At 37.7% G+C, this 57,671-nt stretch carries 44 protein-coding genes and 1 pseudogene; 10 read left to right on the forward strand and 35 right to left on the reverse strand.

The features are described from left to right. Positions 1 to 167 precede the first annotated feature (167 nt). Complete coding sequence (locus tag V7138_RS06630; RefSeq protein WP_335395211.1) at positions 168 to 365, forward strand: hypothetical protein; 198 nt, start codon at positions 168 to 170, stop codon at positions 363 to 365. Here the strand turns inward: V7138_RS06630 and V7138_RS06635 are convergent. The 12 genes and pseudogenes from V7138_RS06635 to V7138_RS06690 form a co-directional block, all read right to left on the reverse strand. After that, positions 362 to 1,054, reverse strand: a complete 693-nt coding sequence (locus V7138_RS06635) for a hypothetical protein (protein ID WP_335395212.1) — start codon at positions 1,052 to 1,054, stop codon at positions 362 to 364. The two genes, V7138_RS06630 and V7138_RS06635, sit on opposite strands and share 4 nt — an antisense overlap. Positions 1,055 to 1,363: 309 nt before the next feature. Continuing rightward, positions 1,364 to 1,582, reverse strand: coding sequence for a YozE family protein (locus V7138_RS06640; RefSeq protein ID WP_335395213.1), 219 nt, complete (start codon positions 1,580 to 1,582; stop codon positions 1,364 to 1,366). A gap of 63 nt (positions 1,583 to 1,645) precedes the next feature. After that, positions 1,646 to 1,918, reverse strand: coding sequence for a YokU family protein (locus V7138_RS06645; protein ID WP_335395215.1), 273 nt, complete (start codon positions 1,916 to 1,918; stop codon positions 1,646 to 1,648). 12 nt (positions 1,919 to 1,930) lie between these two features. Further along, a complete protein-coding gene (gene ablA, locus V7138_RS06650) occupies positions 1,931 to 3,343 on the reverse strand; it encodes a lysine 2,3-aminomutase (protein ID WP_335395218.1) in 1,413 nt (470 codons plus the stop codon). A gap of 71 nt (positions 3,344 to 3,414) precedes the next feature. After that, positions 3,415 to 4,785, reverse strand: a complete 1,371-nt coding sequence (locus V7138_RS06655) for a sigma-54 interaction domain-containing protein (RefSeq protein WP_335395220.1) — start codon at positions 4,783 to 4,785, stop codon at positions 3,415 to 3,417. 58 nt (positions 4,786 to 4,843) lie between these two features. After that, positions 4,844 to 5,698, reverse strand: a complete 855-nt coding sequence (gene ablB, locus V7138_RS06660; RefSeq protein WP_438824323.1) for a putative beta-lysine N-acetyltransferase — start codon at positions 5,696 to 5,698, stop codon at positions 4,844 to 4,846. 35 nt (positions 5,699 to 5,733) lie between these two features. After that, complete coding sequence (locus tag V7138_RS06665) at positions 5,734 to 7,008, reverse strand: peptidase (protein WP_335395222.1); 1,275 nt, start codon at positions 7,006 to 7,008, stop codon at positions 5,734 to 5,736. Positions 7,009 to 7,022: 14 nt separating this feature from the next. After that, on the reverse strand, positions 7,023 to 7,664 hold the full coding sequence (locus tag V7138_RS06670; protein ID WP_335395224.1) for a 3-oxoacid CoA-transferase subunit B: 642 nt from the start codon (positions 7,662 to 7,664) through the stop codon (positions 7,023 to 7,025). Next, positions 7,649 to 8,341, reverse strand: a complete 693-nt coding sequence (locus V7138_RS06675) for a CoA transferase subunit A (protein ID WP_335395535.1) — start codon at positions 8,339 to 8,341, stop codon at positions 7,649 to 7,651. Before V7138_RS06675 ends, V7138_RS06670 begins: the two co-directional genes overlap by 16 nt. 20 nt (positions 8,342 to 8,361) lie before the next feature. Beyond that, positions 8,362 to 9,724: pseudogene (locus V7138_RS06680) on the reverse strand (aspartate aminotransferase family protein). A gap of 223 nt (positions 9,725 to 9,947) precedes the next feature. Continuing rightward, positions 9,948 to 10,859, reverse strand: a complete 912-nt coding sequence (locus V7138_RS06685; RefSeq protein ID WP_335395226.1) for an NAD(P)/FAD-dependent oxidoreductase — start codon at positions 10,857 to 10,859, stop codon at positions 9,948 to 9,950. A gap of 209 nt (positions 10,860 to 11,068) precedes the next feature. Next, positions 11,069 to 11,203 carry a YjcZ family sporulation protein gene (locus V7138_RS06690; RefSeq protein ID WP_335395228.1) on the reverse strand — a complete coding sequence of 45 codons (135 nt, stop codon included), beginning with the start codon at positions 11,201 to 11,203 and terminating at the stop codon, positions 11,069 to 11,071. A 198-nt stretch (positions 11,204 to 11,401) separates the two neighbouring features. Here V7138_RS06690 and V7138_RS06695 point away from each other — a divergent pair, with 198 nt between their 5' ends. Continuing rightward, the gene (locus tag V7138_RS06695) at positions 11,402 to 12,562 is read left to right on the forward strand and encodes a M20 family metallopeptidase (protein WP_335395231.1); all 1,161 of its coding nucleotides are present in this window, start codon (positions 11,402 to 11,404) and stop codon (positions 12,560 to 12,562) included. Positions 12,563 to 12,822: 260 nt separating this feature from the next. After that, positions 12,823 to 13,524 carry a cell wall hydrolase gene (locus V7138_RS06700; protein WP_335395232.1) on the forward strand — a complete coding sequence of 234 codons (702 nt, stop codon included), beginning with the start codon at positions 12,823 to 12,825 and terminating at the stop codon, positions 13,522 to 13,524. 108 nt (positions 13,525 to 13,632) lie between these two features. Here the strand turns inward: V7138_RS06700 and V7138_RS06705 are convergent, their stop codons facing one another. Both V7138_RS06705 and V7138_RS06710 read right to left on the reverse strand, forming a co-directional pair. Further along, entirely contained in the window at positions 13,633 to 14,385 is a 753-nt protein-coding gene (locus V7138_RS06705; RefSeq protein WP_335395233.1) for an ABC transporter permease, read from the reverse strand. Further along, complete coding sequence (locus tag V7138_RS06710; protein WP_438824325.1) at positions 14,382 to 15,074, reverse strand: ABC transporter ATP-binding protein; 693 nt, start codon at positions 15,072 to 15,074, stop codon at positions 14,382 to 14,384. The genes V7138_RS06705 and V7138_RS06710 overlap by 4 nt, the downstream gene beginning before the upstream one ends. 269 nt (positions 15,075 to 15,343) lie before the next feature. Here V7138_RS06710 and V7138_RS06715 point away from each other — a divergent pair, with 269 nt between their 5' ends. Together V7138_RS06715 and V7138_RS06720 are read left to right on the forward strand one after the other, a co-directional pair. After that, positions 15,344 to 16,390, forward strand: coding sequence for an IS1595 family transposase (locus V7138_RS06715; RefSeq protein ID WP_335395238.1), 1,047 nt, complete (start codon positions 15,344 to 15,346; stop codon positions 16,388 to 16,390). A gap of 119 nt (positions 16,391 to 16,509) precedes the next feature. After that, positions 16,510 to 16,851 carry a hypothetical protein gene (locus V7138_RS06720; protein WP_335395241.1) on the forward strand — a complete coding sequence of 114 codons (342 nt, stop codon included), beginning with the start codon at positions 16,510 to 16,512 and terminating at the stop codon, positions 16,849 to 16,851. Positions 16,852 to 17,181: 330 nt separating this feature from the next. Here V7138_RS06720 and V7138_RS06725 read toward each other — a convergent pair whose 3' ends face one another. The 13 genes from V7138_RS06725 to V7138_RS06785 form a co-directional block, all read right to left on the reverse strand. Next, positions 17,182 to 17,739 carry a hypothetical protein gene (locus tag V7138_RS06725; RefSeq protein ID WP_335395243.1) on the reverse strand — a complete coding sequence of 186 codons (558 nt, stop codon included), beginning with the start codon at positions 17,737 to 17,739 and terminating at the stop codon, positions 17,182 to 17,184. Between the two features lie 143 nt (positions 17,740 to 17,882). Beyond that, on the reverse strand, positions 17,883 to 18,500 hold the full coding sequence (locus tag V7138_RS06730) for an SGNH/GDSL hydrolase family protein (RefSeq protein WP_335395246.1): 618 nt from the start codon (positions 18,498 to 18,500) through the stop codon (positions 17,883 to 17,885). Continuing rightward, the gene (locus V7138_RS06735; RefSeq protein ID WP_335395248.1) at positions 18,497 to 20,062 is read right to left on the reverse strand and encodes a hypothetical protein; all 1,566 of its coding nucleotides are present in this window, start codon (positions 20,060 to 20,062) and stop codon (positions 18,497 to 18,499) included. The genes V7138_RS06730 and V7138_RS06735 overlap by 4 nt, the downstream gene beginning before the upstream one ends. Before the next feature lie 16 nt (positions 20,063 to 20,078). Then, on the reverse strand, positions 20,079 to 21,920 hold the full coding sequence (locus tag V7138_RS06740; protein ID WP_335395250.1) for a hypothetical protein: 1,842 nt from the start codon (positions 21,918 to 21,920) through the stop codon (positions 20,079 to 20,081). A gap of 29 nt (positions 21,921 to 21,949) precedes the next feature. After that, a complete protein-coding gene (locus V7138_RS06745) occupies positions 21,950 to 23,527 on the reverse strand; it encodes an FAD-dependent oxidoreductase (RefSeq protein WP_335395252.1) in 1,578 nt (525 codons plus the stop codon). Between the two features lie 78 nt (positions 23,528 to 23,605). Further along, the gene (locus tag V7138_RS06750; protein WP_335395253.1) at positions 23,606 to 24,580 is read right to left on the reverse strand and encodes a Gfo/Idh/MocA family protein; all 975 of its coding nucleotides are present in this window, start codon (positions 24,578 to 24,580) and stop codon (positions 23,606 to 23,608) included. A gap of 1 nt (position 24,581) precedes the next feature. Further along, on the reverse strand, positions 24,582 to 25,586 hold the full coding sequence (locus tag V7138_RS06755; RefSeq protein WP_335395255.1) for a Gfo/Idh/MocA family protein: 1,005 nt from the start codon (positions 25,584 to 25,586) through the stop codon (positions 24,582 to 24,584). 48 nt (positions 25,587 to 25,634) lie between these two features. Further along, positions 25,635 to 26,978 carry a GH1 family beta-glucosidase gene (locus tag V7138_RS06760; RefSeq protein ID WP_335395258.1) on the reverse strand — a complete coding sequence of 448 codons (1,344 nt, stop codon included), beginning with the start codon at positions 26,976 to 26,978 and terminating at the stop codon, positions 25,635 to 25,637. 20 nt (positions 26,979 to 26,998) lie between these two features. Further along, the gene (locus tag V7138_RS06765) at positions 26,999 to 28,882 is read right to left on the reverse strand and encodes a beta-N-acetylhexosaminidase (RefSeq protein WP_335395262.1); all 1,884 of its coding nucleotides are present in this window, start codon (positions 28,880 to 28,882) and stop codon (positions 26,999 to 27,001) included. Positions 28,883 to 28,940: 58 nt separating this feature from the next. Further along, a complete protein-coding gene (gene nagA / locus V7138_RS06770; protein ID WP_335395264.1) occupies positions 28,941 to 30,098 on the reverse strand; it encodes an N-acetylglucosamine-6-phosphate deacetylase in 1,158 nt (385 codons plus the stop codon). 41 nt (positions 30,099 to 30,139) lie between these two features. After that, complete coding sequence (locus tag V7138_RS06775; protein ID WP_335395267.1) at positions 30,140 to 31,144, reverse strand: zinc-dependent alcohol dehydrogenase; 1,005 nt, start codon at positions 31,142 to 31,144, stop codon at positions 30,140 to 30,142. Between the two features lie 21 nt (positions 31,145 to 31,165). Continuing rightward, positions 31,166 to 32,221 carry a dihydrodipicolinate synthase family protein gene (locus V7138_RS06780; protein WP_335395270.1) on the reverse strand — a complete coding sequence of 352 codons (1,056 nt, stop codon included), beginning with the start codon at positions 32,219 to 32,221 and terminating at the stop codon, positions 31,166 to 31,168. Further along, positions 32,221 to 33,237, reverse strand: coding sequence for an NAD-dependent epimerase/dehydratase family protein (locus tag V7138_RS06785; protein WP_335395273.1), 1,017 nt, complete (start codon positions 33,235 to 33,237; stop codon positions 32,221 to 32,223). The genes V7138_RS06780 and V7138_RS06785 overlap by 1 nt, the downstream gene beginning before the upstream one ends. A 218-nt stretch (positions 33,238 to 33,455) precedes the next feature. On the opposite strand from V7138_RS06785, the gene V7138_RS06790 reads away from it, so the two are divergent. Then, positions 33,456 to 34,811: a hypothetical protein gene (locus V7138_RS06790; protein WP_335395274.1), complete on the forward strand. Its 1,356-nt coding sequence runs from the start codon at positions 33,456 to 33,458 to the stop codon at positions 34,809 to 34,811. Positions 34,812 to 34,892: 81 nt separating this feature from the next. On the opposite strand, the gene V7138_RS06795 is transcribed toward V7138_RS06790, so the two are convergent. From V7138_RS06795 to V7138_RS06815, 5 genes are all read right to left on the reverse strand, one after another. Continuing rightward, on the reverse strand, positions 34,893 to 35,792 hold the full coding sequence (locus V7138_RS06795) for a Gfo/Idh/MocA family protein (protein WP_335395275.1): 900 nt from the start codon (positions 35,790 to 35,792) through the stop codon (positions 34,893 to 34,895). A 30-nt stretch (positions 35,793 to 35,822) separates the two neighbouring features. Further along, positions 35,823 to 36,614 carry a carbohydrate ABC transporter permease gene (locus tag V7138_RS06800; protein ID WP_335395538.1) on the reverse strand — a complete coding sequence of 264 codons (792 nt, stop codon included), beginning with the start codon at positions 36,612 to 36,614 and terminating at the stop codon, positions 35,823 to 35,825. A 46-nt stretch (positions 36,615 to 36,660) separates the two neighbouring features. Continuing rightward, positions 36,661 to 37,527 carry a carbohydrate ABC transporter permease gene (locus V7138_RS06805; protein ID WP_335395277.1) on the reverse strand — a complete coding sequence of 289 codons (867 nt, stop codon included), beginning with the start codon at positions 37,525 to 37,527 and terminating at the stop codon, positions 36,661 to 36,663. Positions 37,528 to 37,735: 208 nt separating this feature from the next. Continuing rightward, complete coding sequence (locus V7138_RS06810; RefSeq protein ID WP_335395280.1) at positions 37,736 to 38,995, reverse strand: sugar ABC transporter substrate-binding protein; 1,260 nt, start codon at positions 38,993 to 38,995, stop codon at positions 37,736 to 37,738. Positions 38,996 to 39,265: 270 nt separating this feature from the next. Continuing rightward, positions 39,266 to 40,348 carry a GNAT family N-acetyltransferase gene (locus V7138_RS06815; RefSeq protein ID WP_335395281.1) on the reverse strand — a complete coding sequence of 361 codons (1,083 nt, stop codon included), beginning with the start codon at positions 40,346 to 40,348 and terminating at the stop codon, positions 39,266 to 39,268. A gap of 226 nt (positions 40,349 to 40,574) precedes the next feature. On the opposite strand from V7138_RS06815, the gene V7138_RS06820 reads away from it, so the two are divergent. Then, the gene (locus tag V7138_RS06820; protein ID WP_335395282.1) at positions 40,575 to 41,195 is read left to right on the forward strand and encodes a YesL family protein; all 621 of its coding nucleotides are present in this window, start codon (positions 40,575 to 40,577) and stop codon (positions 41,193 to 41,195) included. Between the two features lie 120 nt (positions 41,196 to 41,315). On the opposite strand, the gene V7138_RS06825 is transcribed toward V7138_RS06820, so the two are convergent. Further along, positions 41,316 to 42,308, reverse strand: coding sequence for a magnesium transporter CorA family protein (locus tag V7138_RS06825; RefSeq protein WP_335395285.1), 993 nt, complete (start codon positions 42,306 to 42,308; stop codon positions 41,316 to 41,318). Positions 42,309 to 42,677: 369 nt separating this feature from the next. On the opposite strand from V7138_RS06825, the gene V7138_RS06830 reads away from it, so the two are divergent. Next, positions 42,678 to 44,249 (forward strand): FAD-dependent oxidoreductase, encoded by a 1,572-nt coding sequence (locus tag V7138_RS06830; RefSeq protein WP_335395287.1) that lies wholly within the window; start codon positions 42,678 to 42,680, stop codon positions 44,247 to 44,249. A 66-nt stretch (positions 44,250 to 44,315) separates the two neighbouring features. Here V7138_RS06830 and V7138_RS06835 read toward each other — a convergent pair whose 3' ends face one another. After that, positions 44,316 to 48,158, reverse strand: a complete 3,843-nt coding sequence (locus V7138_RS06835; RefSeq protein ID WP_335395288.1) for a cohesin domain-containing protein — start codon at positions 48,156 to 48,158, stop codon at positions 44,316 to 44,318. A gap of 402 nt (positions 48,159 to 48,560) precedes the next feature. Between V7138_RS06835 and V7138_RS06840 the strand changes: the two genes are divergently transcribed. Together V7138_RS06840 and V7138_RS06845 are read left to right on the forward strand one after the other, a co-directional pair. Next, a complete protein-coding gene (locus V7138_RS06840; protein ID WP_335395290.1) occupies positions 48,561 to 50,540 on the forward strand; it encodes a WD40 repeat domain-containing protein in 1,980 nt (659 codons plus the stop codon). Positions 50,541 to 50,643: 103 nt separating this feature from the next. After that, a complete protein-coding gene (locus tag V7138_RS06845) occupies positions 50,644 to 53,691 on the forward strand; it encodes an FIMAH domain-containing protein (protein ID WP_335395292.1) in 3,048 nt (1,015 codons plus the stop codon). A gap of 65 nt (positions 53,692 to 53,756) precedes the next feature. Here the strand turns inward: V7138_RS06845 and V7138_RS06850 are convergent, their stop codons facing one another. Continuing rightward, positions 53,757 to 57,620, reverse strand: a complete 3,864-nt coding sequence (locus V7138_RS06850) for a carbohydrate binding domain-containing protein (RefSeq protein WP_335395295.1) — start codon at positions 57,618 to 57,620, stop codon at positions 53,757 to 53,759. Positions 57,621 to 57,671: the final 51 nt, after the last annotated feature.

The raw sequence follows: 57,671 nt of genomic DNA on the forward strand, positions 1-57,671 counted from the left end.
AACAACCTCAATTTCCTTCAGCATGATCGACCCCTTTACTTAAGATGTATGTTTAAAAACAATCACCTATGTCAGTTTCATATGTATTTAATTTTTTAGTCATGAACTTAAAAGTTCATACATAGGATGGACTATAAAGATTGGACAAGCCTAATGGAGGGGTTCTCATGACAAAGCAATCGGTTATCGTAAATTTCCCAGTAAAAAAAGAAGTCGAAGAGACAAATAAATTCCTTGAATTTATTGACGGCGATGGATTTGACAAAGTGTTAGGAAAAGTAACAAGTGGACTATTCTCTGTTATTTTATTTTTAGGGATCCCTTATTTCTTTTATGTGTTCCTGCAAGCTTTCTTCATTAGTTAATCGTTACCTTTCCCAGACTCAAACTTTTGTAAATTTTTCATAGCTAAATCCATAACATCTTTATATTTCTGATCCTGGAACAGTTCGTGCAGGATCTTGTAGTCGTTGTAGACATCAAGTAAGCCATCTATGATTTCTTTTTTCTCTTTTTTGATCCGCATATGATCTTTTTCGGATTTACGATAAATATCCATATTTTCATACATCCCCACATTTTTGTTTTTCTTTTTCACAAAATACTTCAGCGAATATTTTTGAAGGAATGTTTCAGCTTGATCACAGTCTGCAAGTAGTGTGAGTTCATCCTCTCCCGCTTCGAGCCACTCACCGTCTGTCACTCGCGCTAGTTCGTAAATCACATCCTCCCATGCACCCTCTTTATATCTCCAAATTTCGGTGTGTATCCCGACAATTTTAAACACATCATTGTCATATCCTTGAACAAAAACAAGGTCCCCAAAATAAAATTTATATTCAATTTCAATTTTTTCAATCTCTAGCGACTTTGCTTTATATTCTGAAAGTAGAGTTAACGCCGATTCTGAGTAAAATGCCTCGCCTTTATTTACTTTATAAAGAAAATTCCCATCGAGTTTGCGGATATCTGTCACAGACCCAACTGTTCCGTATAACGTAACAACGACAATATCCCCGATTTTGTATTTTGGCTTTTTACTTTTACCATCCATATCCTCATCCCTTTAGCTTTAGTGTCGATTTGAAGGGTGTGTGATAGTATATGCAGGTCTTTTGCAAAACGGCATTGGATTAGGGCTTGTGAGAGGAGAAAAATGTGTGGCTGCCGAGCCTAAAATTTGTAGAGGTTGAAGTGTTCGGTTTAGAGGTCAATTGGGTGTGTTTTGGGTGGCAGTAACATTTGGATAGCGGCGTTTTTTCGAGATAGTGACAGCAAATCGTGGATAGTGACAGTTTTGTAAGCAAATACTAATTTTTCATCGACTTGGAAACTAAAAAACCACCTAAACGGTGGTTAAAAATCAGTCTTCGTTCAGATAATGCTCCCATGCTTTATCGAAAATGGACATGCTTTTTAAATATTGACCATTGAGCTCTAAATAAGAACTCAATTCATTGTAATCCTTCGAATAAATTGGAAAGCCGTGATCCAAATAAACGTCATTTGCAAACTGACTGATATCATCTTTCGCTTTCGCTGTACGAAACTTCACAATATAGTGATAAAATGACTTCCCCATACAACCACTTCCTACTCTCGAACCATTTTTTTGTCATTTTATCACGTTATGTTGTCCTGTCAACTAGAACCGAAAATAATTATGCTTCAAAAATCGGGGAATCTCCATGAGTTCCTTGTACTGAATTGTCTTCGAAAGTTTTTTTGTATCAATCAGCAAAAGCTGATCCTCAATTTCATTAATGATCCTTTCTTCTTGGTATTCCATGCCGCAATCATCACATGTGATACTTGGTGTCTCTGTAATTTCAATTGCGCGGGTTCCGTCAGGGAGCTCCCAAAACACACTAATTGTTACTTCTCGCGCTTTTTCCGATTCACACCACATACATTTCAATGATATGACCTCCTAACTTGACGCTTCTTCTTCCTTATTTCCCTGCATTTTTTTCAAAGTAGATTGGTATTTTTTCTCCTTCAACTCATCACGTTTCTCTCGTTTGTCTTTTAATGTGCTGTGAGCTGGATCTTCATTGTATTTTTTCCTGCGAGAAATTCGATTGATTCCCTCTGGTACAAGATTGAAGCCATCCCCTAATAGGCCTGCAATTCCTGCAGTTGATTTCTTATCTTCAAGTGAACCGTAATGTTCGGTAAAGTATGCATCCGCACGTCCTGGCACGTAGTTTTCTGGCTCTGGATACGTTGTGATAACTCCCTCGAAGTTACGCAAAACAACTTTCTCTGGACTTTGCGAGAGCAGATAATTCGGCTGTATCGCAATTTTTCCACCCCCACCAGGTGCATCGACAACAAAAGTCGGTACAGCATAACCTGAGGTGTGTCCGCGAAGGCCCTCGATGATTTCTAAGCCCTTTGAGACAGGTGCTCGGAAGTGGCCAATGCCTTCAGATAAATCACATTGATAAATATAATATGGACGAACTCGTATCTTAACTAAATCATGCATGAGCTTTTTCATGATTTCGACACTATCGTTGATTCCAGCTAGAATAACCGATTGGTTTCCGACTGGAACCCCGGCATTTACCAGCATTTCACACGCCTTTTTTGCTTCTTCCGTAATCTCAATTGATGTATTGAAATGTGTATTTAACCAAACTGGATGATATTTCTTTAAAATGTTACAAAGGTTTTCAGTGATTCGCTGCGGGAACACAACCGGTGCTCTCGTTCCGATTCGGATGATTTCTACGTGAGGAATCTCACGTAAGTTTTTTAAAATGTATTCAAGGATATTGTCGTTAATTAAAAGACCATCACCACCTGAAATAAGGACGTCACGTACTTCAGGAGTGTTTGCGATATACCCGATAGCGGCATCGAGCTGTTTTTTCGGCACCCCCATACCGATTTGGCCGGAAAATCGTCTTCTCGTACAGTATCGGCAATACATCGAGCATTGGTTTGTTACTAAAAAGAGGACGCGATCAGGATAACGGTGGGTAAGCCCTGGTACTGGTGAATCTTCGTCCTCTTCAAGAGGGTCCTCTAAATCATATTTTGTTTTGTAGATTTCTTTTCCAATCGGTACTGACTGCATCCGAATTGGGCATCGTGGATCATCTGGATTCATTAACGATGCGTAATATGGCGTTATATTTAAAGGAATCGTCTTTGTCGAAATTAAGACACCCTCCTCTTCCTCTGGAGTTAGATTTATCACCTTGCGTAAATCATCAATCGTCCGGATTGTATTGGTTAATTGCCAAATCCAATCATTCCATTGCTCCTCTGTAACATCCTTCCATAATTCAATGTCCTTCCAATGACGTTTAGGCTTATATAAATTCATCTGCATAAAAAATCTCCTCCCTACTGTTAGTAACATGCAAGTAGCATGCCAACTATGAAGCAGAAAGGAGATTTCATTTAAAATTTCTTCTTTTGCAGTTTGTATTGTAAGGTTTGACGTGGAATCTCTAGTAGTTTAGCAGCTTGGTTGATGTTCCCAGCTGATTTTTTCATAGCTGCATCAATTAAGCTATTTTCCATTTCTTGTATTGCTTCTCGGAGTGGTCTTAATGCTTTTGGAGCAATAGCTTGTGTTTCGACAAGATGATTTGGCAGAATGTCCTTTGTAAGGGTTGGCCCTTCCGTCATGATCATTGCATGCTCAATAATATGCTTTAACTCCCGAACATTCCCGGGCCAGTTGTAATGAGTAAAAAGTTCAAGAACCTCATCTTCCACTTTTGAAACTTGTTTTTGAAAACTATGGTTATAGAGTCCAATAAAATGATCCACTAGATACGGGATATCCTCGATTCGTTCACGTAATGGCGGAATCTCAAGGGAAAAAACATTTAGCCGGTAGTACAAATCCGGTCGTAACTCACCCGCTTTAACACATTCCGACGGGTATTTATTTAATGCCACAATCACGCGAACATCTACTTGGAGAGCTTTCGGGCTGCCAATTCTACGCACCATTCCATCTTCAAGAACACGAAGTAATCGTGATTGGAGCTCTAATGGCATCGAATTGATTTCGTCTAAAAAAAGCGTCCCACCATGAGCAATTTCAAACAATCCAGCACGGTCGACCGCACCTGTGTAACTTCCTTTTACCGTCCCAAATAAAATGCTTTCTAACAAGCTCTCAGGTAATGCCGCACAGTTTTGTGCAATAAAAGGGGCCGGTCTGCGCGATGATTCATTATGAATCGATTGAACAAGAAGCTCTTTTCCAGTGCCTGTTTCCCCGTACACCATAACCGTTGATGAAGAGTTCGCAACCTTTGTCGCTTGTTGCTTTACATGATTGAAGCGTTCATTTATCGTTAAAATGTCATGAAAGGTGTATTTCGCTCCGTAAATCTCATTTGGCTTTTTCGAGACACCACGAACCTTTGATTGCAGGTCCATCAATTTATTGGATAAGTCTTTGATTTTCGAATAATCTTTTCCAATTTCGACTGCACCTACAAAACTACCGTTAATTCTTATCGGAAGAGTCGTATTCACGGTATCGATAAGCTTTCCCCATTTATTTTTATAGGTTTGGGGGAGATGAAAAATCGGCTGCTTTGTGCGAATGACCTTTAATAGTGTGCTAGAATTTTCATTTAAGGAGGGAAAGACCTCAAGAAGATGCTTTCCAAGCACCTCCTCCCGGTGAAGACCATCATGCTCTGCAGCAACCTGATTATAGAAGATGGTGATTCCTTCCTCATTTACAACATGAATGGCTTCATCAATACTATCTAATATGGCGATGACAAGTTCTTCTCCGATTTGCATGAATCTCCACCTCCTATCACGATGAAATTTCGGCGCATGCTGCCGAAAAATCGGCAAATCATTGCTTGGAGAGATCTTTCACCCACACATTCATATCTTCAATATTATCAAAGATGTAACAATTGTTTGTGAGCCTTCCAGTATACGAGTATCCTAACTGGTAGAAGCTTTTGTTCATACCATATGAAAGTGCCCTTGCTATCGAGTAGGCACAATAGATTCCATTGTTTATAAGCTCTTTTTCGAGTTTTACTAAGAGCCTTTTCATTAACCCGTGCTTTCGGTAGTCATCTAAGGTTGCACAATCGGTCAGTTCAGCGTTGTAGAATGTTGTGTTTACTTCCGCTGAAGCCGCGCTGACAATATCGCCATTGTCCTCAACTACATAAAAAATCGTCGAATCCTTCATCACTTGCTGAATATAGTCTGGGTTGTTTAATGGAGTAGGATAGATTTGAAAAACGGTACTATATAATGCGGCTAACTTGCCAGTATCTTCAGGAATTGCTTTGCGGATTAAGAAATTGGTGACTGTTAATTTATTCTTCTGTGGACTACTAAGAATGTCAGTTATTACTTTTTCTTCTTGCATCCATTTTTCACTATTTCGGCGTTCATTTGTAAAATATTTCGTAACAAGATAGGCATCACTTCCATTAAAATATTTGGGAATCATTGCTTCAATCATATATCCTTGAGACATAAGCACAAATACATCCTCACTTTTGGTCATCCAAATGATTTTTTCAAAAGAATGTTGTTTGGAAATATCGTTTACTTCCTTCAACAAGGATAAGAGATTGCCTCGATACTCTAAAACTCGAAGTCTTCGATTAAAATAATCTATGACAATGTTTGCTTGGTATGTAGCAGCGGTTAGTTGTTTTTGTTCACTGTACTTCTGACTTGACAACATCAAACCTCCTCAAAATCTTTTCTACCATCATATCATGAATCTTCAGAAACCTCACACCACTGTAAAATCGTTTGGGCAATGATTTCTGCGGTTTCGAACATTCGTTCAAGCTCAATATACTCATTTGGGTAATGGGCAACCTCTGTTGTTCCAGGACCAAAAACAATCGTTGGAATATTGCCAACCGCAGTTAAAAGCCCACCATCCGTGCCCCATGGCGATGCTTCAATAATCGGTTCTTCTCCCTTCACCTGTTTAAAGCTATCTTTTAAAACAATCATCAGTTCATGTTCGGGGTCAATCGTGCCTGGCACCCATCTCGCACCAAACCACTCGAGACCAACCGGATAGTCTCCGAACCATTTATCAATCTCCGATAATTTTTCAAGCCATTGTTTCATCTCACCTTTTGCATGTTCAATCGTTTCCTCTGGAGCAACCCCCATTCGTCCTTCGATTGTGACAACATCGGGAACAGAGGATGGCCATGTTCCACCATGAATTTTTCCAATATTAATAGGCACTGGAATAGGTGTATTTTTATATAAAGGGTCATTAATCGTACCATTTCGGATCATTTCAAGCTTTAGTATATGGTTGATAACGGTCATCGATTTTTCAATCGCACTAATGCCCTCATATCTCGTTCCTCCATGTGCAATTCGTCCATAAATATCAATCTTAAACCATAAGGACCCTTGCTGTTTCGGGAAAATCTTCATATTTGTTGGTTCCGGAATGATCGCCCCATCTGCTTTATATCCTTTTAAAATCGTCGCAAGTGTGCCAGCTCCCCCACTTTCCTCTTCAATCACACTTTGAAAAATGACATCTCCCTTTAATTGAATACCAGATTCCTTGATGGCTTGAATGGCTAAAAGTAGCGCTACGTTTCCTCCCTTCATATCGGTGGAGCCACGTCCATATAGTTTTCCATCTTTCACTTGTGCAGAGTATGGATCCAAATCCCATTGAGTGATATCGCCTTCTGGAACGACATCGATATGACCATTTAAAAGGAGAGATTTTCCACCTCCTGTCCCTTTTAGCACGCCAACGACATTTGGACTATCGTTAAAATTGGTTCTGGGGGATACAAAATAAGGATGCTTTAGCAGGTCTGAACCATTAGGCTCCCAAATGTCAATTTCCATCCCAAGCTGGCGACATTTTTCAATGACAATTGCTTGGGAAGATCTTTCATTTCCTTGAAGACTCGGTTCTTGAACGAGTTTTTTCAAAAGACGGATGCCCTTATTTTTGTTTTCTTGTATCCACTTTTTAACTTTCTCATTATTGTCAGTCACACATTTCTCCTCCCTTACGATAGTTGCAGTTCGGCACTTGTATTTTTGACGACATCTTCGACTGTAAAAGGAGCCATTACTTCAAGTAAATGAAGTCCGCCCCCTCTCACTTCAATCACCGCCATATCGGTAATGATGAGATCGACACAGCTTTTTGAAGTAAGAGGAAGACTACATTCCTTGACTATCTTGGAGTTTCCATGTTTATCGACATGATTCATTAAGACAATGACTTTTTTCGCTTTTTGCGCCAGTTCCATCGCTCCCCCCATCCCTGGAACGCGTTTACCTGGAACAATCCAATTGGCAAGATCGCCTTTTTCACTAACCTGAAGGGAGCCTAAAATTGTGATATCTATATAACCACGACGAATCATTCCAAAGGCGATTGAACTATCAAAATAAGAGGAACCCGTGACAGTTGTTACTGGGTACCCAGCAGCATTGCATAGATTCTCATCCTCTTCACCCTTAACTGGGCTTGGACCGATTCCTAAAATACCGTTTTCTGCATGGACCATTACGTTTATTCCATCAGGGAGGTGATTTGGAACGAGGGAAGGGATACCTATTCCTAGGTTTACAATCATTCCATCCTTGATCTCCTGCGCAGCCCTCTTGGCAATCCGATTGCGAATATCTACTCCCATACCCATTTCCAATTCACCCCTTTGCTTTCGATAATCATATCTACATAAACACCAGGCGTAACGATTTCTTCTGGGTCCAATTCTGAGAGTGGAACGATTTCTTCGACCTCGGCAATCGTGAATTTCCCAGCCATTGCCACAAGAGGGTTCATATTTCGGGCACTTTTGTCATAAACAAGGTTACCAAATGGATCCGCTTTTTTCGCAAAAATAATAGAAACATCTGCAGTAAGTGGCTTTTCTAAAAGATAGTTTGTGCCGTCAATTGTCATGATTTGTTTCCCATTTGATACGATTTCATTATCAATCCCAACATCAACTAAAATACCGCCCAGCCCCACACCACCTGCTCGAATGCGTTCCGCAAGTGTTCCTTGAGGCGAAAACTCGATTTCCATTTTTCCATCCGTCATCAATTGCCCTGCAACTGGGTTAGAACCGATATGGGATACGATGCATTTTTTAGCATGGCCGCGACTTACAAGTTTTCCAATTCCGATGTTTGGAAAACCCGTATCATTTCCGATTAAGGTTAAATTCCTTACATTTTTTTCTAGCAAACCATCAATCAGGGTTGGAGGGCTCCCAATCCCACCAAAACCCCCAAACATGACCGTAGTTCCATCGTTGATATGTTCGAGTGCCTTTTCTAAAGTTGATATCTTATTGTAGCGATTTACAATCAATCTATAACACCTCCATGTTATGCTGGAATAATACCTTTATGCCTTAGTTCTGATTCCACATCTTTTAATGTTTGATCAAGGAGTTCGATTAGTTCATCGATTTGTGGTTTTGTAATCGTGAGTGGTGGGGCAACAAGGATGGCGTCACCACCAACACCTTCAATTCCAGCCGCAGCCGGATATAGCAAAAGACCATTTTTCTGTCCTTGTTCAACAACAAGTGACGTTAAGTCGATTTCTTTATTAAAAGGAAACTTCGTGATCATGTCGGATACAAACTCAATGCCACACATGAGTCCTTTTCCGCGAACATCTCCAATCATTGGATGTGTTTTTTGTAATTCTTGGAGCTTGGTAATAAGGTATTTTCCTTGTTTCTCAGATTTTTCAACGAGATTATGAGTTTCAATATAATTGACAACAGCTAATGCCACAGCTGCAGATTGTGGATTTGCGCTATAAGTGTGGCCACTCATAATGAGCTTCGACCCCTTTTGAATCGGTTCAATCACCTTTTCACTTACCAACGTTGCAGCAACTGGCGTGTAGCCCGCACTCATCCCTTTTCCAAGCGCAATAATGTCTGCATGTGTGTCCCAATGTTCAAGGGCAAACATTTTTCCAGTCCGTCCCAGTCCGGTCATCACCTCATCGGCGATAAATAATATATTATGCTTNNTGCTTATCACAGATTTTTTTAATGATCTGATAATAGCCTTCAGGTGGCACGATCGCACCACCAGCTGCACCGATGATCGGCTCGGCAATGAAGGCTGCAATATGATCAGCGCCAATTCGGTTAATCACTTTTTCCAGCTCTGTTGCACACATATGGTTGCAGGTTGGATAAGTCGTATTAAACGGACAGCGAAAGCAGTATGGTGGCTGAAGTGTTGGATAGTCCTCTAATAATGAAACAAAGCGTGCTCTTCTTCCGGTATGGCCTGACATCGAAAGAGCACCAATAGTAATCCCGTGATAACTCATCCAGCGTGATAAAATTTTGTTTTTCCCTCTGATACCTTTTTCTTGCCAATATTGAATTGCAATTTTCAAAGCGGTTTCCGTTGCCTCAGAGCCGCTGTTCACAAAAAAAGACCAGTATTCACCGCCTTTTGCCAGATCACTGAGTTTTCTTGCTAATTTTTCAGCGGGCTCACTAGTGAATTGTGACCTGTACACAAATGATATTTTGTGAGCCTGTTTTTCAATTTCTTCAACAATTTCTTTTACGCCATGACCGATACTTGCCGTGATGGCCCCAGATGAGCCGTCGATGTATTTTTTTCCGTTTGTATCATATAAATAAATTCCATCCCCATGGCTAATCATCGGATATTCCTTATCCAACAAAGGTTTAATCAAGCGGGTTTCGTCCATTACGAACCCCTCCTCGCCAAAATGGTATTGCTGTGCCTTTTTTCGCAACTTGCGACATCCCTTTCATAAAGCATTATGAAAAGGAATACTCCACTAAAGCTCTAACAAAACCTCCTTCATTAACAAATCGAAATCCCCCTATAAAATGTAAACGCTTAAATAATTAAATTGCCTATCACTACATCATATGTATGTTTAGAATGATAATTTCGTTAAACGAGGGTTATTTTTCATTCAGAAGGCTTTTATGAATCCAGATGGCGGCTTGCATCCCGTCACCCATGGCGATAGTAGTTTGCTCGGAATGAACAGCAATATCTCCGGCTGCCCACACATGCTGGATATTCGTCATTTTGGTTCGTGGATCTACGATAATATGTTTATTTTCTAAACGCTCGATGCCAATCTGAATAGCGAGCTCTGATCGGACTTTATTTCCACCGAACCCCAAAAATCCACGGTTCCCTTCAACGATATTTCCACTTTTCAGACGTACACCGGTAAAATCTGATGTTTCTTCATGAAGCAAAATCTCCTCCACTTCATCTTGAATATGGAGAATACCCTTTTCCTTCAACAAACACATCTGTTCGTTATCAAGTTTATTCCAATCATGATTAATAAAAGTAATGTCACTTGTAAAATAGGATAAAGTGAGCGCCATATTCGCTCCGGGTTTTCCAGATCCAATCACAATCACATGCTTGTTAATCACTTCATAGCCATCACAGTCAGGACAAACATAGACCGTTAAACCCAAGCACTTATAAATATTTTTAATGGAAGGAATATTGTCCTTCACACCAGTTGCGAGTAGTAAACGTTTTGCAGCAAATCTATCGCCACTTCGACATTGAATTTGAAAAGTATCATCGTTTTTTTCAACTTTTACGACTTCGTTTTGAATAAATGAAACACCGTAACGTTCAGCATGTTTTTTCCCAAGGCCTCGTAATGTTTCTCCACTGACCCCTTCTGGCCAGCCTAAAATGTTGTGATAATTTCTGCAGATGGTGGAACGACCATCATTTGAATCAATTACTGCGATTTTATGTTTGTATCTTCCTAGTTGAATCGCTGCCTGCAAACCAGCAATTCCACCACCGATAATAATGATTTCATATTGATTGACCATACTTTCACCTCACTAAAGACATATACCTTTTATCATTTGTTATAAGTGGAAACATCTATTCAAATTTTTTCAATGTTGACATAATGTTATTATGTTAAATAAGATTTTTTTAAACTCTTTAGTTTACATAATTTTATTACAGTGAACAAAAAAATAGTCCCTCTCACTATTTGTGAAAGGAACCTCCTTATTCGTGTTTTGTATATTGATTAGCGTACGTAAGAAGCACCAACAATAATCAATAAGATAAATAGTACGACGATTAATACAAAACCGTGGTGATATCCAAAACCACCATATCCATATCCAATTCCGTCGTAGTAACCGCATCCACCGTAGTGCATAGTGTCATCTCCCTTTCTTTATTCGTTACACTGTTAGGATATGAGCCTATGGGTTGTACTGTATGTGCGAGTGCCTATTTTTAATGAATTTATATATATTATATAAAAATAGTATAGTAGACATGAGTTTAATTGAATTTTTATACATAATGTTTTATAATAATCCATAGAAACTTATAAAAAGAAAGCAGGATTATAATGAAAACAGAAATACTCGCTGCCATTGAGGAAAATAAAGATCGCTTTTACGAAATTAGTGCTTATATTGGGGCAAACCCCGAGCTTGGACATGAAGAATTTAAAGCTTGCAAAATTTTAACAGATGAGCTTAAAAAACATAATTTTAATGTAGAAATTGGAACAGCCGGTCTCCCTACCGCATTTGAAGCTACTTTTGACAGTGGTAAACCAGGTGCAACAATTGGGATCATGTCGGAATATGATGCACTACCTGAATTAGGTCATGCATGTGGACATAACCTTATTGGAACAATGGGAATTGCGGCAGGAATTGGTTTATCGAAAGTTCTTTCTGAAACTGGTGGAAAAGTAGTTGTCTACGGAACTCCTGCTGAGGAAACAAAAGGTGGAAAAGTTACCATGGCGGAACAAGGTATTTTTAACCATCTTGATGTAGCCATGATGGTCCACCCGCTTAGTCACTACGAAAAAAGCGGTGCTTCTCTTGCAATGGATGCCATCCAATTTGAATTTTTCGGAAAAGCAGCACATGCTGCGGCAGCACCACATGAGGGGATTAATGCGCTTGATGCGGTCCTTCAAACATTCAGCAGCATTAATGCTTTAAGACAGCATATTACATCAGACGCCCGCATTCATGGAATCATTTCTGAGGGCGGAAAAGCAGCTAATATTGTACCTGATTATGCTGTAGCTCAATTCTATGTTCGAGCTGCATCTCGTGATTATGTAAATGAGCTTGTGGAAAAGGTGAAAAAATGTGCCCAAGGTGCTGCCCTCCAAACAGGTGCAACAATGGAATGGTCCTTTTATGAATTCTCGTATGATGACATGGTTACAAATGAAACTTTCTCGGATGTTTTTACTGACACATTAATTGAATTAGGTGTTAATCCAGAGGAAATTCATGAACGTGCGGAAGGTGGATCACTTGATATGGGTAATGTAAGCCATGTGGTCCCTTCTATCCATCCATATGTGAAAATTTGTGATGAACCATTTGCATGTCATACACATGGATTCCGTGAAGCTGCTCTTAGCAACAAAGGTAAAGAGGCTATGATCCTCGGGGCCAAAACAATGGCACTAACCGGTTATAAAATTTTAACGGAACCAGAATTACTAGAAAAGATTAAAGCAGAATTTGCGAATAAATAGTCAACCATAGGAACGGTTCAATTTTACGATCCGTTCTTTTTATTTTTGGAATGTGTCGGTCTCATACCCCGTTCCTTTCTTATATTCTAAAAAAAGGAGGGTTCTCTTAATTAGAAGAGACCCTTCTTTACTAGTTTTTGGAAGAAAGACAAGGTGTAACCTACCTGTAACGAAACTGTAATACTAATCTATTTTTTTTGTTCATAGTAATGAGTCATAGAGAGTTACCCAGTACTTAAATAACTAGGAGGACTATTACTATGAAAACAATACTATTAGGACTAGCAATTTTTATAGCATCTCTATTTTTTGCGGATCAGGCATTTGCGTATACTGTTCAAAAAGGTGATACGATGTCTGAAATTGCCAGAAAGCATGGAATGACATTAAATGAATTAGCAGAGATGAACCCTCATGTTGAAAATTTAGACCTGATTGTTGTCGGGGATCATATAAATACGCAAATAAATGATGATAACACTCCAAGACTATTTGAAGGTATGCATTTTGAGAAAAAAGAGGAAGTTGTGGTTGCTTCACAGGAAACTGTTAAAACTGAGCAAGTTGTCACTGAGGTCAAAAGTATTTCGAGTAAATATAATTTTTCTGCCGAAGAGTTAGATTTATTAGCGAGAATTGTACGAGCTGAAGCTCAAGCTGAGCCATTTGAAGGAAAAGTTGCAGTTGCTGCTGTTGTATTAAATCGTTTGGAAAGCCCGAAATTCCCTGATACGATTCAAGGTGTGATTTATCAGCGTGGCCAGTTCCAGCCAGTGCGTAATGGAGCCATTAATAAACCTGCGGATGAAGAATCGAAAAAAGCTGTGCGTGCAGCACTAACTGAAATGAGATATATAGCAAAGGAAGCTTTGTTCTTCTATAACCCTACCATTGCCACAAGCCGATGGTTAGATTCAAGAACCACTGCTATCAAAATTGGTCGACATGTGTTTAAATATTAAATTCGAAAATAACCTGGGAAACCTATTTGGAATCCTGTTAAATATAATAGAACAAATGCCTGAGCCCACACTTCCATGGGTTCAGGCATTTTGGGTTTTAGATAAGGTTTACCTCATTTTTAAAAATTGCATGCGTTGGTTAAATAGTGTTGGATAGGATAAAAAACCAAGCATAATGCTGGTTACAGCTGCTGTAGTTAATAGTAAAAAAAGAACAAGTAATTGAAATTGAACAGCTTGGATGGGGCTTGCACCTGCGATGATTTGACCACTCATCATTCCAGGCAGTTGAACGAGTCCAATCGTTTTTTGACTCTCAATGGTCGGAATCATACTTGCCTTTATTGAAGTAATGAGCTGTGTATGAATCGCTTGTTTTGGCGTCCCACCCAAGGAAAGGATGAGTTCGGTCTGTTCCTGATGTGTATCCACTTCTGCTGTGAACCTGTTTAAAAACAGGATAGCAAGCACCATTGAATTTCCCACGACCATACCACTAATGGGAATGATGTACTGGGCGGTTGCCGGAGTAATCTTAAATCCTAAAAGAATAGCCTGTGTGAGGACCTCCATAAAAATCAAGGTTGCAGCAATTTTCCATGTAATACCCTTGATCGCTTTCCCCTTTTTCCTTGCATTTTGAGTAGCCGCAACGATCATTACAACGACCATTAGAAAAATATAAATAAGACTTTCCGTTTCGAATACAAATTTTAAAATATAACCAACTGCAAAGAGTTGTATAATGGAGCGTACAACTGCAATTGTTGTGTCTTTTTCCAAGCCAAGGTTAAAAGTTTTCGATAGAAAGATCGGAATAAGAACAAAAATGAGGGCAATCGCTAATGCAAGTGTACTCATGCCATCTCCCCCTTCACAAATTGTTTTACTTTTTCATGAGTTGGAGATTTCAATAAAGTGCTCTTTCCCGTTTCCATAACTTCTCCTTCCATTAACACCCAAACGTAGTTTCCGATGTCGATGGCTTGTTGGAGATTATGGGTAATCCAAATCATAGTTACGTTGTACTTCTGATTGATTTTAACAATCAATTCCTCGATTTCGGTTTTAGAGACTCGATCAAGTGCTGAAGTGATTTCATCCAATAACATAATTTTTGGATGATTTACAAGCGTGCGCGCAATGGATACCTTCTGACGCTGTCCACCTGATAAATCACGCACATCTCGCTGCAAATATTCTACTTCTAATCCAACGTCATCTAATAAATCCTTTGCTTTACCTTCCTCCAGTTTTTTTCCTTGCAGTGTAAGTGGTAATGCTAAATTTTGAAACACAGACCCGTTCACCATTGGTGCATTTTGCAGTGCAATCCCGACAATCCTACGCAATGCAACAGGTTCATATGTATGGATTTCCTTTTCCTTAATATAAATTTCACCGGAGTCAGGAGACAGAAGACCATTACAAAGCTTTAGAAGTGTTGATTTGCCAGCTCCTGATGGTCCAACCAAGGTCGTAATCGTTCCTTCATAGAAGGATCCTGTTATATTTTTTAAAATATGCTTATTATCCGCATGAAAATTCATACGGTTAAAATGAATAGCTGGTTTTAATGTTTGCACTTGGTCACTTCCTTTAACACGTTATCTTTAAGATATCATATAGGTAGCTTTACTGGAAAAGTTTTAATTCATTTTTGTATATTATGTCCCTTTTATATCACACACAATTTTATACTCATGTATAAATTACTTAAAGTAGCTTAATTAAAAGGCTCTGTTAAAGTTAGGTGTTGATATTCGCTTAAACCGAACCAACGTTCTATAATGAAGTCATCAAATATGAGTAGTTGGTGATGACTGTGAGAGCAACCGATATCCTTAAAGCTATTCAAAAACTTAATCCAGCAGAAAAACATCGGTTACGGGAATATTTAATCGATGCTCTTACTGCCTCATTATCCACTGGAACGGTACTGGAAGAAATCTCAGAACGTAAAAATAGGAATGGCTATCGGTGTCCTGATTGCGAGTCAGAACACATAGTACGATTTGGAAAATATACTACTATCGTAGATGGTGAAGAAATGAAGAAACAACGTTATCGCTGTAGGGATTGCAAAAAAACATTCACTGACCTCACCAATACTGCATTATATCGAACCCGTCATCTCAATCGTTGGATGAAGTTTATAGAATGTATGATAGAAGGTTATTCTCTTCGTAAATCAGCAGAATTGATTGGTAACGTCACACACGTCACATTATATTGGAGGCACAAGTTCCTAACAGCATTAAAACAAATGGAGGTCTCAAGTTTCCAAGGTATCGTTGAAATGGATGAGACTTATTTCCTTTACTCTGAAAAAGGGCAAAGAAAGATTAAAAATAGAAAGCCACGTAAACGGGGCAGTTCCGCCAAGAAACGTGGCATAAGCAACGAACAGGTATGTGTCCTGGTCGCAAGAGACCGCGACAAGGTGACCTTCTCACAGACGTTAGGTATGGGACGATTAACCAAAGAGCAATTTGACAAAGCCATCGGTCATAAACTTTCCAATGAGAATGTGTTATGCACTGATGCTTGGCGTGCATTTAAAACCTATGCCACCGAAAAGGATATAGCCATATACCAGTTTAAGTCTGACGGTAAAATTCGCACCAAGGGTCTATATCACATCCAGAATGTCAACAACTACCACCGAAGACTGAAAGGTTGGATTCAACGTTTTAACGGTGTGGCGACCAAATATCTGAACAATTACCTTGCGTGGTTTCAAGTATTAGAAAGCATCCATCATCAGAGAAATGAAGTTACGTTGAACGATATGATAATAAAAGGGAATTTAATTCCAAATATAGAAACGTATGATACACTTAGATTATCTAAGTTTACTGTTTAAGGTTATTTCTTTTATCAACTAACGGGGCAGTTTAGTCGAATAAATAAAATTAGAAAAAATCGAACATTTAGTTTATTTTTATTCATATAATTATAATGACACTTGAAAGGTGGGTTTTTATGTACAAAGAGAACGGTATAGAAGCTTATGAAGCACATAATCGAACTGAGTTATTAGCAGGTTTAGAGGTAAAATCTGAATATATCCTTATTAAAGGAGACTATTATAAAGACATAAGAAAGATTATGGATACTCATCCTCCAGAGAACGAAAGTATAGGAGTGGCCTTAGGAAGTGCAGGTGTGTTATCAATTCTTATTTATGCAATAAATGCAGTAAGAATTTCATTCAGTAAAGAAGATAAAACGGATAAAATAATTGACAGAAAGTTAATGTTATACAAAATTAAAAAGATTACAGATGATGGTTTATTATTGAGTTTAAAGCAGTTAGATTATTAGAAATTGCATATAGAGAACTATTTTGGATAGTTCTATGCGAATAAATACACTTAAACTATCGGGGCGTTAGTTCAATAAGACAATAAAACAAACGGAACTTCCAAGCTTATGGAAGTTCCGTTTTCCTTTTAATATATTATCAACAATAAACTTTAACAGAGCCAATTAAAAAAGGAGACCGTGATAAATGACAGTCTCCTTAATTATTAGTGAAATAGTTGGTAAAAGGACTCATTATATGGTGACATTTTTATATTTGAGTTTTACCAGTTGAATGAAACTTTCCAAGTATAACCAAAAGCCCGTTCATAAACTCTAATGTTCAGCTGTTTACCTCCCCACCTCAACACCTAGCTTTAATTCCTCATGATAAATCCATGCATTCTGCTCAGGTGTTGTGGCACCGATCCAAACAAAAAGTGGATCTGGACCGTGTGAGCCATTGAAGGTGACGACGAGGTGTTTGTAGTGTTTAAGATTATACTCATCCTCTTCCCTAAAAAAAGAAAGCTGTGGATTGTATAGGCGATTTCCTTCGGTGTACTCGTTTCGATATTCACTGTATTCAGGCAGATCTTCAGGACGTTTTACCTGGCTGAAGGTGACGACAATTTTTCTAGTTTCAAAAAAGACCAAGACATACTCGTAGGATAGACCTGCTGTTCGAATTTCAGGTGTTACATTTAATTCTGGATGTTGATTCGTGATGTGATAGATGGAGTCGAAAACATATGAGGCACGTTGTCTGGAGATGAAGTTTCTTTCGGTGATGAGTGCGGATTTGCCCTCTCTATCCTTATAAAAACGCTCTAATCCATTTTTAATTCCTTTTATAATTAATTGTTTTTCCGCACTGCTTAATTTAAATTCAATACTAGAATCTAGCAAAACTCGAAACCTCCCTACTTATTCATTTTTCTCATTATACCTTTATAGGGGTGTCGAAAAGTGTTAGATTCTGGGTGACTCTATTAACATTACATAAAAAAGAGAGTAAGCATAAACACTCTTACTCCATTTAATAGAAATAATTATTCAAACAAATCTTTTGTTGCTTGTATCCAAGTTTTAGCCATAAGCATATTGCCCAAGGAGTTCATATGAACACCGTCTATTGTAAGAGGAATATCCTTCTTATGTTTTAAAAATGAAATAAATGCCTGATGTGTTGGGACCATTACCGCATTATATTTTTCTGCTAATCGATGGATGATGTCAATATAAGGTTTTAGCATACTGTTTCCTTTTCCCAAAACCTCCTCTGATATAACAGTTGGTTCCATTAAGATGATTGAAGCTTTCGTTTTCTCCTTAGTCTTTATCAGAAGATTTTCAAATACTTCTTCAAAGCGTTGTGGAAACACTTGTTCCATGTCAGGAGTATCTATTTGTCTCCATACATCGTTGATTCCAATGGAAATCGAAACAATATCAGGTTGAAACGAAATAACATCTTGGTCCCACCGCTCAGCTAGATCGATTACCCGATTTCCGCTAATCCCTTTGTTTATCACGTCGAAATCCCTTTGAGGATTGGAAACTTTCAAATAATCATGAAGCAATCGCACATACCCTGTACCTATGCTATCACCCTCATTGATGCCCCACCATGTAATACTGTCACCAATAAAAACAATTCGTTGTTTCACACTTTTCCCCTCCATGTATGTAAATAATTCTCTAGTTTTTCACACACATAATAACTATAAAAAGTTATCAGGCTGTTGGGATTATCTATATCCGATCGAGAGTCGACTTTTAATGGTTCGAGTTCCCTTTTCCAATTTGTTAAGTCAGTGATAATTACACTTAATTCTTCATGCTGATCTACTCTCTCAGGGTCGATTACTCGATATGGAAATAGAGGCACATTCCATTTCGAAACTTCCGAAAGGACAGATTCCAATTTCTCAATCGATTGTTTAGCCTTTATTTGATGCTCTTCGAAGATGGAATAGAAATCTGCTTCAATCTCCTCGAAGTTATCTCCCCAAGTTAACCGTGCAAAAAAATAACTGTTCATCAATTGTAAGGATTCCCATGGAAAATCTAGATTTAACTTTTTCTCATCCTCTTTTGGAATATAAGGAACAATTAGATTAACCATGCGCTTGATTCCTATCTTAGCGTACACTTTTATGTCCTCATGAATTCTGTGAAATAAAGGAGGAAATAAATCGCCCAACATATAATGGTCACTATAATATTCAAAAATAGTGATTTCCTTCTGATTAGCCTTTGTTCTGTAACACCATTCCTGTAAAGCCTCAAACGCTCTCTCTTCTTTTATAAATGATTGCTGATAATTTCTTCCCCAATAAGCAAATAGCGTATTTACTTTACTAGAGACATGTAACCCATCGTGAAGTTCTAACATATCCCATGATAAGCCAGCATTGTAAGCAATATGCTCGACTTCAATAGAAGGAATCTCACGTTTTATGAGTTCAGTGAATTCGATGTAACGAGCTAAAAAACCTTTATTATCGTTTGTCCCTATATCCGCCGGCCATAACGATACTCGTTTAATGGAAGTTGTTTTTTCACTGTAACTTTTAATTTTATCGATCAGTGGAAGCTTCCAGCTATCATCTGAAAAATCAATCTGTCTTTTTTCAGAAACCTTGGAATCCATTAATAAATAATGCATACTATGGCCGCCGATTGTAACGGTAAGTCCTCGTTTTTCAATCTCTTCCTCTATTGTATGTTTTACTTTATCCCATAACATAAAAGTAAAAAATAACTCATTGATATATTGTTTGGCTGCCCAATCGATGATTTGTGTTAAAAAAGGAATGTCATCGTAATTTTCAATAACCAAGCCTCTTCTTACCATGCTTCCACTTTGAATGTCAGATGTTAAAAAACAGTCTTCCCTGTATCCAATTTTTTCTTTAGATAAAAAGTGAACCCATTTGTACCCAAATAATTTTTTACAAAGATGATAAACACCATAAAGTACTGATCTATCATTGTTTCCAATAATGTAAATTTCTCGTTCCTTTTGTATGAATTGAAAAGCATCAATAGATGGATCATCTTTTAATAGAGACTGTTCGATTAAGCCTGTTTCTATAAAATCTTGATCCAGCCCTAACACAAATGAAAACGTGATAGGCTCTTGAACCAGACCTGTATACTTGAGCAGCTCTGCTTTCGCAAACAATATTGTTACGTCATTTTTTAGAGTTGTACATCTAACCACCATTTCACACCTACTCACATTAATCTAAAAGAGATTGATTTAATTCTTTTAAAATAAAGCCAGATAAGATTATTGCATTTGTCCATCCACTTTCTATCACATATGCACCCCAACCGGTGTCACCATTATTTCCAAAATATTCCCCACTGGCTAAATGGTATGACCGCATCCAGCCACCATCAAATTCCTTCTTTGGAGAAGTGATTTGAATGTTTGATAAATAGTGACCTAGTTTCTCATGAAATTTTTTTATCTTTGAGTCGTCTGTTGCTTTCCATGCCTCCCAAGCATTCATGAGTAAGAAATTGTTTGTGTACAATTGGTCCGCAATTCTTTCACCATTCGTTCGGAACACACCGGTATCTTCTTTACCATATCGTTCCGGATCTGGATTATCACTTTCTTCAATTCCACCTTTTTCATGCTGGTTCTCAGATAAGTAATCAAGTACTTCAAATAAACCTTTCCGAATGGTGTCATTCTTAGTGACGGCATACATTTGGGATAATGATAAAAGAAATCTACTATAGCCAGCGGTCTTGCTATACATGAATTTCAAATCCCTTTTATTTTCAAGCATTGTTAACGTACCTTGGTAAGCGGTCTCTAAAAATTTTTCATCCTTCGTCACACAATACGCTTGTATAAAGGCTGCGTGGACAATAGATTCAAAATGAGGGTTCATACTTGCCAACGTGGAATTCTGGAAGTACGCTCTTCCTTTTTCCATTAGTTCTTGTTCACGGATACATTCCGGGCGCAGACCATTTTGATTTTGAGTATGTAAGAGAGCATAAGCTGTTAATAGTCCTCTTTCTTTGTAAACTATTTGACCTGTTTTGCGGTATAAATATAAAAGAACTAGGGCTACCCAACTATTATCATCTGAAAATACTTGGTCTGGCTTTTTTTTCGGGCTTTGGAACCATTTCCAAAAACCATATGTAGCTGAGTTCGGGTCTGTATCCTGATAACCCGCTTCGAATAAATAGTTTAATAATTGATTTGATCTCAGGGTCCATTGAGTCTCTTTCTTATATTCTCCATAAAGATAAAATAAAAGTGCGGTATGAGCATGACAATCCGGTCGAAAATCCTTACTTATATCGCTTCGAATGGAATGGATATTCTCATAAACTCCGAGACTGGCATCATCTTTCGGTAAGATTCCAGAATGTAAAAACCAGTTCATCCCTTTTTCTATTGTTTGTTTATTATCAGATTTCTCTGATGGTTGAATGATAGGTTGGATTGATTGAAGTGGTAAAAGATACTCCATCTGAAACCATTTTATAACGGAATTGCATAACCAATTAGGTCGTAATGTCCATTTCTGTTCATTACCTAAAAAAGAAAACGTTGAAAAAATGGTTTTCCCTTTCCCTTGTTTTTTCACTACAATTCCAGGGTATTGACCATTCTCTTCAGTTTGATGGGTCTCTTTGAAATGACCGATATCTAAAAGCCTTTCCGTATCAAAGGTAAAGCCTGTTAAAAAGGCACCTTGCCATTCTAGTAACTTACCTTTTTTACAAAAGTGGTTATCATTAGAAATCACAAGTTTTTCTAGTCGACGGTTCGTCACCGTAAAATCCTGTTTGAAGCCAAAAAGACGAGAGGACGGAAAGTCCTCACAGTTAATGAGCTCTCCATATAAAATTCCACCATTGTTTATAAAATCCCAAAGTTTTTCAAGTAATTCGTACGATAATTTCATTGGAATCCCATTGTCATTACCATTAATAAAAATGAAAGAGTATTGATCTAGGTTCTCTTTTAAAAGCTGATTGATATCCGAAAAATAATGAGTATGGCTCACAACGCTTTTCATTTGCATACTTTTGTCAACTAGAGCGATCAATATTTATCCACTCCACTCTTTGTCTTGATTCAAATTTTATGGATTTTAGGCCAATCAAGTTCAATTCCTACTTTTACTAAACGCGACTGAAAATCCTTTAAGGTTTCTTCTTGATTTCTCACAGCTTGTGGGATGATTTCATGGTCAATACAATAAGCTGCAAGATGGCCGGCCACTTCCCCAATATTCCACTCCACAGGATGTAATCGATAACAACCATTTGTAAGATGGGTAGTACCAATATTTTTGGAAGCGGGTAACAAATTTTCAACCCGTATTGGTAGTAAACTCCCTAGAGGAATTTGGAATGGATGAGTTGAGATATCAATATAAGTATCCAATCCTGTACTAGGATGTAGGTCTAAACGGTAGCTTCCAATCCCCACACTATCCTCAAAGAAAGTGGAACTCTCTTTCCCATCTATTTCACCGCTGATATGTTGTTCCATTACGGTAAATACAGATTTAATTCTTCTTGATTCACGGATATATGGATACATCGCTAAGCCATCTTCTGTTCCGAGAACATCTTTTCTTAAGCGAATACCAGGATATCCTTTCCCTCCATCTGGACGAGGTGCTTCCGTTTGCATCCAATAAAGCAAGGATAAACTTAATTGTTTGGCATTATACAAATGCTTTTCTTTCTCTTCATCGGTTACATCAATGATAGGACCTAGCCAATAATCGTTTTGTGGCCAGTTGACGACAGTTATATCACTTTGAAACGTTCCTGGTTCAAAGTTATGTTTGTCGAGAATTCTACGATAGTTCCATAGTGAAAAACGATCTGGTTCGTAAAAAAAGGAATATTCAATGGGTTCCAGTGTATGAGGCACAAGTCCCCACCAGCTTAATTGTCTGGCTGGCCAAAACTCTGCCTGATAGTTTTTCCAAAATTCATATTGATCGGGTTTTTCAATTGTATGGTCTTCCCCTTCGATATGATCGATGGCAAAACAATAGGTAAAAGCCTGCATATTGTAAGGTTGTGGCTCGTTTGGTGCATGGGCTTCACCTGTTTCTGCCTGTGATTCAGCTCCAATTACATATTCAACATCAGCAAGGGGTAAAACATCCCCCAACTCTGTAGCGTCCAAGTAATACTTTCCCTTTAATTGGTATGAATGGCCAGTACTTAAATGCTCAACGGTAACAGAACGAACTTGATCATTTTCTGTTTCAGCTTTAATGATTTTATACTCTATTAGTAGCGTCAACCTGCCGTTGCTTATATAGGGCGCAAGCATATCGTAAAGAACTCGCAATGCTACTCTCGGTTCATGGCTTATTCTACTAACAATTGCATTACCAGGATTGAATTGATCATTCAGCCGATTTTTGGTCTTAACTGGAAAATTTGAAAGATAGTATTCTCTTATTTTTCTTCGGAAACTCTGATAGGTTTTCGTTGCTCCAAAGCTTTCAATCCATGGATGCTCATCTGGTGGTACACCCTGGCTTGTTATCTGGCCACCAATCCATTTTGTTTCCTCAGTTAAAACCACGTTTTTTCCAGATTGTAAGGCAGAAAGTGCAGCAGCACATCCTCCAAGGCCTCCACCAATAATGACAATATCTGTTTGCAGTTCTTGGGAGACTTTCATAGCATAACCCCTTTCGTTTTCGTGAGATCGATGTAACTCAAGCTCTAGAATTCAAAACTAGTCAAATCCCATTTTTATTTAAATTAGTTTTACTGGGCTTCTTTTTTCAGAAGATTGATACGCTGCTAGTGCTACCTCTACTGCTTTTAACCCTGAATATCCTGTTGCTAAGGGCGATTTCCCGTCTTTTACACTTGCGACAAAATCCTCAATCAGTCCGGCGTCCATATCATCACCCCAGCCAATCCATTTGTGGCCTTCGTGATTTGAATAATAATCCATTTTTTGTGAGAATGCGTCTATCTTTAATGTCCCATTTGTACCGATAATTTCCATTGTTACATCGCCCCATGTTGGATAAGAGCTGTTTCTTGACCAACTGCAATCTAGTGTGGCAAACATCCCATTTGTAAATTCCATTGTTAGAATTCCACAATCATCAATTGGATGATTAATATATACATTACCGATTTCTGCATAAACTTCCTTCACCTCGGCTCCTGTAAACCATCTCATAATATCGACAACGTGAACCGTATGGTCAAGGACCGCTCCGCCTCCAGACTTCTCTTTGTCAATAAACCAGCCTCCCGGATTTGTTCCCCGATTTGTTCCCTTTATTGCTAAAATCTCTCCCAGTACCCCTTCTTCAATCACTTTTTTAGCATGTTGAATGGGTGTATTAAATCGAACAGGAAAAGCTGTACCTAACAGAACTTGATGTTGTTCACACACGCTTATCATTTCTTCGATATCTTTAAGATTGGTAGCTAACGGTTTTTCACATAAAACATGTTTTCCTGCTTGAGCTGAAGCAAGTACATGGCGATGATGAAGACTGTTTTCAGATGTTACAATAACAGCATCAATATCAGATTCAAGTAAGTCGTGGTAATTTTGATAATAAACTGTATTGAATTGCTGGGAATACTTCTTTCCTCTTTCTTCATTCTCATCGGATATTCCTGCTAATGTGACACCTTCCATATTTTTGATGACAGATGCGTAACTATGGGCGTGCATATGAGCAAAACTTATAATTCCAATTTTCAAATCAGTTCTCCCCCTTCTGACCTATTGAAACCGGTAATCCTGTTTTTAAAGATTGGAGGGCAGCAACAGATATCTCCATTGCCTTATATGCATCTTCGGCTGTAACAATTGGTGTTTCGTTCTTTTGCAAACATGTTAAGAAATGCTCTAGTTCAATATGATACGGCGATTTTTTCAAAGGGCTTTGAGGTACCTCAACACCATTTTGTTCCTCGTTTGATTGTCTAATTGAAAGGAACACAGGCTCTTCTTTTAAACTATCATAATCAATGATTCCACTTTTTCCTGCAAATTCAAATTGAGAGGAAAATGTCTGATGATCCCAAGTACCTTCAACATGAGCAATAACACCTGATTTAAAGACCAATGTAACAATGGCATAATCGAGATGCTCCAGTCCCTTCTCAGAAAGTCCTTTCGTAAATACTCGTTCCACTTCACCAAAAGTCCACCGTAAAAAATCAAAATCGTGAATGATTAAATCAAGTATCACGCCGCCACTTTTAGTTTGGTCAGAGTACCAATCACTCCATCCCGATGGAAAACTTCCTCCTCTTCTTGTTCGAACGATACCAACATTTCCAATTGCGCCATTTTGAACAAGCTCTTTTGCTTTTGCATACTGTGGAAAGAAGCGAACCACATGCCCGACAAATAACTTCACATCTTTTTTCTTACAGTAATCAATCATTTCTTGAGCTTCCTGAAGGGAGTTAGATAATGGCTTTTCGCATATAACATTTATTCCTAAATTTGCAGCTTTTATCACATACTCTTTATGCAGAAAAGTTGGAGCACAAATATCGATCACATCAATCCGTTCGAGATTTTCAACAGCTTCTTCTAAAGTTTGGAAAATCGCTGTATCGTGCTCACCTCTAATTTGTTCAGCTTGCTCTTCTCTGATATCAACAATTCCGACTAATTTGACATCTTTCATTAAATAATAGGCACTAGCGTGGACCATACCCATTGTTCCGGCACCTATCAATAAAATGTTTTGCATACAATCAACCTCTTTCCTTAACTTCCGAAAGTTACTTAATTGGATGAATTATATTTCCATGCAACCATTGGCGATTACTTCTTTGTACCAATGATAGCTTTCCTTTTTTAATCGTTCTTGTGATTGAAAGTCTATATAGACTAAACCAAAGCGTTTGCCATAGCCGTCTGCCCATTCAAAATTATCCATTAACGACCATGCAAGATAACCAATGATGGGAATACCTGATTCAATGGCTCTATTAACGGCCGTTAAATGTTGCTTGTAATAGCGAATTCGGTCTTGGTCATTCACTTTCCCATTAACTAGATCATCCACGCAACAAGCTCCATTTTCCGTTATAATAAGTGGAATATCACCATAACGCTGTACAAGATAATGAAACACATTATAGAAGCCATCTGCATAGATTGGCCAGCCAATATGTGTATGGTTATAATCGATTTCAATATTCTCAATATCTAGTAATCCTTCATTTTCTTTATAACGAGCGACATTACCGGAATAATAGTTTACACCTATAAAATCGATAGGCTGCTGTATGATTTCCATATCTCCTTCTTCAGTATGAAGCTCTGCACCCTTCTTTTTAAACCAATCGACCAAATACTCTGGATACACGCCCTCAAAGATAGGATCTAAAAACCAATCAATATTATGTCCAATCTCTCTTTTACAAGCTTCAATATCTTCAATACGATTACTGTAGGGTTCTCTCCAAGTGGTATTGGTTGCAGTACCAATCTGACCTTCAATCCCTAGTTCACGAAAGATCTTGACAGCCGATCCATGCGCTAAGAGCAAATGGTGGGATACATCAATGGCAAGCTGAAGATTCTGATACCCTGGTGCATGAACCCCTTGATAATTCGATAAAAAGGCAGCACATAACGGCTCATTTATCGTCTGCCAATATTTTACTTTCCCATTGAATTCCTTAAAAATGGTTTCCGCGTATTGGCTAAATGCATCAATGGTATTCCGGTTTGCCCATCCGCCATGATTCTGTAATGCTTGTGGGAGGTCCCAATGATAAAGAGTTAGCATAGGCTCAATTCCCTTATCCACTAAACGGTCAACTAATTTATGGTAATAGTACAACCCTTTCTGATTTAGTTCTCCTTGACCATTTGGATAAATCCTTGGCCATGATACAGAAAAGCGATATACACTTACGCCTAATTCGTCCAATAATTCGATATCTTCTTCATAACGATGATAACTATTACATGCGATATCACCATTATCATTATTCTTTACTTTACCGGGGGTATGGGAAAAGGTATCCCAAATGGATAACCCTCTCCCATCTTCAAAGGCTGCACCTTCAACTTGATAAGCAGCAGTCGCAGTTCCCCATTTCATCCCTTTTGGAAACTGTATAATCGGCATTTGCCTTCCTCCTTACAAATTTACCAATTAAAATTACCTGCTGTAGCTATTCGATGGTAGAAATGATTACCTAACGAACCTTCTGGGATCCCATTTGGACCATCATGAACTAATCTTTTTTCCTCTAATTCTTCAATTCTCTCGATTGAACCTTCAAGCCAATGTGTAATTCGAAGTTTAGTCGTTTCCATTCTGGCAAGTAATCCACCGTAACGGAATTCAATAATTTCCCAGCCGAAAGGTTTATATAGGGAAAACCAGACCTCCCTATGCTTGTTATGAAGAATACTTATTTCGCTCGTTAATGTTTGTAACTCTGTTAAAAGAAGTTTCACCGTTTCCTTATCAACATTGTCATAGGCTTCTTTTAATCGAATTCCCATTTCCGACTTAATACTAAGTACACTTGCAAGATGTTCATAGAATTCAAATAGTAACGATGCATTAGGATTTCGTTCCTTGGCAGCTCTTAATTCAGGAATTAATTTTTGATAATGTGCATTCAATTCAAGTCCACGGATATTTTCATCAAATAAACCAATAAGAAGATCCTGCCATAATAAAAATTTAGAAGCATTTGAGGAGTTTAAATTATTTTCCATTACTCCAGGCGTTTCATCTAATCGATTGAGGGCAAGGAAATCCTCTAAATGGTTACCTGTACAGAAAAGGAAACGTTCTGCTAAATGTTCCTTTGTTACTGTTTGGTGATAGGTATGTTCCGCATATAGCTGGATAACTGGTAATGCAGTTGTAAGTGGGGTTTCACCACCATTGTCACCCCATAACGTCGTAAAAATTTCTCGTAATCCATCTTTTTTACACGCTGATAAAGCAGCTTCTGTCGTTACAAACGCACGTCCATAGTTTGGAGAAATCCCATTCCATGTCCAAGCCCCACCAGCGAAAAGAGTATCTCTTCCTAACTCCTTATGTTTCTGAATATAAGTACGGTAAAACTGTTCATCTGAATGATAATAATCCCAATATACTAGCTCAACATTTTTTGGTATGGAATTAATCGCTTCTTGCGGAATATGTACGTCTTCATCGTAATATTCGCCATGTTTTGATCCTAAGCGGAAATACATATCACTCCAAATCATTGGTTTTAGTCCATGACGCTCTGCAATCGATACAACTTGTTCTAAATGCTTATTCATAATCTCAAATCGATTCTCATATCCGTTTAAATCTAAATAGCGTCCAAGTCCAAGCTGATGCGCTTCATCCATTCCAATATGAATTCGATTGGATTTAAATGGTTTCGAAGCAGCCTGAATCATACTTTCTATAAATTGATAAGTTTTTGATTCACCTACTAATAAAATGTCAGCAGTATCTCTAATTTCCTTAGCATAGCCCCACTTCAAGGCCATTGTTAAGTGAGCGAGAGTTTGGATACAAGGAATCATTTCAATCCCAAGGGCGTCTGCATATTGATCACAAGTCTTAAGTTCATCTTCTGTGTATCTACCACGCATATATCCGAAATACGGATAATCTGGTACTTCATAAGTATCCTCTGTGTAAAGCATGACAACATTTAATCCCATAATTGATAGTTTTCTAAGCAGTGCTTGAACTTCATCTACTTTTAAGACGGCATTCCTAGATACATCCAGCATGACACCACTTGTTTGAAAATGGGGCTGTTCCTTTACCTCAAATTCACCATTCTTTTTATAATTCTCTAACCACACGCCAATTGCACGATAGAAATGAATTTTTTCCTGATAATAAATTTCACCTTTTCCATTCTTATTGCTTACATGGATAGGACCTTTCCTTTGAATAACGGTAATCGGATAGCCTTTTTCATCTAATTCGATACCCAATTCATCGGCTAATAACTCTAATCCTTTTAAAATTGAAGTTGTTTCACCCAATAAATTAATTTGCATATACGATACCTCCTCTTTAATTTTTACAGTAATAATTCTTTATTTATTTCAAAAAAATCTATTTATTACTACGGAAAACGAAATCTCCATCTATTATGGTGCTTTCTACTTGTAATTCATTTGATAAAACGACGAGATCAGCATCATATCCAACTGCAATTCTGCCTTTACGGTCACTAACTCCGCTGACAATAGCTGGATTATAGCTGGCCATTTGCACTGCTTCTTCAATCGGAATACGGCAATTGTGAATGATATATTGAACTGCCTTGTCTAGCGTTAACGAACTTCCCGCAAGGCTTCCGTTCGCCAATGATACTTTTCCGCCTTTTTTGAAGACTGTCTTACCGCCGATTTGATGGCACCCATCTGGTAATTGATTGGTCCCGGTACAATCAGAAATTAATGTAATCTGATCAACCCCCTTCATTTTGTAAAGGAGTTCAATTATTTTTGAATGCACATGAAAGCCATCTGCAATAATCTCACAATGTAATTCTTGTAAATCAAGCGCTGCAAACGCAGCTGTTAAATTACGATGTGTTATCGGACCCATCCCATTGAAACAATGAGTAACTCTTGATAGGCCGTATTTAATCGCCTTTTCCATTTCCTCATAGGACGCATTTGTATGTCCCGCAGAAATGGCAACCTTCTTTTCCTTTAATACTTGAATTACATCGGTTGCGTTTGGAAGCTCAGGCGCCAATGTAACAATTCGTATCACATCACAAGCCATTCGAAGGATCGATTGTACTTCATCTATAGCTGGATCTAGTATGTACTTCGCATTTTGAGCACCTCTAAATTTTTGATTAATCCATGGTCCTTCTAAATGAACACCCAATAATTGGGCACCACCAGGATTTTCGGCGACTATTTGTTTACTTAATAAAAGGAAGGTTTTAATATCTTCTAAAGTGGCTGCCCTTGATGTTGACAAGAAACTTGTCACACCAAAAGATGGGAGCCCATTTTGAATGCGATAAAAACCTTCCTTTGTACGATCCATAAAATCTTGACCATTTAGACCATGTATATGTGTATCTATAAAACCTGGACAGATCCACCCTTCTACTTGGTAGTAAGGCAGATCTTCCATGTTTTTTTTGCCAACGAAAATGATTTTTCCATCTTTGATTTCGATGATCATATTTTTATCTATTCTCTTATCAGTAACAACATTTCCTTGTAAGTAAAAGTGGTTACACATCATATGACTTCAAAACCCTTCCGTTTTATGCCTAATTCCACGTACTACGTATACTTAATTATTTTTGTAAGTGTAGTAGATTCTTTATTTAACAGATTTTCAAATTCTTGAGGTGCATCTACAATTTCAACAACCTCTGAAATAAACGGCTTGACATCAATCCGTTTTTCTTTAATAAGTCGAATATATTCCTCTAAGTTCCTGCCTTCTGTCCAGCGAACATATTCATATGGATAATCAATTGCTTCCCTTTCATATACACTGTCGTATCTTCCAGGACCACCTGCTCGAGAAATAAGTAACTGAGCCTCTTTACCAAACATTAAGTCTCTTGGAAAGTCAGGTTCAATGTCACCTACGATGACTGCTTTTCCTTTGTTGCGGATCCATTTCAAACATTCATAAGTGAGTGGAGAGCGCTTTCCTCCCGCACATAAAAGTACGGCATCTGCACCATGGGATTTGGTATGAACCCGAATAGCTTCTTCCAGCTCTTCAACAGTCGCAACTGATTTAATATTGTCTTCCTTCAGCATTTCTACTCGACTTTCGTGAAGATCATACGCTATTACATTATAGGCTGCTGCATTGGCTATTTTGGCAATTAATTGTCCCAATACTCCTAATCCTACGATTACGGCTGTTTCACCAAATTGGAGATTTGCAATACGAAGCGCATGAATGGCAATCGCACCAAGTCCGCCTAAGGCTGCTTCCTTCGGATCGACATGTTCGGGAAGTTTAGCATACAAGGTTTTCGGAACTCTTAATATTTCATCATGATGAACATATGGTGCACCGTAACAAGCAACAAGATCCCCTTTTTTCACATCGGTAATGTCACTACCACATTCAACGACCTCACCCATTGCACTGTAACCAAGATGAACCTGTTTATTTTCACTAATGGATAGCATCGATAGTTCAGTGCCTGGTGAAATGACTGAATACAATGTTTTAACTAATATATAAGAAGGCTTTCCTTCTAGGCTTGGTACTTCATCTTCAATGATTTCAACTTTTTGGTTGAGGGCTACAATTCTTTTCATTTGAAATCCTTCTTCCGTTAATTATTTAGACAGCCACTTTGATAAATTTGCTTTTACAAATTCATCATCATTTAGGTGTGGGTAGCTAGTATAAATACGGTCTAACTCTTCTGCTTGACCAGGACTTAAAACTTCACGATCCACTAAACACCAATTGCCTTGAAGTAGTCCTTGTCTTGCTAAGATTTCATTAATGCCAGCTATACTGCCTTTAAAGCTATTTCGAGAATCAAATATCGCTGCATTGGCATCTGTAATTTGTTGCCCAAGTGTTAATAACCCATTTGGTACTGATTTCTGACCTCTTACCACTTTAATTTCCTCAAACGTGTCCACAACTGTTTTTGTCCAGACAGACCAGTGTCCGAGTAAACCCCCAACGATTTTCTTCTCCACTTTTTGATTGCCAACATTAAATTCAAATGTTGTAAGTAAATCATTGATAATGTTATCATCATTACCCGTGTAAAGAGCGATTTCCTCATTTCGAGGCGATTGGCAAACCGCGCGAACAACGTCAATTGAACAATATCGATCGAAAGGAGCTATTTTTATCGCGTATACATTTGGAATTGAAGCAAATCGTTCCCAAAACTCATACGAGAAAATCCTGCCTCCTACTGCAGGTTGTAAATAAAAACCGAATACTGGAATAACTTCTGCTACTTTTTCAGCGCGTTCAATTAATTCATCCTCGGATACATGATTCAAGCCACCCATGCTCAATAATCCTAAGTCATAGCCAACCTCTTTACTGAACGTTGCCTCTCTAAGAGCCTGTTCAGTAGGTCCGCATATTCCTGCGACTTTAATAAAATGCTCAGGAACATTGGCACGTTTCGTTTCCTCAATCGCGATTGTTAATACTCTTTCATAAAGATTAAATTCAGGATCACGAATTTCAAACTGTGTTGTATGGACTCCTACTGCAATACCGCCTACCCCTGCATCAATATAGTAGCGTGTTAAGGCGCGTTGACCTGATTCATCAAGTTGTCTTGCTTCAGTTAACGCTAGCGGATGAGCAGGAATTACGGTGCCCTCATGAAGCTTTTTCTTAACAGCCTCTTTCAGCATTAAAATGCACCTTCTCTTTCTTGGAAATGTGTCGGTTTATTGATCGTATGACCATCGCTTACAACCCAATCTGCAATCATATCAATCATTTGTTGAACAGTTACTTTTGGATAACCAAATAATTTATGAGCTTGATAAGCATTGTTTAGTAATGCCGTAGGGCTTTCATTATTCACGAATACAGGTTCTTTTTCCATTCGTTTACCAAATTCCGTTGCAAGCCATCTAACTGACAATGTTTCAGGTCCTGTTACATTAATGATTTTTGGTGGATAATTTGTATGCAACAAGGAGCGAATCGCATATTCATTGGCATCTCCCTGCCAGATCACATTGACATTGCCCATTGTTAGATCAATGGGCTTCCCATTGTGTACGGATTTTGCAATTTCTAGTAATACTCCATAGCGTAGGTCAATCGCATAGTTTAAGCGAAAATGAACGATTGGTGTTTGATTTTTATGAGAAAAGTAAGTAAGAACTCGTTCTCTACCTAAGCAGGATTGTGCATATTCACCAACAGGATTAGGCGTCACATCCTCTGTACAACCATTGCTTAAAACAGAAGTGAGTGGATAAACATTTCCTGTTGAAAAAGACACAATTCGTGAATCTTTAAACTTTTCTGCGACCCGTCCTGGAAGATACGCGTTCATAGCCCATGTCCGATATTCATTCCCAACTGTTCCAAATTTTGTACCTGCCATAAAGATAATGTTCTTTAGATTAGGTAGGTTTTGGAGGTCATCTTCCTTTAAAAAATCCGCTTTGATTGTTTCAATTCCACTCGCTTCTAGTTCATCTATTAAACTCTCATCTGAGAATCTTGCAACACCAATTACTTTTTTCGGAAGACCTGACTGCTCTACAGCTCTTTTTGCTAATTTCGCTAATGTCGGCCCCATTTTTCCGCTTACGCCTAATATCATAATATCTCCGTCTAGTTTTTGGATGTCCTTTATTAAATTGGTGCTCGGTGTAGACATAAAATCTTCTAATTCAGCAATCGTTTTCATTTAAATCCTCCTCATATATATTTGACATTTCATTAGGAAAAACATGGTTATTTACTGATTACCTAAATTGTATATTTGGGAATATTAAAAGACAAGTCTCTTAAATGTCTTTAAGTAAAACCTCTTTTATCATTGACAATTGGATAAGTTCCTCTTAATCTAATAATAAGATTATTAAAAGACATATTAAAGAAATGTCTTTAAATGGAGATGACATGATGAAAACAAACCAATTATCAGATCATGGTACTGAAATTATTATTGGCATTGTTAGTCCTGAAGCACTTGAAAAGGAAATAATGAAAGCGCTTGAAGCATTCCCGAATTTTCAGCCACTATTTCTACATTCAACACCCTCATCTATTGATCCGGAGGTTATGACAGCTTTGATCAATAAAGTGGAAGTTCTTTTGTTTACGGAATTTCCAACTTATTTCAAAGCCAAACAGCTAATCGACTTTTCAATACCAGCGCATTACGTTCCCATAATGGGAACTGGACTTTATCGGTCTTTGTTCCTGATAAATAATCAGTATGATACTAAACATTTCTCTATAGATACGGTTGAAGAAAAATATATCCGTCGGATCCTGTATGAATTAAATGAAACGAACTATGTATGTACATCCTATCCCACTTCTATTCAGCCTGATTGTTTTGAGGAAATTGTCTATTTTCACAAAGACAACTATAAACAATATGGTTCCATTGCCATCACTGGCGTTCAGGAAATCGCACAAAAGCTTTCGGAATTGTCTATACCGTATGAATGGGTTACCCCTACTTATCAGGACCTTATTGTATCCCTCGAACGTGCATTACTTGCAACGGAAGCTCGTAAACATAAGGAATCTCAAATCGTTTTTGGGATAATTGATATTGACAAGTTTGATAAAGCTACAGAAAAATACACATCCGAACATGAAGTACAATTATTTAAACTAAAATTCCAACAAATCATGTTAAATTACACAAAGCTCCTTGATGGTCATTTGATTAATTCCGGTGGAGAAGAATTTTCGTTTATCACCACACGCGGTATCTTCGAAAGAGAAACACGCGGTTATAAGTTCATCCCCTTATTGAATTCGGTTAAAACAGAGCTTGGTGTTTCCATCAGCATTGGTGTTGGCTTTGGTCTCTCAGCCGCTGAAGCTGGTAATCACGCGAGATTAGCACTCCGACAATCAAAAGAATTAGGCGGTAATGTTTGTTACATCGTCCGTGAAGACCAAAGTGTGATTGGACCAGTTGATATGATAACCGATACTCAGTATGAAAAATACGACCTATCTATTACAGACGCAGAACTACTGCAAAAAGCAGAAAAAGCTGGAATGTCTGCTGCCTATATGACAAAGCTTATGGCAAGGGTAGCACGCCATAAGAAATTTGATTATACAGCCCAAGAGTTAGCTGACACATTGAACATAACAACAAGGAGTGCCCATCGTATCCTATTAAAATGGATGGATGCCAACTTGGTAGATATAGTAGGCGAAGAAAAGATCACCTACAAAGGAAGACCAAGACGAATTTATAGGCTTAGCTTTATTATTGATGAAAACGAATAAAGAGCAATGTATGTTTAAATAAAATGGCGGGTAAAAGTATTTACCCGCTGTTTTGTTGTGCAGTAGTAATCAATTCTGTCACTATACATACACCCGTTTTCCTGTCTCTTTACTTTCATTAGCTGCTTCAATAAAGCGAATGATTTCTATCGTTTCATGTAGAGGAACACTGGTTTTACCGTTGTTAAAAAAGTTAATAATTTCTTCTAATAAGCTAGCATAAAATGGTTTCGTGGAAGAAGAAATCGCCACATAATGATTCCCTTTTTCAAAGTGAATAATCGCACCGAATTCACCATTTCCTCTTCTACTGCCTCTTATTGTGCCAATCCTTCCATCTTCCCATTGTGAAACAATTAAATCAGAGTCCACAGTAGATACAGAAGTTACATGCTGGGCCCCACAGCCTAAAATGGCATAAAGCATCTCAATCGAATGTATCCCGTACCAAAAATACCCCGGTTGAGTGTCAACCATGTCCATTGGTCCAAAACAGTCGGCTCCAATGATTTTTCCTTTATCTTGAATCCCAATTGCCTTTCTTACCTCTTCGGCAAATCGTAATGCAGAAGAACTCATGATTGGAGTACCGTATTGTTCAGATAGTTTCACCATTTCAGTAGCTTCTCTTGAGGATAGACAAAATGGTTTGTCGACAAATAGTGGCTTTTGATAGCCTACAAGTTTCTTCACCTGTTCAAGATGAGTGCGACCATCAACAGACTCTAGTAGTATTGCATCACATGTCTCTGCTACTTCCTCAATCGTCTTAACCAATTGAACACCACATTGTTCTACTTCCTTTGTTATCCCCTCTATACGAGAATAACTCAACACAAAATCAGACGATCCAACCGGACAGGCTACAGTTACCTTACCACCCTTTATATAAAAGGGGTTGGTCGGATCATTTAACAATTTTGTAAAAGCAGATGCATGTGAAGTATCTAACCCAATCATTCCTATTTTTATATCCCTCATATCATAACTCCTCTATAAACCCAAGATAGATTATTTAAGTCCTGATAGCTGAATGCCTTCTGTAAAATACTTCTGGAAGAACAAGAAGATTAGAAAGGTCGGGATAAATGAAATAGTAGAACCTGCCATCTCAATTCCAAAGTTCCCTTCCTTGCTTAACGTAGAAGCTAACCCAACCGTGATTGGAAACATTTTTTCATTTGTCATATAAATCAGAGGTTGAAATAAATCGTTCCAGTTACTTACAAATGCGAACGTTCCAACAGTAGCAATGGATGGGAATGCTAATGGCATATAAATCTTTCGAAATACATGAAAATCATTGGCTCCATCCATCCTTGCTGCTTCATCTAATTCCATAGGAATACCCTGCATAAATTGACGTACTAAAAACACACCCATAATTGCCCAAAGTTCAGGAACAATCAATGCTTGATATTCATTAATCCACCCAAATTTTGAAAACATGATAAACTTCGGAATGATCAGCAATTGCGATGGAATCATGATGACAGCCATGAAAGTCCAGAATATAAATTCCCTTCCAAAGAATTGCTTTCTTGCAAATATATAGCCTAATAACCCCGCAAAAAACATTTGTGAAAATACAGGGATAACAGTTATTACAACAGAGTTCATAATCCATCGTAAGAAGTTATCATTCCGAAAGAGATACGTAAAGTTATTGATAGATGGATCACTAGGAATCCAAAATAATGGGTCCATTGCTGCAAATGTCGTTTCTTTAAATGAACTTAACACCATGATCAGAAATGGAAGGAGAAAGCAAAAGCCCAAGAAGATTGTGACAATATATTTCATTATTTTTGTAAACAAGTTCGTTCATCTCCCTTACAACTCTCAACTATTAATAGATACCTTGATCCTTACCAAAATATTTTCTCTGAATGAGTGATATAACTAAGATTATTGCGAATAATACGTAAGATAATACGGCTGCGTAGCTAAAGTTCAAATTCGTGAATCCTATTTGATAAAGATAAAAAACAATGGTACTTGTCGAGAAATTTGGTCCTCCGTTTGTTAATAGGAAAGCAGAATCAAAGATTTGGAAAGAACCAATTGTTGTAATGATTAGCACATAGAAATGAATCGGTTTTAATAATGGGAAAGTAATTAACCAAAAGGATTTTAAAGGTGAAGCACCATCGATTTTTGCGGCTTCATACATATCTTTTGGAATGGACTGCAGCCCTGCAAAATAATATATCATTGTACTTCCAGATACTTTGAAAATACTCAAACCAGCCAATACAATTAGGGCTTGTGAAGAATCAGATAAAAATAATTGAGCATCAACACCTAAAAAACTCAGCAGGTAGTTGACAAATCCTGCTTCCGTTCCTGAAAACAGCCATTCCCATATCCCTGCCACAACAACAAATGATGTAACAACAGGTAGGAAGAATATCCCTTTAAAAATTTTCGTAAAACGAATTCCTGATTTTATGACAAGCGCTAAAATCAAACCTATTGCCATTGTAGGGACTATATAATAGAAGGAAAATAAAACCGTGTTCCAAATTGATTTTAAAGCAATCGGATCATCAAATAATTGTTTCCAGTTTCGTAGCCCAACAAACTCAGAAGTACCAATAATCCGATAATTGAGAAATGTTAATACGAAGCTATAAACAAATGGAATGACTTGAAATATTAAAAAATGGATTAAGACGGGTGTCAGTACAATATAAACAATCCCATTTTTTTTCAATTCTTCTTTTATCCTGTTTTTTAAAGGAGGCTTGACCTTTTTTAGAGTTTCTAGAGGTACCGTGTTATGAGTTTCTATGACCTTTTCCAAGCTATCACCTTATTTCTTTATTAATTTACATAAGTTTTAGTAAACAAAGTAAACATTTAATAAACAGAGAGTCTTATTCGCAAGGAATAAAACTCTCTTTACGTAAGAAGCTATTTGTTTACGGCTTCGCTAATTCAGCTTCAATTGCTTCAGCTGCTGCATCTGCTGCTTCTTGAGGAGTTTTTTCTCCTGCCATCATTGTCTGTATTTCAGCTTGAATAAATGGCATGATTGCACGCCCTTTTGGATGAATGACACCAGGTAATGCAAATTCAGTGTATGTTGCGAGTTGGCTCATGTATTTGTTTGAATCAAAGATATCTTTTGCCTCTTCTTGAGTTGGGATATACTGAGTAACTGTATTAAAAATACGTTGGTTTTCAGCATTTGTAACTGCTTTTACAAATTCTGCAGCTGCATCAGGATTATCACTGTTTGAAGGAACAACGAACATTCCTGTCGTACCATATGTTAATTGCTTTTCACCCGTTAAAGGTGGAGCAATTGCGAAATCAAATTTACCTTCTTTTTCCATCATTGTAATACTTATTCCAGATCCAAGTTGTGCCATTATTTTTCCAGCGAACCATAATTCATCTTGTGTGGTTGCTGTAATAGAATCTTCTGGAATATATCCTTTTTGATAGAAATTATTAATCATCTCGAACGCTTTCACACTTTCAGGGCTGTTGATTAACACTTCATTGTCTTCTGTTACAACATCTCCACCAGCTTGCCAAATCCAAGGGTAGATCGTTCCGTTCATGGAACCTCCTCCCAGATAGTTTAATGCATAGAAACCTTTTTCTTTTGCTTTAGCTGCCCACGCGTCAAATTCTTCCCATGTTTTTGGAAGGTTTGCTGGGTCTTCACCAATCGCTTTAACGACATCTAAATTATAAAGGAATGTATAGGCTTCTTGCAGGATCGGCAATCCATACTTCTTGTCTTTCCATGTAGTGGATACTAATGCAGTATCAACAAACCCTTCAAGATCGGATTCTTTTAAGTATGGGTCTAATTCTAGAAGCATTCCAACATCTGCATATTGTGGCATTTGGTCAGGAATAGCATAGAATACATCCGGTCCATTGTTAGCCGCCAAAGCCGTTAGCACTTTTTGGTCTCTGTTTGCCCATGGAATGGTCTCAATATTCACCTCTACATCTGGAAACTCTTTATTGTAATTGGCTGTGATTTCTTTCCACATTTCCTCTTCTTTTGTAGCATCACCTGTATAAGGATGTACCCATACCGTGATTTCACCATCCACTTTTCCATCTTCTTTAGGTTCAGTATTAGAGTCATTGCTACATGCTGAGAAAAGTAAGCTACCTGAAAGCAAAAGTGCCATGAACGAAAAACGTTTCTTTTTCATCTACGAATTACCCCCTATTAAGTTCAAAAATTAAAATCTGAAAGACTAACAATTTGCCACTATATCTTTTATCCATCCCCCCTTTACATAAATCAATTGTCTGAAAACACACAAAATTGAAAGCCTATACATTTGATGTTAAAAAAATTCAGCAATTTCAAATAGTTTTACTAACCTTATTCTAGTTCCTTTGAATTATTGTGACAAGTCTATAAACTGTCTTTAATAAAAAATTGGAATTAATTTAGTACCCTGACAATTACATAGCAATCATACATAGTTCAAACCTTGTGGAAATGGAAACGGAATCGGAAATAGTTCCCCTATATATGAATCTACATTTTTATCTCCTTTTAAGATTAGCTCTTCCAGCTCCAGATTACTGATTGTAACAGAATCCTTAGTATATGTAAGGCTTTTATTGTTTTCATCTATATTTAAAATCTGGAGCTTATCTTTAAAATAAGGAGCAAGCTGCTGCAAAAGCAACTCTAGATTCATAATTTTAATCGTTCCCGGAAATGATTGTTCTACTTTTTCCGGTAATGGATCAAGCTTTTGTAACAACTCTTTTTCATAAGCTGGCACATTAAATAGTAAGGATTTTATCCCGTATGTAAATGCTTCTGTAAGCAAACTCAGAACGGCTACTGGGTCTCCTCCCCATTCAATAATTCGAGACTCAACGTTTTCTTGTTCCTGATATGGCTCTCCAAATATTAAAAATGCTTTTATTTCCTTGTTCTCTTCTGCAACAAGAACCTTGTGCTTCATTTTGAAAATACTAGCAAATCCAGCCGACTCATTGAGTTGAGCCATTTCAAATAAACTTTGTTCATAACGTATTGGTCGGCGATGACTTAGTTTTCTCATTTGAAACCAGTCTGTAGGCTGGAGCTCACGAACATGATAAGCTTTCTCCGGCTTTAGGTCGTACTGATGAAGCTTATATTGCTTCAACTTTCCATAAAACGTGCAACCTTGTTTGATGTAGAGTGGCAAATCTCCAGAAATAAAGAGAATTGAAGCCCCTGACTTGTTGACATGATCAAAAATCATTTGTAAAAGCGTGTTGGCTAACCCTCTTTTCCTGTAATCTGGCTCCGTGCATACAGCACCTATTGAATAAGCTTGAACTTCTGCGCCTTCTATATGAAGTACAGATGGCACCAATCCAATAAAGGAAACTAATCTACCTTCCATAAAAGCACCATATGATTGATGGAAGGCTTGTGAGAAAACTTGTGGAAACGCAACTCCCATGGAGACGTGGCCTTCCTTGCGAAACACTTTATCTGCCAATTCAATTGCCTGCTGAAAATCGCTTTTTTCTAGTAACCGGTATTCAACCATTTAATTCACCTCACCTTTTTACATTTCATTAGGAATAACAAGAATTAGAGGACAACTTCTTATCCTCTCAGCAAAAATGTAATCGCTAACAGTTTGAATCATGTTATAATACAACTAAACTTTCTGAACTTACTTTCTATTTTATTTGAAATTTTATAAGTGACAAGTCTATTAAGTGTCTTTAATTTGTTCCGTATATATTTTTTTCATAATGAGGTGACATATAGTGGGTGGCTGGGAAAAATTTAATCATTATGCGTCGTGGATGGTAAAAATAGCTTATTTAAATTTACTGTGGATCGGCTATACTATTGTAGGATTAGGGGTATTTGGCTTATTCCCCGCAACGGGTGCCATGTTTGCTATTGTTCAAAAATGGATGCGAAACGAACCAGTTGATCGTATATTTCATTCGTTTTGGAAAATCTTTAGAAAAGAATTTATCTCCCTAAACAAGTTTGGGCTATTCTTTATCTTGATCGGCTATGTATTAGTGTATGACTTTATGTTTGTATATAAGAATGTGGACAAGCTACAGTTGCTGTTTCCAGTGCTCCTGTTTTTAGCGATTTGTTATTTGGTAACGTTACTATATTTCTTTCCTATCTACACGAAATTTAAGTTGAAATACTTTCAATATGTAAAACAATCATTTTTACTAGGTGCTAGTTCCCTTATAGAGACAATTCTTATTTTCACAGCTTGCATGCTGCTTGGTATTATTCTAAATTTTATACCAGGGATTATCCCATTGTTTACAGGAAGTGTAATGGCTGTAGTGGTTACGTGGTGCAGCAACCGTGCCCTTGCGAAAATGAAAAACCGGAAAAAAATTGTGACGTTTTAATAAATATCTGGCTTCTTATAAAACAAATTGAACTTTTAATAATCATAAAGCAAAAAGACTAGGATAAACGAATCCTAGTTTTTTCTTTGCTGACTTGTTGATACATACTCTTACCAAATTTCATTTTGGGTTACTGTTTCCCCACCACCCCTTCTTTCTGAAGTAAAACGCAATCATAAGGCCAATTCCAAACATAAGAATGAGGACATACACGTAGCCAAATTCCCATTTTAATTCAGGTATGAGCTCAAAATTCATTCCATACATACCTGCAATAAAAGTCATTGGGATAAAAATGACGCTCACTAAAGTTAGCGTCTTCATAATCGCGTTCGTATGATCTGCTTTTAGAGACATTTGTAAATCAAACACTCCACTTAACGTCTCAATAAAAGTATCAAATGCACTTATCACCCTTTGAAAATTGTTTTCTAATGTTTTTAAGTAAATCCCTGAGTCTTCATTAATGATAGTTGTTTCGGCATTCCCGATATCCCTAATCACACTCTCCTGTGCCTCGACTACCTGTCTTAAATGATGAATCCTCCCTTTCCAATTATAAACACTGTGACCAATTTCATTGGCAAAGGGAGTTTTAAATACATTCCTTTCAAGCATTTGAATCTCATTAGAAACATAATCAACAGCTTCTAAATAATATTTACTTACCTCCTCCAACATATGATAAAGAATATGACCAGGACTGGACATGTGATTTGGGTGGTCTTTAAAATCCTCGATTAGGGCAGAGAGAATCTCTATGTCATTTTTTTCTTCGTGAGAAATGACATAATTCTCACCCATTAAGATACTTATTCTTACATTTTTATAATCTTCTTTAATTGCAAATGTCGATACATACATATGGTTTTTATAAAAGTCCATTCTAGGTGTTTCACTAAAAGAGGCTATGGCATTTGCCGCAAGAGGGTGCAACTGCAGCGTTTCAATTATCTTTTCTAATTGATGTTTATTTGAGTAGGTAAGATGAACCCAAACCGTATCCCCTTTTTGGTGTGGCAGTGAAAAATTAAACAATTCCTGTATGGATGTTTTGTTAGATCTATACAGTAAAACGGAAGGGTGATTCTTGTTCTCGGCTTCAATTTCCATTTAACATAATCCTTTCGCTATTTTTTATTTATTATGTAATACTGGAGGAATTTTATAAATTTATTATTTTAGGAAGAGCTGGAATGAATTTGTTTTCTATGAGATTTCAGGATGTGATTCATTTTGTAAACGAAGAAATTGTGTTTCTGTTTGAACACTAGCATGCTACGGAGAAATTCGGTGTTATCTTTGTCTTTAACGTGTTAATAATGATCATTTTTTTCCACATTTATTAATGAACAATTTCATGAATTCCAAGATTCTACTTAAAGTCCGTTAAAAGTCTTGATTATTGCAATTATTCTTATACACTTTTAAGTAAGTTTGAAAGAGTTATCATGTATAAGCCCATCTAAGGAGGATATCAAAATGGATTTCAGTCAATTACATTATTATGTTCCTACCCCAAAAACTAATGAACCGTCTGTCATACAAAGAGATTTAATCGTTTATGGTGCAACTCCTGCAGGAATTACATCAGCAATACAGGCAAAATGTATGGGTCTATCTGTCGTCATTGCCGAATTCAGCAAGAATGTTGGTGGCATTACTGCAAGTGGTTTGGGGGCCTCTGATATTGGCGCAAAGGAAGCAATAGGTGGTTTATCAAGAGTATTCTTTCAGGAGTTAGGAAACTATTACAATACAAACGAACAGTGGACTTTTGAACCGAAAGCAGCCAAATATGTATTTGAAAAATGGCTCAAGGACTACGAGATTGAAGTTATTTATAATCAGCATGTAGTAGAAGTTAAAAAAGAGAATAACAGGATAACAGAAATATTGATGGAAGATGGAACTACATATATTGGAGAATTTTTCATTGACACTAGCTATGAGGGAGACGTAATGGCGAAAGCAGGTGTCAGATACTTTGTTGGCAGAGAATCGAACGCCACTTACAAAGAAAGATACAATGGAATCCAATTTGGACACCCCCACCATCAATTTGAAAAATGGATTGATCCGTATGTAATTGAGGGTGACCCTTCAAGTGGAATATTGCCTGGTAATACAGAAACTGCCCTTGAAACCATTGGCTATCAAGGTCAAGGCGACAAGCGAATTCAAGCCTATAATTTTCGAATATGTTTAACAAAAACAACTGCTAATCGTGTTCCATTTCCGAAACCTTCCTCCTATGACCGGGAGCGCTTTGCGTTGTTATTACGTTATATCAATGCGGGAGTATGGGATGCAATGAATCTACATACCTTGTTACCTAACGGAAAGACGGATTTAAATAATTACGGAGGATTTTCAACAGACTATATCGGGATGAATTATGAATGGCCGGACGGAGATTACGAAACACGCGAAAGAATCTTCCAAGACCATTTTACATATAATCTCGGATTGCTCTATTTTTTAGCCAATGATGAACAAGTTCCAGAAGAGATTCGAGACGAGGTCTCCCAATGGGGTTTAGCACGAGATGAATTCGAAGAAACTGGACATTGGCCTCATCAACTCTATATTCGAGAAGCTAAAAGAATGATAGCGGATTATGTAATGACAGATCATAATTGTTTAGGTGACGTAACCGTTGAAGATTCTATCGGACTCGCATCCTATCAAATGGATTCTCATCATGTTAGAAGATTACTTATTGATGGACGTGTCTATAATGAAGGTGACGTTGAAATACCGATATCACCATATCCAATCTCCTATCGTTCAATACGTCCAAAGGCTGAAGAGTGCACAAACTTACTCGTTCCCGTATGTTTATCAAGTTCACATATTGCCTATGGTTCAATACGGATGGAGCCCGTGTTCATGATTTTAGGTCAATCAGCAGGGGCAGCCGCCGCTTTAGCCCATAAAAATAAAACAACCGTACAAGGTATATCTTATGAACAGAAAAAAAAGAATTACTCTCTTACGGACAAGTACTACAATGGGACGATTCAATTGAAGATGACCCGGTGTTACGAATGAAGGAAACGTTTGGGAAGAAATAAACTGAAGGACTACATTTCAATGATAATGTAGTCCTTTTTCTTGTTACTTTAAAATTTTTACCGTGATTGTTTGGTCCTCTCTAATATCTAAGAATTCTTTGCTATTTAAAGAGGAAACCATAGAATTTTTCAAAATAGAAATACTAGTTGTGTCTATATTTTTGTTTGCTTTGAATTTAAGTACAGCAATTTTGTCATCTTCCTCGAGTGACTTTCCTGTAGGTAATGTAGCTGATATTTTTACTTTGCCAGATTCCTTTTCCACTTCTAATTCTGTACCCTTCTCACTAAATGGGCCAACCCCTTTTGCTGTTATGAACTTTAGATCTTTTTCGTTGTAGTCTAGTTGAGCTATCAATTTATCAAGTTGATTTACCTGATTGGCGTAGAGAGCTACCTCAAACACTTCACCTTGTTTAACATGTAATGGACCATTAAGATGTAATTTTCCTGGATGTGTTTTATCTGTAATGCTTACCTTATTCATTAATGTTCGGTTAGAACGTGGCGAATAGTAAAGATGTCCATCCTCCCCTATCGTGAATGCTTCAGAATCCTCAAAGTAATGAAAATCAAGGGTAATCGGATCAATAGCAACTAATCGGCGACCAAGCTGCATGTAAAGAATATCAAGATGCCATTCGACATTATAAGCACCCCATTGACCCCAAGAACCATCAGATGGGAATAGATTTTTATACTTAATTAAAGCAAGTGATTCTGGATCAAGCGCAAAAACAATTCCATTTACAGCTCCCCAAAGTAACCCATCAGGACCAATTGAAAGTCCACCAATTGCGGGAGGGCTATAAAGTCCAGGAATATCTAAAGAAATTTCTTTAAGTTTCTTTTCATTTTTGATATCCCATACAAAGACTTTAGCTTCAGTTGCCTTTGTTTGAGAACTTAATCCACCATTAATACTAGTTGAGCCATAAATTTTTCCGTCTTTATGTGCTAAAGAAATAATACTTTGATTTTCAACTATATTCCGGTGCACTTTGTAGGATTCTTTTGGGTTTTGACCAGCAGGGTCATATACCATTAGCGCCCCACCAAGTTCACCATAGTCAGGTATCGATCCTAAATAGATTTTTCCTCTGACTTCAATTCCACTTATTGGACGGTCCTGTGCTTCTCCAATATTAAATAGTTTCTTAGGTTTATCACCACTTGCTGGGATATATTCCTCAAAAGCCCCTCCCGGATAAACTCCGAAGTAGACTTTGTCTTGATAAGGAATGACTGCCCCAGCTTGCCCCATTGGGAAAAGCTTCAATCCTTCTGTAAACACATCATATTCAGCTGCCTTTGAAGCTTGCATACCGGTAATATAAACTTTTCCGTTTGCTCCCTTCTTAAATACATGAGTGATAGAAGGTGATGGTGGCAAGAAATTAGTAATGGTTTTGATTTTTCCAGTAGCTGGATTAAAAAAGATATAGCTACCTGCAAAATTCATCGTAACCAAACTTGTACCTGGGAGTTCAGGGTCCGGTGATTCAACCCAATCTACCCCTCTGAATCCTGTACCAAAATCTACAATTTCAACTAACTCAAATGTATTGACATCAAAGGAAGCAATTTTCCCGTTAAAGGGCATGTAAATCTTCCCATCAAGAGATGTTTTCGGAAGATGGAGACCGGAACTACTGTTTTCTATTTTAATATCTTCCCATTTTTCCGCCTCCAAATTATATACATACCTTGTTTGTGACGTTTCAAAACGTGCAATTAACAGTCTGTCATCGACAATATCTAAGTCATATACATAGCCTTCTTCATTTAGAGGAGAAGCTATTTCAATCTTTTCGCCTGTTTTTACATCAAGTTTATAAATCTCTCCAAGCGATGTTCCACCATACACATATCCATTGCTATAATCAATCGAACGGACATATTCTTGGCTAATATGACCCATTAGTCGACCATAATCATGTGCTGTTTGGGTAGAAGGATCATATTTAATAATTTTCCCTAATGGACCTGTTGCAATATATACATTGCCCTCTTCGTCATGCTCAAGTGCCCAAAACACATTCTCGGTACTATGTGTATAGACCTTTTTAATGTCCTTATTTATCGGAGAATACACCCACAACTGTCCACCTGCAGCAACATATACGTCACCGTTCGGTACAACCGTATGGCTCCAAACATCTCCTGCACCTTCCATCGGTAAGCTACGGATAAGTTTATGCTCATCAATATTGATTACATGGAATATTGGCGGAATTCCTTTCACGGTTGTATACATGACATTAACACCATCTTCCACGCCAGTTTGTCCATCAAACAAACCGATTGTATCTGCAATCGGGGGGTTGAGATTTTTAGGCTGGCTAAAAGATAAGTTTGCTAGTTTTTCATTTATTTCTCCAATTGTAATCAATGAAGTTTGATCGCGTCCAAGCTTAAATTCATTATTCATGACTGTTTCTTTACTTAAGACTGTCCATGCTTGCCCAGACTCAGAACCTGCTTTGAATTGTAATTGAACCATACTTGAGTCAGATTTTATAGGTTGCTCAGGATTTGTAGAAGCCACAATGCCTATTCTTCCTTTAGATTCTTCTACGTTTACTGAAGCAGATTCTGTTGCAAAATCTCCTAATGGTTCATAACCTAAAAATTGCAGATTTTCACGATCATAGTAGACATCCCCTTGAATATGATAAAGCTCTTTTACATTTGTAGCATCTAACGTAACTGTAAAAGTCTCTCCTTCAGCAATTTGTTTAGGTGCTGTTATTGACAGATTTGCTGGTGACTGATCTGCCTCATGAAGTATCGCTATATCATCATAATAAGCTTCGGCTATTTGATACGATGTCGAATATAATACCATACGTGCATAAACTGCATCAGCCGGAGCAACTACCTCTCTGGTATAAATATCGCTCCATTCCTCTACCGGAACGTCTTTCCCGGATGCATAATGCATTTCAGTGGCACCTACATCTATGCGAACATCATCTTCATTATAAAAACGAATATCAATACTTGCTGTACCACCATCTTTGAGATACAACTTGCTTGAACCGGTGTAAGTATCCCCTGGAGTAACAGAAACATAATCACTTTGTAAAGCTACTGAACCGTTTCTCACTTGGTCATATATCTTTAGACTAAAATCACCTGAAGCACTGATTTCATTATTCAATTCATAATAGAAATCAGAGCCCACATTAAATAATGATTCCCAGTATTGAATATTCCCATTGTACAAAGGCTTCTCAAAACTTGAATTTCGTATATCTGTTCCGATGGGTTCTATCCCTCTTTCTCCCTCAACCGCTACATCATCAAAGTATGCCTGTGCAATTGCATAACTTGTTGTATAGACTACTATTTTTGCGGATTTCGCATTACTTGGAGCTTTAGCTGATGGTGTAGAGACCTTTGTCCATTGCTCGATTGGAAAGCCTTTTGACGTTTCACTATGTGTGACATACTCCTCAGTTTGAATCTTACTATTCTTTTCATCATAAAACTCAATGCGAATACTAGCTGTACTATTTGCCTTCATGAATAACATTGCAGTACCAGTGTATAAATCTCCTGGTTTTACTTCAATTGAATCGCTTAATAAACCAACTGATTTATCTCTAAACTCGTCTGAAAGATAAAGGCTATTTTCTCCAGTTGCACTTTGTTCTTTTGATACTTCAAACGTAAATCCGTCCCCTGTCTGAAACATAGATGTCCAACCCGTGATTTTGCCATCCACTACAGAATCTTCAAAACTACCATTCTTTACAGGAATAGTACTTGAAGTAGTAGCGGCACCTACTGTTTCTAAAAATAGTGGTGTTCCTTGAAACAAATTTGTAAGCGTTAATAAAACACATAGCGTTAACATTATTACTTTCCTAATCTTCGCCAAATTATAACCCCTCTCCTATTTTAAATAGAAACGTTAATATCTTTAAATCTATTTCATTGTATTGATATCGTAATTGTGTGACAAGTCTGAAAACTGTCTTTAAGTTAGCATATAGGTAAACACGTCTTTCGTAGGATAACACGGTTCTACCACCCTCCTACTATAGACCTAAAATCTTTATCGTCATTTTAAAGACTAGGTTCCTTCTTTATCCTTTAATTGAAATCAGAAAATTTCCAATAATTTTTCACTCTCATTTGCACAACTAGAGTGATTTAGTGAAAGAAAGGAGGTATATTTCGCAATTTATTTTGTGCAATTTCATAAAGGTGAGTCGAACAACTAAGGATTTTTTCAATTAAGTGCTCATATCCCTATCAAAACATGAAAGGATGAAAAGCGATGAAAAGAAAATCAATCATGTATTCTTTGATCACAGTATTAGTCTTCTCTTTATTTTCAAGTGTCATTGGTAACCATCAGATATCTGCTGAAGAGGGCCATATTCGTGAGATTGGGACCGTACTTAATTCTGTTTCTGTTCCTGCAGCTGATTATGGAAAAGGCCCAAATGGGGAAGATTGGGTATACGCTGTCGCTAACGGTTCCCCTGCTGTGTTTAACGTACTAGATGCAAAAACTGGAGAGCGCATTGCAAATTTTCCACTTGATGGAGCAAGTGGTGCATGGGGAGTCACTGTTGATCCTATGGGAAATGTCTATATCGGAACGTACTCTAATGCCTCATTGTTTAAATATGTACCAGGTGCAGACCATGTAGAAAACCTAGGAAATCCAATCCCAGGTGAATCGTTTTTATGGCGTCTAAAATCAGATGAAGATGGCCGCATTTACGGGGGAACCTTTCCAAGCGGAAAAGTATTTCAATATGATCCTGAAACTAAGAAATTTCGCGATTATGGACAAGTAAAAGATGGACAGCAATATGCCAGAGGACTTGATGTTTATAAGAATAAACTTTATGTAGGACTTGGAACTCAAGGAGCAAATTTAATCGAACTAGATATACATACAGGTGAAAAAGTTGAGATTCCACTACCTGAAAAGTATGCGAAAAGGACCTATATATATGATATTGATGTAGTTCGCAATAAAATGTTTGCAAGGGCAACTGGTTCTAGTAATACAATTCTCGTTTATGATTTAAAAACAATGAATATTGTGGATGAAATTGAGGGTGCTAATGGACTTGATGTATCCGAACCAGGTCCTGGAAACTTGGTCTATTTTATCAAAAACGAACAACTCTTCTCATACGATTTAAACTCATTAAAATTAACACCTACTGGTTTTGACAATCTTTTCTCGGCAAGAGATTTCGGTTGGGCGCAATTCGAAAATAGTGAATTTCCTGGAAAGACATTAGTTTCAATTGCTTGGGATGGAAAAATTCGTCACTACAATCCAATCACTGGAAATCATCGTATTTTACAAGGACAATTAAGTGGTCAACCGGTAAGTATCCAATCCCTAACGCAAGGCCCTAACGGTAATATTTTTGTTGGTGGCTATTTATCTGGTGGACTTGCCCAATATGATTATGAAACTGGTCAAGTTATTGAAAATAAGGGGCTTGGACAAATCGAAGGAATGATTGCCCATCAAAATCGATTGTATATGGGAATTTATCCAGGCGGGTTCTTATATTCCTACGATCCTACTGAAAGCTATGAAATGGGTATAAATCCAGTTGAACATTTCGGCTTGAAATCAGAGGGTCAGGATCGCCCCTTTGCTTTAGAATCTGCTGGTAATCTATTAGCTATTGGAACAGTTCCGGATTATGGACAACTAGGTGGTGCTTTAACGATTTTTAATCCAGCATCAAATGATTATACTCTTCACCGGAATATCGTAGAAAATCAAAGTGTCATTTCATTGGCGTATCAGGATGGGCTTCTATATGGTGGTACTTCTGTTTGGGGCGGACTAGGTATTGCTCCTACAGAAAATGAAGCGAAGTTGTTTGTTTATAATATGCAAACGGGTGAAAAGCAATTTGAAACCATTCCAGTTCCAGGTGAAAAAGCCATTTCAGCCCTAACCTTTGATGATGATGGAAACCTATGGGGGCTTACTTCTGGCATCTTATTTAAATTCGACACGACTATTAATCAGGTTGTTGAGACAAAGGAACTGTATCAAGTAAATTGGGATTCAATTAGTCATTTATGGCGGGAAGGTTTTTTACAGTTTGATGATGGTTATTTATACGGTCAAGTACGGGGAGATATAGTGAAAATTAACCCCGATACATTGGATCATGAAGTATTAGCAGAGGATACCAAACTATTTGCAATGGATCCTGATGGCAATATCTATTTTGCTAGAGGTACCAAGCTATATCAATATGAAAGATAGATTAGCAGCGAGATACATTTCTCTGCTATAACCTCTTATCAAATCTGACAGGTAAATTCGTTTTACCTGTCAGAAAAAATGACGAATCCAGGAGGAATATGAATTGAAAGAAAAAATGAGACTTTTTTCTATCGTTTTACTTGCAACAATACTCGTCTTCTCCACTCTTCCCTATTACCAACAATCGAATTCCGTAGCTGCTGAAGATAATTGGAAAGAATTAAGTGTCGAGAACGGTGATTTTGAAGCAAAACCTACATCCGAGACAGATACACCATCATGGGTATATTGGACGGGAGGCTATAAGACCGGAATGAGTATTTCAAATAAAGTTGTAAGTACTGGAAACCAAAGTCTAGCTGTTAATAATAATGGTGTAGTGGGCTTATTCAGCCAAGAAATTGGTATTACGGAAGGTAATCAATATAAATTAACAGCCAGCCTGTATGTTGAAGAATTAACTGGAAAACCAGGTATATGGCTTCGCTGGCTAGATGAAAGTGGGACGATTATATCAAACTCTGCAAAGTATTTTGATGTTTCTGAGTTCAATAAATGGCAAACCGTAGATATTGAAGCAACTGCCCCAACCGGTGCAAAAGGAGTGAAAATATTTATCTACCAATCATCTACATCCAATATGAAAGGATATTATGATGATGTTAGATTTTTTGAAAAAGAATCGAATATTTTAGACTTCCCTATCGAATTTGGTAAACCCATTAATCACGGTCCAGCTGCGTTGGCTGCCAAATCTCAAGGAGTTGCAATTGGAGATGGTGAACTCTACTATGCTACAAACGGTTCACCAGCAACGTTTTATGCAGCTGATGCTAAGACGGGAGAAAAAATATTTTCTGCAGACCTCCCAGGAAGTGATGTCGTTTGGGCAATGGTTGTAGGTGCGGATGGGAATGTCTATTTTGCCGGCACATATAATGGAATACTATATAGATATGTTGTGAAAGAAAAACGATTAGAGCAACTCGGGAAAAATCCATCTGACAATTGGGTTTGGCAGCTAGAGGCTTCTCATGATGGAAAAATATACGGAGCAACCTATCCAAATGCAAAAGTATTCGAATATGATATTGAATCTGCTCAATTTAAAGATTTAGGAACTTTTTATGATGGTCAACAATATGCACGCGGACTTGGAATTACGGAAGATAGTTTATATGTTGGAATGGGTACAACTGCATTCTTAATGAAGATGGATCTCGCAACTGGAGAGAGAACTGAAATCAAACTACCAATTACCGGTACACCCACATCCATATCGAATATTTGGGAATATGGTAATTCTGTTTTTGTTGCATATGGAACTTCATTAGTAACGATTGACAAGACAACGGGTGAAGAAAAGAATACAATGAATTGGCAAGATGAGCATACTTTTGATGGGCTTATTTCATCCCCTTCTCCATATGATGAAAATTTTCTTTACTACATTAATAAAAATACACAGCAATTATGGACCTACAATATGACCACACATAAGACAGAAAAGGTAGAACCAACGGTACAGCTGCCTGCTACCCCTGCAAAAGCGATGCGTTGGATAAAGGATGAAAGCGGCAAAGATGTGTTGGCTATTTTACATCATCAGATCGAATATTCAATTTTTGACCCGACTACAAATACTGTAAAGGTCAGCTACCCTGAAGTGGACATGCAAGGTCTGTTAATGCAAAGCTTAGAAATTGGTGAAGATCAAAAGATTTATATGGGTGGGTATCAAGGTTCTTTTGGAGTCTTTGATACGGCGATAGATCAATACATCCTACAAAAACGGGATCCTCACCAAATTGAAGGAATTGGTTTCTTAAATGGCGATGTCTTTCTTGGCACATATGGTGGCGCTAAAATTTATAAATATGATCCAAACCGACCATTTACCTTCTCAGGTGGTAAAAGTGGCGAAAATCCAGAGTTGGTACAAGACATCGAGGAGGATCAAAGCAGACCTTTCACATTTGCATCTGGAGATGACAAGCTCTTTGTAGGAACCATTTCTGATTATGGAAGATTAGGTGGAGCACTTACCATTTATAACGCTAAAACGAATGAGTGGGAGACAATTCGGAATATCATAAAAAATCAAAGTATCATCGGATTAGCTTATCTAGACGGAACAGTATTTGGAGGCTCCACAATATCGGGTGGTCTAGGTATTGACCCGACGGAACCAAAAGCGAAAATGTTTGAATATGATGTAGCAACGGGGAAACATGAAGCATTCGACCTGGATGTAGATGGATTAGCAAAGCCAGAAATGATTGGTGAATTGTCTGTAGGTCCCGACGGAAACATCTGGGGTGTAGCATGGGGACTAGATGAGGCTGGAGCTTATAACACAGTTATCTTCGCCATGAATCCAGATAATCGAGAAATTATAAAAAGTACACAACTTTATAAAGGTGTAAACCGAGGAAGTCAATGGCGACCATTTTTCATTCGCTGGGATAACCAAGGTTTCCTTTACACAACTGCTGCTCGTACACTAACTGTTATCGATCCAAAAACAATGAAAAGTAAACAATTGGTTACTGGTAATGTCAATTTGATGGATGTAGATAAAGAAGGAAATATTTACTATTCATCTGACCATAACTTGAATCAGCTACCTGTTCCACTTGAAAATGGAACTGTAACTGTCGAAAATGAATCAATGCAACAAGGTACGGAGCAAAACATTGATTTAACAGTTACACTCGTAAATGGAAATACAATCAATTTAGCAGGAGCTCAAATAGAGTGGATTAATTCAAATCCTGATGTTGCTGCCATTAAGGATGGCAAAATTGCCGGAAAAAATGCAGGAACAACTGAGATTTATGCAACCGTCGCCTATAATGGAGAAGAAATCAGAACAAATACGCTTATCATAACTGTTGATGTTACAACCGAAACATTAACAAAGCAAATCAACGAGTTCGAAAAAGCAGAGACCATGCCTCATTCAGTCGCTCAACAACTAAGTAACCGCTTAGCACAAGCTGATGAGCATTACCAAAATGGGAAGAAAGATCAAGCACTTAAACATCTTGAAGATTTCCGGAAGCATCTTAACAATAGTAACATTGGTGGCGATATCAAAATTACATTACTCAATAATGTCACTTCTATTGAGGAAGCATTCAAAAGGTAAATATGAAAAAATGGTCCTCTGCGTGAGCAGAAGACCATTTTTTGTTAGTCACATTATAATGATTACTATTGCTTACCATGCTTGTCGGGTTTTCCTGATTTCGGTTTTCCTGGGTTCGGCTTTCCTGGTTTATGAGGTTTACCCGGTTTTTCGGGTTTTTCTGGTTTATCAGGTTTTCCTGGCTTACCCGGGTCTTCAGGTTCGGATGGTTCATCCGTCCAAACGATTGTATACGTTAGAGTTGATTTTCCATCTTTACCGGTAACTGTAATTTCTGCTTTATCAGTTAAATGAACGATTTCTACAGCTGCCACCTCTTGAGTAGCATCTGCCTCAATATTTTCAGTTTGTTCACCATTTAACGTATAAATAATAGAACCAGGTTGGAAACCTTTAAGCTCTTCCCCGTCAATTGTGATGGATCTTAAGGTTGCATCTGTTTCAGGTACAGCAATTTTATGAAGCTCACTACCTACAGCATAATAGATGCTTCCATCAACTCCAACTGTCATACTGTTCATAAAATCCTCGACAAGAACTTTATAATCTAACGTTTCAGGGTCAATTGCTATCAGTTTACGAGATAAAGTTGTATATAGCATGCCATCTGGCCCCCACACGAGCTGGTAAGGGAACCATTTGCTGCTATTATATAAACTTGGTCGAATCATCCTGCTATCCACAACCTCATAGGTTTCAGGATCCATTTTAAAAATAGTTCCTTCAATAGCACCCCATAAGTATCCATCTGGCCCGATTGATAAATCACCAATCATGCGAGGTGTAACATCAATTCCGGGAATTTCTGGTGTGAATTCTGCAATTTTCACACCTTTTTCAACATCCCATACAAAAATTTTAGCTTCAGTCGCTTTCGGGTCGATACCTAATCCACCCCATACAGAAGTACCACCAAATAATTTTCCATCATGATAAGCTAAACTAATAATACTTTGGTCCTGAACAACATTACGTTGTTGGAACCATTCACCTGTGTTCTCGTCATAGATAGCTAGTGCCCCACCTAATACGCCATAATCAGGAATTGTACCAACAAATAGCTTATTATCCCCTGACGTAATTGCAAATGGACGATCTTGCTCATCTTCAATATCATATTCAAGCTGTGGATTGCTATTTAAGTCAACAGGCTGATTTGGGTCATAACTGTACATAATAGCACCCACGTATGTGCCAAAATATACTTTGTCATTCAAGAATCCAATCCCCTCTGGTTGAGCAAAGGAAGAAATATTTACTTCAATTTCATCCGTGAAAGGATTATACACACTCATACCACGCTGATAGCCGCCCATATATAGTTTTCCATTTGGGCCCGTTTCGAGTGACTGAATTGCTACAGCTGTTGCAGCAAGGTCTAAAGCGACAAAATTCAGTTCATTTGTTTTTGGATTGAATAACATATATTCACCATATTGTGTAACAAACGCCAAAACTATCTCCCCTGTAGATAACGTAATCCAAGCCATATCCTTTACCCGAGGAGTATCTGGAAGAATTGGAAGGTCTTCGATTAAAGTTTCTACATTTGTATTCAAGTCATATTTGTATAATTGTGTTCCATTTTTATAATAAATCATGTTAGGTTGTGTTGGGTCAGGTTCGGAAATCATATTACTAAATCCGAAAGAACCTTCAACTTCCATTGTTTCTGGGTTAACAACAATCATATTAACGGTTGAAACAGCCACAAGAAGCTTCCCATTCACAACCCAAACATCCTGGATGAATCCATTCTCACCCGAATGTCCTTCTAGAATAAGCTCCTCTTTTTCACCCGTATGTCGATTGATCTTATACAGATGCTTTATTGTACCAGTTCCAACATAAATATAATCCCCATCCACAGCTAGTCCACGTGCATAATCCTGGTCTGTTACACTACCAAAATTTTTAAATTCACCTGTATTTATGTCATATTCAAATACACCTGCACCAGGATAAGTAGCACCATAAATCTTCCCATCCTCTGTTGCTTCTAAATCCCATACCCAAGCTGCAGAAGGATTAGCTCCGAGGTCTTGGACTTCTTTTAATTCTGGTACATATCGGTATAATTTACCGTCAGAAGTACTAGCGAAGTATACATTTTTATCTGGGCCAATTGTAATTGCCCATACAGCTTCTGTGTTCTCAATCACTTTGGAAAACTTGAGCTCACCAGTTTCAGCATCTAGGACGGAAAACGTACCTGGGGCACCGTTAGAATGGTAGTATACTTCATTTTCACCAAGGCTATTTTCCTGAATTGTACCTGCTTGTCCTAGTTGAACATTAACCATTTCTCCTAGATTAATAGATGCTGCATATTCACGGTCAAATTGAGAATCATCTGTAACTTTCTCAAAGGTAACATCGTCAAAATAAACCTCGGTAAAACTAATCCCACCAGAATAGAATGCGAGTCTTGCGTAAGCTGCATTATCTGGAGCAACACTAAATACTTTTAAATCAGTCCATTCATTTTTCGGAAGGTTTCCATTCAGTTCCCGATGTTGAGTGATGCTGTTGTTATTTGCATCAAAATAACGAATTTCCGTTACTACGTTATGGGTCTGACTTATAACATTTGAATAAACAGTTAGTAAATAAGATGCCCCGGCATCAACTGCTATTTTATCACTCAAAATGCTCACACCTGCTTTATCAGTTGTATCATGTAAATGGACACTTTGTGTTCCAGTACGAGCTCTATCGGTTGTTACTTGAATACCAGGACCTTCAAATTCTGATGTCCAACCAGGGATTTCTCCATCAACGACTGCAACTTCAAAGCTAGGATTAATTACTTCTGTATGGATATCGTCAACTGGAGGTTCTTCACTAGAAGTACCTACAAGCATTACGTCATCAAAATATGCTTCTGTAAGAGAGGGATGACCAGAATTAAAACGAAGCTCGACCTGTGATGCTCCTTCTGGTACATCAAAAGGAACTTGAATTTCGGTCCACTTTTCTGTTCCTAAAACAGCTGCACTAAAATTAATAAAACTAGCATTTCCGACCCTTTGTCCTTCATCATTGAAAAAATGAACTTCATATCCTATGCTATGAGATTGGCTAACAACATTCACAAATGCTTTTGCAAGATAAGATCCACCTGTTGTAACAGGAATCTTATCACTTGTTACCTGCAAGTTCCCACCTGGATTATTGTTATTCTCATCTTTAAAATATAGACTTTTCATTCCTGTACGTGCTTTCTCGCCAGTAAATTCGATACTCGTGGATGGGTTATTGGTTACACTGCTCCATCCTGGATGCTTCACTTCATCTTCAAACGATGCGTTTAATGGAATCGTTTCAGTAGCATCAGAATCCTTCACAATTTTAACATCATCAAAGTATGCATCTGTGTTTGATGGATGTCCTGAATTGAATCGAAGTTCAACTTGTATTGCACCATCTGGAACAGTGAAAGGCACCTTGATTTCAGTCCATTGATTCGATCCTAAGGCTGCTGATTGAAAATTAATGAAGGCGGCACTACCTACCTTTTGATTTTCAGCATTAAAAAAGTGAACCTCATAACCAATGCTATGTGATTGGTTTACAACATTTACAAATGCCTTTGCAGTATATGCCTCTCCAGATGTGACGGTTATCTTCTCGCTTGTCACTTGCAAATTCCCGCCTGGATTATTCGAATTCGAATCTTTAAAATGTAGGCTGTATGTACCTGTTTTCGCACGTTCATCACTAACACTGATACTCGTTAATTGATTATTCGTAACAAGGCTCCACCCGGGGATCACAACTTCTTCAAAACCTCCGTTTACTACAACGTATGGTTCTGTTTCTGCGGAAGCCTTGAGCGTTCCAGTACTAGAATAAGGAGCGATTAAACCAAATAAAAGAGTTAAACAAAATGTAAGCAATATCGACTTTTTTAAATTTCGATTACCCAACCAACAAACCTCCCTTAAGTTTGTATTATATAAAATCGTTAGTAAGCCTCC

It is taken from the genome of Bacillus sp. JJ1533, assembly GCF_036965045.1.
Lineage (GTDB): Bacteria > Bacillota > Bacilli > Bacillales > Bacillaceae_L > Ferdinandcohnia.

Excerpts from the sequence above, each read along its gene's own strand:
- ablA (WP_335395218.1), bottom strand. The coding sequence starts at position 3,343 with ATGCAGATGAATTTATATAAGCCTAAACGTCATTGGAAGGACATTGAA.
- V7138_RS06670 (WP_335395224.1), bottom strand. The coding sequence starts at position 7,664 with ATGGGTATGGGAGTAGATATTCGCAATCGGATTGCCAAGAGGGCTGCG.
- V7138_RS06715 (WP_335395238.1), top strand. The coding sequence starts at position 15,344 with ATGACTGTGAGAGCAACCGATATCCTTAAAGCTATTCAAAAACTTAAT.
- V7138_RS06795 (WP_335395275.1), bottom strand. The coding sequence starts at position 35,792 with ATGAGGGATATAAAAATAGGAATGATTGGGTTAGATACTTCACATGCA.
- V7138_RS06760 (WP_335395258.1), bottom strand. The coding sequence starts at position 26,978 with ATGCCGATTATACAGTTTCCAAAAGGGATGAAATGGGGAACTGCGACT.
- V7138_RS06825 (WP_335395285.1), bottom strand. The coding sequence starts at position 42,308 with ATGGAAATTGAAGCCGAGAACAAGAATCACCCTTCCGTTTTACTGTAT.
- V7138_RS06690 (WP_335395228.1), bottom strand. The coding sequence starts at position 11,203 with ATGCACTACGGTGGATGCGGTTACTACGACGGAATTGGATATGGATAT.
- V7138_RS06815 (WP_335395281.1), bottom strand. The coding sequence starts at position 40,348 with ATGGTTGAATACCGGTTACTAGAAAAAAGCGATTTTCAGCAGGCAATT.
- V7138_RS06745 (WP_335395252.1), bottom strand. The coding sequence starts at position 23,527 with ATGAAAGTCTCCCAAGAACTGCAAACAGATATTGTCATTATTGGTGGA.
- V7138_RS06780 (WP_335395270.1), bottom strand. The coding sequence starts at position 32,221 with ATGCTGAAAGAGGCTGTTAAGAAAAAGCTTCATGAGGGCACCGTAATT.
- V7138_RS06720 (WP_335395241.1), top strand. The coding sequence starts at position 16,510 with ATGTACAAAGAGAACGGTATAGAAGCTTATGAAGCACATAATCGAACT.
- V7138_RS06640 (WP_335395213.1), bottom strand. The coding sequence starts at position 1,582 with ATGGGGAAGTCATTTTATCACTATATTGTGAAGTTTCGTACAGCGAAA.
- V7138_RS06710 (WP_438824325.1), bottom strand. The coding sequence starts at position 15,074 with ATGAATTTTCATGCGGATAATAAGCATATTTTAAAAAATATAACAGGA.
- V7138_RS06635 (WP_335395212.1), bottom strand. The coding sequence starts at position 1,054 with ATGGATGGTAAAAGTAAAAAGCCAAAATACAAAATCGGGGATATTGTC.
- V7138_RS06700 (WP_335395232.1), top strand. The coding sequence starts at position 12,823 with ATGAAAACAATACTATTAGGACTAGCAATTTTTATAGCATCTCTATTT.
- V7138_RS06775 (WP_335395267.1), bottom strand. The coding sequence starts at position 31,144 with ATGAAAAGAATTGTAGCCCTCAACCAAAAAGTTGAAATCATTGAAGAT.
- V7138_RS06840 (WP_335395290.1), top strand. The coding sequence starts at position 48,561 with ATGAAAAGAAAATCAATCATGTATTCTTTGATCACAGTATTAGTCTTC.
- V7138_RS06685 (WP_335395226.1), bottom strand. The coding sequence starts at position 10,859 with ATGGTCAATCAATATGAAATCATTATTATCGGTGGTGGAATTGCTGGT.
- V7138_RS06765 (WP_335395262.1), bottom strand. The coding sequence starts at position 28,882 with ATGCAAATTAATTTATTGGGTGAAACAACTTCAATTTTAAAAGGATTA.
- V7138_RS06830 (WP_335395287.1), top strand. The coding sequence starts at position 42,678 with ATGGATTTCAGTCAATTACATTATTATGTTCCTACCCCAAAAACTAAT.
- V7138_RS06695 (WP_335395231.1), top strand. The coding sequence starts at position 11,402 with ATGAAAACAGAAATACTCGCTGCCATTGAGGAAAATAAAGATCGCTTT.
- V7138_RS06705 (WP_335395233.1), bottom strand. The coding sequence starts at position 14,385 with ATGAGTACACTTGCATTAGCGATTGCCCTCATTTTTGTTCTTATTCCG.
- V7138_RS06655 (WP_335395220.1), bottom strand. The coding sequence starts at position 4,785 with ATGCAAATCGGAGAAGAACTTGTCATCGCCATATTAGATAGTATTGAT.
- V7138_RS06735 (WP_335395248.1), bottom strand. The coding sequence starts at position 20,062 with ATGGTGGTTAGATGTACAACTCTAAAAAATGACGTAACAATATTGTTT.
- V7138_RS06810 (WP_335395280.1), bottom strand. The coding sequence starts at position 38,995 with ATGAAAAAGAAACGTTTTTCGTTCATGGCACTTTTGCTTTCAGGTAGC.
- V7138_RS06785 (WP_335395273.1), bottom strand. The coding sequence starts at position 33,237 with ATGAAAACGATTGCTGAATTAGAAGATTTTATGTCTACACCGAGCACC.
- V7138_RS06755 (WP_335395255.1), bottom strand. The coding sequence starts at position 25,586 with ATGCAAAACATTTTATTGATAGGTGCCGGAACAATGGGTATGGTCCAC.
- nagA (WP_335395264.1), bottom strand. The coding sequence starts at position 30,098 with ATGATGTGTAACCACTTTTACTTACAAGGAAATGTTGTTACTGATAAG.
- V7138_RS06800 (WP_335395538.1), bottom strand. The coding sequence starts at position 36,614 with ATGAAATATATTGTCACAATCTTCTTGGGCTTTTGCTTTCTCCTTCCA.
- V7138_RS06790 (WP_335395274.1), top strand. The coding sequence starts at position 33,456 with ATGAAAACAAACCAATTATCAGATCATGGTACTGAAATTATTATTGGC.
- V7138_RS06630 (WP_335395211.1), top strand. The coding sequence starts at position 168 with ATGACAAAGCAATCGGTTATCGTAAATTTCCCAGTAAAAAAAGAAGTC.